The organism is Cupriavidus sp. IK-TO18 (assembly GCF_015549295.1).
Lineage (GTDB): Bacteria > Pseudomonadota > Gammaproteobacteria > Burkholderiales > Burkholderiaceae > Cupriavidus > Cupriavidus oxalaticus_A.
This window is the reverse complement of sequence record NZ_JADGMP010000002.1, coordinates 110,370-168,040: the sequence shown is the minus strand read 5'-3', so window position 1 is coordinate 168,040 and position 57,671 is coordinate 110,370. Positions and strand designations below refer to the sequence as shown.

45 protein-coding genes, 1 tRNA gene and 2 riboswitches (2 of these 48 cut by a window edge) are annotated in these 57,671 nt (G+C 63.5%); of the genes, 29 read left to right on the top strand and 17 right to left on the bottom strand.

The annotated features are described in order from the left end of the window. From rsmG to IPF36_RS01995, 21 genes are all read left to right on the top strand, one after another. Window positions 1-268: the final stretch of a 16S rRNA (guanine(527)-N(7))-methyltransferase RsmG gene (gene rsmG / locus IPF36_RS02095; RefSeq protein WP_195427205.1), read on the top strand. Its footprint begins 434 nt before the window's first position; only the last 268 of its 702 coding nucleotides appear in the window; its start codon lies off the left edge, out of view; the stop codon is at window positions 266-268. An 85-nt stretch (window positions 269-353) separates the two neighbouring features. Then, complete coding sequence (locus IPF36_RS02090; protein ID WP_133097855.1) at window positions 354-1,127, top strand: ParA family protein; 774 nt, start codon at window positions 354-356, stop codon at window positions 1,125-1,127. Window positions 1,128-1,147: 20 nt separating this feature from the next. After that, window positions 1,148-2,062, top strand: a complete 915-nt coding sequence (locus IPF36_RS02085) for a ParB/RepB/Spo0J family partition protein (RefSeq protein ID WP_133097854.1) — start codon at window positions 1,148-1,150, stop codon at window positions 2,060-2,062. A gap of 320 nt (window positions 2,063-2,382) precedes the next feature. Continuing rightward, window positions 2,383-2,886, top strand: a complete 504-nt coding sequence (locus IPF36_RS02080) for an ATP synthase subunit I (RefSeq protein ID WP_133097853.1) — start codon at window positions 2,383-2,385, stop codon at window positions 2,884-2,886. A 243-nt stretch (window positions 2,887-3,129) separates the two neighbouring features. Further along, a complete protein-coding gene (atpB, locus tag IPF36_RS02075; protein WP_195427204.1) occupies window positions 3,130-3,996 on the top strand; it encodes a F0F1 ATP synthase subunit A in 867 nt (288 codons plus the stop codon). A gap of 78 nt (window positions 3,997-4,074) precedes the next feature. Further along, window positions 4,075-4,341, top strand: a complete 267-nt coding sequence (atpE, locus tag IPF36_RS02070) for a F0F1 ATP synthase subunit C (RefSeq protein WP_010811268.1) — start codon at window positions 4,075-4,077, stop codon at window positions 4,339-4,341. Between the two features lie 99 nt (window positions 4,342-4,440). Next, entirely contained in the window at window positions 4,441-4,911 is a 471-nt protein-coding gene (locus tag IPF36_RS02065; protein WP_133097852.1) for a F0F1 ATP synthase subunit B, read from the top strand. A 2-nt stretch (window positions 4,912-4,913) separates the two neighbouring features. Further along, window positions 4,914-5,459, top strand: coding sequence for a F0F1 ATP synthase subunit delta (locus tag IPF36_RS02060; protein ID WP_133097851.1), 546 nt, complete (start codon window positions 4,914-4,916; stop codon window positions 5,457-5,459). A gap of 38 nt (window positions 5,460-5,497) precedes the next feature. Next, window positions 5,498-7,039 (top strand): F0F1 ATP synthase subunit alpha, encoded by a 1,542-nt coding sequence (gene atpA / locus IPF36_RS02055; protein ID WP_133097850.1) that lies wholly within the window; start codon window positions 5,498-5,500, stop codon window positions 7,037-7,039. Between the two features lie 76 nt (window positions 7,040-7,115). After that, entirely contained in the window at window positions 7,116-7,991 is an 876-nt protein-coding gene (atpG, locus tag IPF36_RS02050) for a F0F1 ATP synthase subunit gamma (RefSeq protein ID WP_133097849.1), read from the top strand. Window positions 7,992-8,024: 33 nt separating this feature from the next. Continuing rightward, the gene (gene atpD, locus IPF36_RS02045; protein ID WP_135706140.1) at window positions 8,025-9,428 is read left to right on the top strand and encodes a F0F1 ATP synthase subunit beta; all 1,404 of its coding nucleotides are present in this window, start codon (window positions 8,025-8,027) and stop codon (window positions 9,426-9,428) included. 96 nt (window positions 9,429-9,524) lie between these two features. Further along, complete coding sequence (locus IPF36_RS02040) at window positions 9,525-9,941, top strand: F0F1 ATP synthase subunit epsilon (RefSeq protein ID WP_010811262.1); 417 nt, start codon at window positions 9,525-9,527, stop codon at window positions 9,939-9,941. Window positions 9,942-10,708: 767 nt separating this feature from the next. Beyond that, window positions 10,709-11,152: a CoA-binding protein gene (locus IPF36_RS02035; RefSeq protein ID WP_133097847.1), complete on the top strand. Its 444-nt coding sequence runs from the start codon at window positions 10,709-10,711 to the stop codon at window positions 11,150-11,152. A gap of 66 nt (window positions 11,153-11,218) precedes the next feature. Next, window positions 11,219-12,169 carry an alpha/beta hydrolase gene (locus tag IPF36_RS02030; RefSeq protein ID WP_195427203.1) on the top strand — a complete coding sequence of 317 codons (951 nt, stop codon included), beginning with the start codon at window positions 11,219-11,221 and terminating at the stop codon, window positions 12,167-12,169. Between the two features lie 80 nt (window positions 12,170-12,249). Continuing rightward, complete coding sequence (gene hemE, locus IPF36_RS02025; RefSeq protein WP_135706136.1) at window positions 12,250-13,347, top strand: uroporphyrinogen decarboxylase; 1,098 nt, start codon at window positions 12,250-12,252, stop codon at window positions 13,345-13,347. Window positions 13,348-13,868: 521 nt separating this feature from the next. After that, entirely contained in the window at window positions 13,869-16,166 is a 2,298-nt protein-coding gene (locus tag IPF36_RS02020; protein ID WP_135706135.1) for a primosomal protein N', read from the top strand. 191 nt (window positions 16,167-16,357) lie between these two features. Further along, a complete protein-coding gene (gene putA / locus IPF36_RS02015; RefSeq protein ID WP_133097843.1) occupies window positions 16,358-20,335 on the top strand; it encodes a trifunctional transcriptional regulator/proline dehydrogenase/L-glutamate gamma-semialdehyde dehydrogenase in 3,978 nt (1,325 codons plus the stop codon). A 179-nt stretch (window positions 20,336-20,514) separates the two neighbouring features. Then, window positions 20,515-21,666: a branched-chain amino acid ABC transporter substrate-binding protein gene (locus IPF36_RS02010; protein ID WP_133097842.1), complete on the top strand. Its 1,152-nt coding sequence runs from the start codon at window positions 20,515-20,517 to the stop codon at window positions 21,664-21,666. A gap of 163 nt (window positions 21,667-21,829) precedes the next feature. Then, window positions 21,830-23,788 carry a tetratricopeptide repeat protein gene (locus IPF36_RS02005; protein ID WP_133097841.1) on the top strand — a complete coding sequence of 653 codons (1,959 nt, stop codon included), beginning with the start codon at window positions 21,830-21,832 and terminating at the stop codon, window positions 23,786-23,788. A gap of 159 nt (window positions 23,789-23,947) precedes the next feature. Then, window positions 23,948-25,171 carry a cation:proton antiporter gene (locus IPF36_RS02000; RefSeq protein WP_165971590.1) on the top strand — a complete coding sequence of 408 codons (1,224 nt, stop codon included), beginning with the start codon at window positions 23,948-23,950 and terminating at the stop codon, window positions 25,169-25,171. Continuing rightward, window positions 25,171-26,286: a YbdK family carboxylate-amine ligase gene (locus IPF36_RS01995; protein ID WP_133097839.1), complete on the top strand. Its 1,116-nt coding sequence runs from the start codon at window positions 25,171-25,173 to the stop codon at window positions 26,284-26,286. The genes IPF36_RS02000 and IPF36_RS01995 overlap by 1 nt, the downstream gene beginning before the upstream one ends. A 34-nt stretch (window positions 26,287-26,320) precedes the next feature. Here IPF36_RS01995 and IPF36_RS01990 read toward each other — a convergent pair whose 3' ends face one another. From IPF36_RS01990 to IPF36_RS01950, 9 genes are all read right to left on the bottom strand, one after another. After that, on the bottom strand, window positions 26,321-26,812 hold the full coding sequence (locus IPF36_RS01990; protein WP_195427202.1) for a YMGG-like glycine zipper-containing protein: 492 nt from the start codon (window positions 26,810-26,812) through the stop codon (window positions 26,321-26,323). A gap of 163 nt (window positions 26,813-26,975) precedes the next feature. After that, a complete protein-coding gene (locus IPF36_RS01985) occupies window positions 26,976-27,809 on the bottom strand; it encodes an alpha/beta hydrolase (RefSeq protein ID WP_133097837.1) in 834 nt (277 codons plus the stop codon). A gap of 10 nt (window positions 27,810-27,819) precedes the next feature. Next, window positions 27,820-28,293, bottom strand: a complete 474-nt coding sequence (locus IPF36_RS01980; RefSeq protein ID WP_135706132.1) for an OsmC family protein — start codon at window positions 28,291-28,293, stop codon at window positions 27,820-27,822. A 27-nt stretch (window positions 28,294-28,320) separates the two neighbouring features. Next, on the bottom strand, window positions 28,321-29,058 hold the full coding sequence (locus IPF36_RS01975) for an MBL fold metallo-hydrolase (protein ID WP_135706131.1): 738 nt from the start codon (window positions 29,056-29,058) through the stop codon (window positions 28,321-28,323). Window positions 29,059-29,179: 121 nt separating this feature from the next. After that, window positions 29,180-30,556, bottom strand: coding sequence for an L-serine ammonia-lyase (locus IPF36_RS01970; protein WP_195427201.1), 1,377 nt, complete (start codon window positions 30,554-30,556; stop codon window positions 29,180-29,182). A gap of 150 nt (window positions 30,557-30,706) precedes the next feature. Beyond that, on the bottom strand, window positions 30,707-33,637 hold the full coding sequence (gcvP, locus tag IPF36_RS01965; RefSeq protein WP_135706129.1) for an aminomethyl-transferring glycine dehydrogenase: 2,931 nt from the start codon (window positions 33,635-33,637) through the stop codon (window positions 30,707-30,709). 99 nt (window positions 33,638-33,736) lie between these two features. Beyond that, on the bottom strand, window positions 33,737-34,117 hold the full coding sequence (gene gcvH, locus IPF36_RS01960) for a glycine cleavage system protein GcvH (protein WP_133097832.1): 381 nt from the start codon (window positions 34,115-34,117) through the stop codon (window positions 33,737-33,739). Window positions 34,118-34,216: 99 nt separating this feature from the next. Then, window positions 34,217-35,344 carry a glycine cleavage system aminomethyltransferase GcvT gene (gene gcvT, locus IPF36_RS01955; protein ID WP_195427200.1) on the bottom strand — a complete coding sequence of 376 codons (1,128 nt, stop codon included), beginning with the start codon at window positions 35,342-35,344 and terminating at the stop codon, window positions 34,217-34,219. 94 nt (window positions 35,345-35,438) lie between these two features. After that, a riboswitch (glycine riboswitch) is annotated at window positions 35,439-35,563 on the bottom strand. Between the two features lie 21 nt (window positions 35,564-35,584). Continuing rightward, window positions 35,585-35,671, bottom strand: a riboswitch (glycine riboswitch). Between the two features lie 69 nt (window positions 35,672-35,740). Further along, complete coding sequence (locus IPF36_RS01950; protein WP_133097830.1) at window positions 35,741-35,971, bottom strand: glycine zipper 2TM domain-containing protein; 231 nt, start codon at window positions 35,969-35,971, stop codon at window positions 35,741-35,743. A 265-nt stretch (window positions 35,972-36,236) separates the two neighbouring features. On the opposite strand from IPF36_RS01950, the gene IPF36_RS01945 reads away from it, so the two are divergent. Next, the gene (locus tag IPF36_RS01945; RefSeq protein ID WP_195427199.1) at window positions 36,237-38,333 is read left to right on the top strand and encodes a UvrD-helicase domain-containing protein; all 2,097 of its coding nucleotides are present in this window, start codon (window positions 36,237-36,239) and stop codon (window positions 38,331-38,333) included. Between the two features lie 212 nt (window positions 38,334-38,545). Further along, on the top strand, window positions 38,546-38,716 hold the full coding sequence (locus IPF36_RS01940; RefSeq protein ID WP_368671097.1) for a hypothetical protein: 171 nt from the start codon (window positions 38,546-38,548) through the stop codon (window positions 38,714-38,716). Here the strand turns inward: IPF36_RS01940 and IPF36_RS01935 are convergent. Further along, the gene (locus IPF36_RS01935) at window positions 38,702-39,820 is read right to left on the bottom strand and encodes an ABC transporter substrate-binding protein (RefSeq protein WP_195427213.1); all 1,119 of its coding nucleotides are present in this window, start codon (window positions 39,818-39,820) and stop codon (window positions 38,702-38,704) included. The genes IPF36_RS01940 and IPF36_RS01935 overlap by 15 nt on opposite strands. Window positions 39,821-40,006: 186 nt before the next feature. Between IPF36_RS01935 and hemN the strand changes: the two genes are divergently transcribed. Further along, window positions 40,007-41,503, top strand: a complete 1,497-nt coding sequence (gene hemN / locus IPF36_RS01930; RefSeq protein ID WP_195427198.1) for an oxygen-independent coproporphyrinogen III oxidase — start codon at window positions 40,007-40,009, stop codon at window positions 41,501-41,503. 67 nt (window positions 41,504-41,570) lie between these two features. On the opposite strand, the gene IPF36_RS01925 is transcribed toward hemN, so the two are convergent. Then, window positions 41,571-42,458, bottom strand: a complete 888-nt coding sequence (locus IPF36_RS01925) for a cytochrome c5 family protein (protein WP_195427197.1) — start codon at window positions 42,456-42,458, stop codon at window positions 41,571-41,573. A gap of 455 nt (window positions 42,459-42,913) precedes the next feature. Here IPF36_RS01925 and IPF36_RS01920 point away from each other — a divergent pair. Further along, window positions 42,914-42,989 (top strand) — tRNA-Arg (locus IPF36_RS01920). A 141-nt stretch (window positions 42,990-43,130) separates the two neighbouring features. On the opposite strand, the gene IPF36_RS35050 is transcribed toward IPF36_RS01920, so the two are convergent. The 4 genes from IPF36_RS35050 to IPF36_RS35045 all read right to left on the bottom strand — a co-directional run bounded on the left by IPF36_RS35050 (window position 43,131) and on the right by IPF36_RS35045 (window position 50,452). Next, the gene (locus IPF36_RS35050) at window positions 43,131-44,501 is read right to left on the bottom strand and encodes a TniQ family protein (protein WP_368671099.1); all 1,371 of its coding nucleotides are present in this window, start codon (window positions 44,499-44,501) and stop codon (window positions 43,131-43,133) included. 13 nt (window positions 44,502-44,514) lie between these two features. Continuing rightward, window positions 44,515-45,543 (bottom strand): AAA family ATPase, encoded by a 1,029-nt coding sequence (locus IPF36_RS01910; RefSeq protein WP_195427195.1) that lies wholly within the window; start codon window positions 45,541-45,543, stop codon window positions 44,515-44,517. Window positions 45,544-45,672: 129 nt separating this feature from the next. After that, window positions 45,673-48,285, bottom strand: coding sequence for a DDE-type integrase/transposase/recombinase (locus IPF36_RS01905; protein WP_195427194.1), 2,613 nt, complete (start codon window positions 48,283-48,285; stop codon window positions 45,673-45,675). A 1,618-nt stretch (window positions 48,286-49,903) separates the two neighbouring features. After that, complete coding sequence (locus tag IPF36_RS35045; RefSeq protein WP_368671098.1) at window positions 49,904-50,452, bottom strand: HAD domain-containing protein; 549 nt, start codon at window positions 50,450-50,452, stop codon at window positions 49,904-49,906. A 220-nt stretch (window positions 50,453-50,672) separates the two neighbouring features. Here IPF36_RS35045 and IPF36_RS34480 point away from each other — a divergent pair, with 220 nt between their 5' ends. Next, window positions 50,673-51,206: a DUF6471 domain-containing protein gene (locus IPF36_RS34480; protein ID WP_255519653.1), complete on the top strand. Its 534-nt coding sequence runs from the start codon at window positions 50,673-50,675 to the stop codon at window positions 51,204-51,206. Between the two features lie 817 nt (window positions 51,207-52,023). Next, the gene (locus IPF36_RS01890; RefSeq protein ID WP_195427192.1) at window positions 52,024-53,253 is read left to right on the top strand and encodes a hypothetical protein; all 1,230 of its coding nucleotides are present in this window, start codon (window positions 52,024-52,026) and stop codon (window positions 53,251-53,253) included. 393 nt (window positions 53,254-53,646) lie between these two features. On the opposite strand, the gene IPF36_RS01885 is transcribed toward IPF36_RS01890, so the two are convergent. Further along, a complete protein-coding gene (locus IPF36_RS01885; protein WP_195427191.1) occupies window positions 53,647-54,348 on the bottom strand; it encodes a hypothetical protein in 702 nt (233 codons plus the stop codon). An 801-nt stretch (window positions 54,349-55,149) separates the two neighbouring features. Here IPF36_RS01885 and IPF36_RS01880 point away from each other — a divergent pair. Together IPF36_RS01880 and IPF36_RS01875 are read left to right on the top strand one after the other, a co-directional pair. Then, window positions 55,150-55,395 carry a hypothetical protein gene (locus IPF36_RS01880; RefSeq protein WP_195427190.1) on the top strand — a complete coding sequence of 82 codons (246 nt, stop codon included), beginning with the start codon at window positions 55,150-55,152 and terminating at the stop codon, window positions 55,393-55,395. A 54-nt stretch (window positions 55,396-55,449) separates the two neighbouring features. Further along, a complete protein-coding gene (locus tag IPF36_RS01875) occupies window positions 55,450-56,220 on the top strand; it encodes a hypothetical protein (RefSeq protein WP_195427189.1) in 771 nt (256 codons plus the stop codon). A 1,073-nt stretch (window positions 56,221-57,293) separates the two neighbouring features. On the opposite strand, the gene IPF36_RS01870 is transcribed toward IPF36_RS01875, so the two are convergent. Further along, window positions 57,294-57,671 carry the 3' portion of a hypothetical protein gene (locus IPF36_RS01870; RefSeq protein WP_195427188.1) on the bottom strand. 195 nt of this gene lie beyond the right edge of the window, so only the last 378 of its 573 coding nucleotides appear in the window; its start codon lies beyond the right edge, outside the window; the stop codon is at window positions 57,294-57,296.

Here is a 57,671-nt window from a genome sequence, read left to right as displayed (position 1 = left end):
GGACGATGCGGACGGCTTTGCCGTGATCACGTCACGTGCCTTTGCTGAACTGACCGACTTCGTGAACCTGTCGGGCCAGTTGCTCGCGCCGCACGGCAAGCTGATCGCCATGAAGGGTGTTTATCCACAGGCGGAGCTCGACCGGATGGAAGCCGCGGGACTGATGGCCAACTGGCAAGTCGACGAAGTACCGCGCCTCACTGTGCCGGGACTGGATGCCGAGCGCCACCTGGTGGTGCTGTCGCGGCGCGCAGGCGCGCACGCATGACCTACGCCGCGGCGCTGCAAGCAGTGCCGCGAACTGCCGGCCATGAGGCTGGCCGGATGAATTGAAGCAGGAGCCTCAGGAACATATGGCCAAGGTATTCGTGATTGCAAACCAGAAGGGCGGGGTGGGCAAGACCACCACGACGGTGAACCTCGCCGCCGGCCTGGCCGCGCAGGACCAGCGCGTGCTGCTGGTCGACCTGGATCCGCAGGGCAATGCCTCGATGGGTTCGGGCATCGACAAGCAGGCGCTGGAACACAGCGTGTACCAGGTGCTGGTTGGCCTGGCCAGCGTCCCGCAAGCGCGCCAGAAATCCGAGACCGGCAGGTACGACGTGCTGCCGGCCAACCGCGAGCTGGCCGGTGCCGAAGTCGAACTGGTCGAGCTCGATCACCGCGAGCGCCGGCTCAAGCAAGCCATCGACGCAGTCGACGACGAGTACGACTTCGTGCTGATTGACTGCCCGCCGTCGCTGTCGCTGCTGACGCTGAACGGGCTGTGCGCGGCGCATGGCGTGATCGTGCCGATGCAGTGCGAATACTTCGCGCTCGAAGGGCTGTCCGACCTCGTCAACACCATCAAGCAGGTGCACGCCAACCTGAACCGCGAGCTCAAGGTGATCGGCCTGCTGCGCGTGATGTTCGACCCGCGCGTCACGCTGCAGCAGCAGGTGTCGGCACAGCTCGAATCGCACTTCGGTGACAAGGTGTTCAAGACCCTGATCCCGCGCAACGTGCGCCTGGCCGAGGCACCGTCCTATGGCATGCCGGGCGTGGCATTCGATCCGTCATCCAAGGGCGCCAAGGCGTACCTGGACTTTGGCGCCGAGATGATCGCGCGCGTCAGGCAGCTGGGCTGAAGCTCGAGGAGGCATCGACCATGAGTACCGCAAAGACGCCGGCAAAGAAGAAGGGCCTGGGCCGGGGCCTGGAAGCATTGCTGGGCGGTCCCGCCGAGATCGTCGAGACAGCGAAGCAGGAGGGCGCGCCCAGCGTGTTGCACGTGGACCAGTTACAGCCCGGCAAGTACCAGCCGCGTACACGCATGGATGAAGGCGCGCTGCAGGAGCTCGCCGCCAGCATCCGCGCGCAGGGCCTGATGCAGCCGATCCTGGTGCGGCGCGTGGCCGAGCCGGATCGCTACGAGATCATTGCGGGCGAACGCCGTTACCGCGCGTCGAAGCTCGCGGGCCTGGACCAGGTGCCGGTGCTGGTCAAGGACGTGGCCGACGAAGCCGCGGCCGCGATGGCGCTGATCGAGAATATCCAGCGTGAAGACCTGAACCCGCTGGAAGAAGCGCAGGGCATCATGCGCCTGATCCGCGAATTCAAGTTTACGCACGAGCAGGCCGCCGAGTCGGTGGGCCGCTCTCGCAGCGCCGTGTCCAACCTGCTGCGCCTGCTGAACCTGGCGGCGCCGGTGCAGACCATGCTGATGGCGGGCGATCTTGACATGGGTCACGCGCGCGCGCTGCTTGCTGTCGACGGCGCCAATCAGATCACGCTGGCGAACCAGATCGTCAACAAGCGGCTGTCGGTGCGCGAGACTGAAAAGCTGGTGGCGTCCACGCTCAAGCCGTTCGACCTGAGGTCGCTCAAGCAGAAGGGCGTGAACAATATCCGCGACGTGGCGCGGCTGGAGGAAGAGCTGTCGGATGCGCTGGGGCTCTCGGTGCAGATCAAGGTGGGTGCGCGCGGCAAGGGCCAGCTCACCATCCACTTCAGCGACAACGATGCGCTCGATGGGGTGCTCGCGCGGCTGCGCGAATCGCGCGAAGGGCAGCAGGCAGCCTGAAATAGCGGGCGATAACCGGCCATTGCGAGGGTAACTGTTGCATCGAAGCAGCAGTGGCCGGTGCGATTATCGGTATACGTGAGGCGTACCCGCTAATCCACCATCATGCGCAGGGTCCGCTGCGCAATCCAATTACGTCAAACGTCATTGCGACGCAATTTTTGTGAAGCCATCATGCAATCGTGATGGCAACCGTTGTGCGCAACGCACTGCAAGCTAACTGTAAGCAGATTGACGCGAATCAGTAGTTCCCCTTAAAATCGTGCGGTTTGAATTCTGGTCGGGCCGATAAGTTCCGGCCTGAATGAGGCAGGCAGGTAGTGGTTCGAGACCGTCAGCAGCGCAGCGCCGGTTCCCGTCAGGAAGATGACTGGGACGACTGGAAAGAAGGCGCAGAACGTGAAGATGAAGCTGTCGATCCGCTGTCGCACGCCGATGCGGTGAAGCTGTTTGGCGAACGCGCGCTGCGTCCTTCGCGCATGACCCCGGGCAAGGTTGTCCTGGCGCAGGTGATCGTTTCCCTGCTGTCAGCATTTTGCTGGGCGTTGTTCGGGAAAGAGGCGGGGCCGTACGGCTGGTCAGCGTTGTTCGGCGGCATGGTGTGCTTCGTGCCGAGCGGATTCTTCGCATTCCGGCTGTGGGTGGCGCGGGATCGCGCATCGGTCGGCGGGCTGGTCCTGGGTGAGGCGATCAAGGTGTTCGCCACCGTGGCCATGCTGGTGCTGGTGGTGGTGCTGTACCGGGATCTGCGTTGGGTACCAATGCTGGTCACGTTCCTGCTGGCGCTCAAGACTTACTGGGTGGTGGCCCTCGCGATGCGCTAGGCCGCTGCACAAAACAGGTGCTTCATCCGGAGGTGGGGCACCGAAACGGAATATCAAGATGTTTCCGTGGCGGTTTCACCGTGGTTTCACAGCGGTGACACCGGACACGGTCAAGGTTGGAAACCCGCTTGCATCGCGGTGACCGGCGAATCCGCCGAAGGCAATGCAAGACGCGTACCGGGTGCCGCACAGGAGTAGCGGCGCGCGGCCCGAAGATTTCGCAATATACCGTTCGATTCGACAATGGCAGAAGCTACCCAAAGCGCGGAACACGTGCTGACACCCTCCGGCTATATCGCCGAACACTTGCAGAACTTGAACTCGGTCGGCGGCAAGCAAGCGTCGGTGGTCGATTTCTCCGTGATCAACTATGACACGGTGTTCTGGTCGGTCCTGTGCGGCGCCATCGCCGTGCTGTTCCTGTATGCCGCCGCGCGCCGCGTCACCTCGGGCGTGCCGGGCCGCTTCCAGGCCTTCGTCGAGATGATCGTCGAGATGGTCGACGACCAGGCCAAGGGCATCATCCACGGCGACCGTTCGTGGATTGCTCCGCTGGCACTGATGGTGTTCTGCTGGATCACCATGATGAACGCGATCGACTTGATCCCGGTGGACTGGGTCACCGGCCTGAATCATGTCCTGGGCATCTTCCACATCCACCTGCCCCACCACCGCGCGGTGGCCACGGCCGACCTGAACGGCACGCTGGGCATGTCCTGCGCCGTGCTGTTGCTGATGATCTACTACAGCTTCAAGATCAAGGGCGCGGGCGGCTTCATGCACGAACTGTTCTCGGCCCCGTTCGGCGCCAAGTGGTACCTGGCCCCGTTCAACCTGATCCTGAACATCATCGAATTCCTGGCCAAGGCCGTTTCGCTCGGCATGCGGTTGTTCGGCAACATGTACGCCGGCGAACTCGTGTTCCTGCTGATCGCGCTGCTGGGTTCCATCTGGACGTTTGGTGCCGACCTGTCGGCGCTGGGTTTCGTCGGCCACGTCCTTGCCGGCGCTGTCTGGGCGATCTTCCACATCCTGATCGTGCTGCTCCAGGCCTTCATTTTCATGATGCTGACGCTGGTGTACATCGGCCAGGCTCACGATCACCACTGATCGCTGCAGGTTTCAAGTTTTAGGTTTTTGGTTTTTTGATTTTTTGGTTCTAAGTCTCTCTAAATTAAAGGAGTCGTCATGCAAGAATTTCTCGCCAACATCCAGGGTCTGACCGCTATCGGTATCGGCATCATCATCGGCCTGGGCGCTATCGGCGCCTGCCTGGGTATCGCCCTGATGGGTGGCAAGTACATCGAAGCCTGCGCACGTCAGCCCGAGCTGATGAACCCGCTGCAAACCAAGATGTTCCTGCTGGCCGGCCTGATCGACGCGGCATTCCTGATCGGCGTGGGTGTTGCAATGCTGTTCGCCTTCGCGAACCCGCTGCTGGCTGTCATCAAGTAATTCTTTTCGGTCTGCATGATGCTGACGGGCGGCGCGGGCCACCAGCCCAGCCGCCTTTTGTGCATTTATCTGTAGTTTGATTACCGAAAGGAACACACCATGAATCTGAACGCAACGTTTTTTGCGCAGATGGTCGTGTTCTTCATCCTGTGGTGGGTTGTTGCCAAATTCATTTGGCCGCCGCTGGTGAAGGCGCTCGACGAACGCGCAACGAAGATCGCCGATGGCCTCGCCGCTGCCGAGAAGGGCAAGGCCGAGCTTGAACTCGCCAACAAGCGTGTGGACCAGGCCATGGCCGAAGCCCGCACCGAAGGCGCCCAACGCGTCGCTGACGCCGAGAAGCGCGCCCAGCTGACGGCCGAAGAGATCAAGCAGAACGCCCAGGCAGAAGCCGCACGCATCATTGCCCAGGCCAAGGCCGACGCCGAACAGCAGGTTACCCGCGCGCGCGAAGAACTGCGCGACCAGGTCGCCGTGCTGGCCGTCAAGGGTGCCGAGCAGATCCTCAAGCGTGAAGTGAACGCGCAGGTCCACAGCGACCTGCTCAATCAACTCAAGGCTGAGCTCTAATCATGGCTGAAACCGCAACCATTGCCCGTCCCTACGCTGAGGCGCTGTTCCGCGTCGCCAGTGAATCGAGCGCAGGCAACCTGGGTGCATGGTCCGAGCTGGTGTCGGAAATGGGGCTAGTTGCCGCCAATGCCGACATGAAGGCGGTCGCCGACGATCCGAACGTTCCCGGCGACAAGCTGGCCGAACTGTTCCTGTCGGTGCTGAAGTCCCCGGTCAGCGACGAGGCACGCCGCTTCGTCAAGCTGCTGGTGGAGAACGGCCGCCTGACGGTGATGCCTGACATCGCCGAACAGTTCCATGCGCTCAAGAACGCCCGTGAAGGGTCGTCGGATGTCGAGATCACCAGTGCTTTTCCGCTGGAAGATGGTCAGCTGAACGACCTGGTCGCCGCACTCGAACGCAAGTTCGGCCGCAAGCTGTACGCGCAGGTGGCGGTGGACCCGTCCCTGATCGGCGGCGTCAGCGTCAAGGTTGGCGACGAAGTGCTCGACACCTCCGTGCGTGCGCGCCTGGCAGCCATGCAAACCGCGCTGACCGCCGCCTGAGCGGCAGTCCGACGGATTGAAGAATTAGGAGCATTGTGATGCAACTGAACCCCTCAGAAATCAGCGAGCTGATCAAGACCCGCATCTCGGGTCTTGGCGCCGAAGCTGAAGTGCGCAACACCGGCACGGTGATTTCCGTGACCGACGGTATCTGCCGCGTGCATGGCCTGTCCGGCGTGATGCAGGGCGAGATGCTGGAATTCCCCGGCAACACCTTCGGCCTCGCGCTGAACCTCGAGCGCGACTCGGTCGGCGCCGTGGTGCTGGGCGACTACGAACACATTTCCGAAGGCGACACGGTCAAGTGCACCGGCCGCATTCTGGAAGTGCCCGTTGGCAAGGAACTGCTGGGCCGCGTGGTGAACACGCTGGGCCAGCCGATCGACGGCAAGGGCCCGATCAACGCGAAGCAAACCGACGTGATCGAAAAGGTCGCGCCGGGCGTGATCGCGCGTCAGTCGGTGAGCCAGCCGGTGCAGACCGGCCTGAAGTCGATCGACTCGATGGTGCCGATCGGCCGTGGCCAGCGCGAGCTGATCATTGGCGACCGCCAGACCGGCAAGACCGCCGTTGCCGTGGACGCGATCATCAACCAGAAGGGCAAGGGCATGTACTGCGTGTACGTCGCCATTGGCCAGAAGGCTTCGACCATTGCCAACGTGGTGCGCAAGCTGGAAGAGCACGGCGCGATGGAATACACCGTCGTCGTGGCTGCTGCCGCTTCGGACTCGGCCGCCATGCAGTACCTGGCTGCCTACGCCGGCTGCACGATGGGCGAATACTTCCGCGACCGCGGTGAAGACGCGCTGATCGTTTATGACGACCTGACCAAGCAAGCCTGGGCCTACCGCCAGGTGTCGCTGCTGCTGCGCCGCCCGCCGGGCCGCGAAGCCTACCCGGGCGACGTGTTCTACCTGCACTCGCGTCTGCTGGAGCGTGCTGCCCGCGTGAACGAAGACTACGTCGAGAAGTTCACCGACGGCGCCGTCAAGGGCAAGACCGGTTCGCTGACCGCGCTGCCGATCATCGAAACGCAGGCTGGCGACGTGTCCGCGTTCGTGCCGACCAACGTGATCTCGATCACGGACGGCCAGATCTTCCTGGAAACCGACCTGTTCAACGCCGGTATCCGTCCCGCCATCAACGCCGGTATCTCGGTGTCGCGCGTGGGTGGTGCAGCACAGACCAAGGTGGTGAAGGGCCTGTCCGGCGGTATCCGTACCGACCTGGCCCAGTACCGTGAACTGGCTGCGTTCGCGCAGTTTGCTTCGGACCTGGACGATGCCACCCGCAAGCAGCTCGAGCGCGGGCGCCGCGTGACCGAACTGCTGAAGCAGGCGCAATACCAGCCGCAGCAAGTGTGGCAGCTGGCCGCTTCGCTGTTCGCCGCCAACAACGGCTTCCTCGACAACGTGGAAGTGAAGGACATCCTGCCGTTCGAGAAGGGCCTGCACGACCACCTGAAGACCAAGTACGCCGATCTCGTCAACCGCATCGAAGAGACCAAGCAGCTCTCGAAGGAAGATGAACCCGCCCTGCGTGCCGCCGTCGAGGATTTCAAGAAGTCCGCCGCGTTCTAACCACCGCGTGATTCCACGACATCCTTGCTGCGCCTGAGGATTCAGGCGCGGCTGGGACTCGGACGGAGAGGAAGATATGGCCGGAACGAAAGAAATTCGAACCAAGATCAAGAGCGTGCAAAACACGCGCAAGATCACCAAGGCGATGGAGATGGTCGCCGCATCCAAGATGCGCAAGGCGCAGGAACGGATGCGCAATGCCCGTCCCTATGCCGAGAAAGTGCGCAACATCGCGGCGCACCTGGCTTCTGCCAACCCCGAGTTCAAGCACCCGTTCATGCAAGAGCGCGAAGTGAAGCGCGTCGGCATGATCGTGGTCACGACCGACAAGGGGCTGTGCGGCGGCCTGAACACGAACGTGCTGCGTGCGGTGACCAACGAGCTGAAGAGCCTGCAGGGTCGCGGCGTGGATGTGCAAGCCACCGCCATCGGCAGCAAGGGCATGCAATTCCTGAGCCGCATCGGCGCCAAGGTGGCCTCGAATGTGGTGCAGCTCGGCGACACCCCGCACCTGGAAAAGCTGATCGGCGCGATCAAGGTCCAGCTCGACGCATTCACCAACGGTGAAGTCGACGCGGTGTACCTGGCGTACACCAAGTTCATCAACACGATGAAGCAGGAACCGATGGTTGAGCAGCTTTTGCCGCTCGCCGCCGACAAGCTGTCGCAGACGGAAGAAGAGAAGCGCGCCTACTCGTGGGACTACATCTACGAGCCTGACGCGCAGACCGTGGTGGAAGAGCTGTTGGTCCGCTACGTCGAGGCGCTGGTGTACCAGGCCGTGGCCGAGAACATGGCGTCCGAGCAGTCGGCGCGCATGGTGGCCATGAAGGCAGCATCCGACAACGCGAAGAACGTGATCGGCGAACTGCAGCTGGACTACAACAAGACCCGGCAGGCAGCGATCACCAAGGAACTGTCGGAGATCGTCAGCGGCGCGGCAGCGGTCTGAGGCGTCAAGAATTCAAGCTATCGGAGATACGAAATGAGTATCGGAAATATTGTGCAGTGCATCGGCGCCGTGGTGGACATCGAGTTCCCGCGCGACGCGATGCCGAAGGTGTACGACGCGCTGGTGCTGGAAGACAGCGGCGAAACGTCGTTCGCCGAAAAGGGCCTGACGTTCGAAGTCCAGCAGCAGCTGGGCGATGGCGTGGTGCGTACCATTGCCCTCGGTTCGTCGGACGGCCTGCGCCGCGGCATGCCGGTGAAGAACACCGAAGCGCCGATCTCGGTGCCGGTGGGTCAGGGTACCCTGGGCCGCATCATGGACGTGCTGGGTCGCCCCATTGACGAAGCTGGCCCGATCGCTTCGGACGAGCGCCGCGCGATTCACCAGAAGGCACCGAAGTTCGACGAACTGTCGCCTTCGACCGACCTGCTCGAAACCGGCATCAAGGTGATCGACCTGATCTGCCCGTTCGCAAAGGGCGGCAAGGTGGGCCTGTTCGGTGGTGCTGGCGTGGGCAAGACCGTCAACATGATGGAGCTCATCAACAACATCGCCAAGCAGCACAGCGGTCTGTCGGTGTTCGCCGGCGTGGGCGAGCGTACCCGTGAAGGGAACGACTTCTACCACGAAATGAAGGAATCCAACGTGCTCGACAAGGTGGCCATGGTGTTCGGCCAGATGAACGAGCCGCCGGGCAACCGTCTGCGCGTGGCACTTTCGGGCCTGACCATGGCCGAGAAGTTCCGCGACGAGGGCCGCGACATCCTGTTCTTCGTCGACAACATCTACCGCTACACGCTGGCCGGTACCGAAGTGTCGGCACTGCTGGGCCGTATGCCTTCCGCCGTGGGCTACCAGCCGACGCTGGCTGAAGAAATGGGCAAGCTGCAGGAGCGCATCACCTCGACCAAGACTGGCTCGATCACCTCGATCCAGGCCGTGTACGTGCCTGCGGATGACTTGACCGACCCGTCGCCGGCAACCACCTTCCTGCACCTGGACTCGACCCTGGTGCTGTCGCGTGACATCGCCGCTCTCGGTATCTACCCCGCCGTGGATCCGCTCGACTCGACCTCGCGCCAGATGGACCCGCAGGTTGTGGGCCAGGAGCACTACAGCGTCGCGCGCGCCGTGCAGCAGACCCTGCAGCGCTACAAGGAACTGCGCGACATCATCGCGATTCTGGGCATGGACGAACTGTCGCCGGAAGACAAGATGGCCGTGAACCGCGCGCGCAAGATCCAGCGTTTCCTGTCGCAGCCGTTCCACGTGGCCGAAGTGTTCACGGGTTCGCCGGGCAAGTACGTGCCGCTGAAGGAAACCATCCGTGGTTTCAAGATGCTGGTGGACGGCGAGTGCGATCACCTGCCCGAGCAGGCGTTCTACATGGTCGGCTCGATCGACGAAGCCTTCGAGAAGGCCAAGAAGCTCCAGTAAGCCTTGTTTCGATGCCCCCGCGCCTGCGGGGGCGGCGGGGCATCGCGCCAAGCGGTGCAGCCGCCAGAAGCGAAGCGATTGGAGAAAGGATCAGATATGGCAACCATTCTTGTAGACGTCGTCAGCGCGGAAGCGTCGATCTTCTCCGGCCAGGCGAAGTTCGTGGCGCTGCCGGGCGAGTCGGGTGAGCTGGGCATCCTGCCGGGCCACACGCCGCTGATCACGCGCATCCAGCCGGGTGCGGTGCGCATCGAGAAGGAAGACGGCAGCGAAGAGTTCGTGTTCGTTGCCGGCGGCATTCTCGAAGTGCAGCCCAAGCACGTCACCGTGCTGGCCGACACCGCTATCCGCGGTGGCGACCTGGACGAAGCCAAGGCCCAGGAAGCCAAGCGCGCGGCCGAAGAGCTGATGCAGAACCAGAGCAGCGACCTCGACCTGGCACGTGCCCAGAGCGAGCTCGCCGTGGCGGCTGCGCAGCTGGCTGCCATTGCCCGCCTGCGTCGTAAGAAGTAACTGCTTCGGTAGTACTGTCGCGTTGTTGTTTTTTCGATGCGACATTTAAAAAAGGCAGCCGCGAGGCTGCCTTTTTTGTGGACACAGCGATATGCTTTCGTCCTGCCTGGACAAAAAAAAGCGCGCGGGCCGGGGAGGCTCCGCGCGGACGGGAAAATCCCTTCGAGGGGTCAATTCGAAGGAACGGGTTCGGTCCAGGTGACAATCAAGGCGCATCGGATACCTGGTATCCGCAACAGGCTGCAAAGGCCACGCGCTAAAACGGTCTTCCTGGTGTTCCGGTCCAGCGGCAATTTTGCTGGATCGGAAAATCGGGTTGCTGCAAGAAACGCTACAAAAAGGCTTTCTTCACCACGCCCCTTTAGGTCTGCACAGCAATCTTTGCTGGGGCGCCGCACCCCGGACAGCGGGTGTGTCAATGCATTGTGGGGGAAACTCCCCGGCATGGCAGTAACAAAATGTATCGTTTTGCAAGAAGTTGAAAGCCGCTGGCACCAATACCCGCCGTGCGCGCCACTTTTGTGCAAGTTACGACCAAGTTTGCCGTTGTAACGTGCCGATAGCGTATCATTCCCGGCTTGTTTTTCGTGTTCGCTCTCGCACCATGTCCATGTGGCGATTCGCGGTTACGATTTGATACGTCCCCAGCGCTGGCCCGCCTCGGGCCGATGGAAGCCGGACAGTTATCCCCGGTTATCCTGCAGTTGTTCAGCCGTTATCCCAAGACTTATCCCGCAGTTATTCACAGTTTCACAGCCGGAGCCGCAATGCACCCAGAGATGCAGCCAGCGATACATGCCATGCTGGCGATGAAGACCGTGGCCGTGGTCGGCCTGTCGGACCGGCCGGAGCGCCCCAGCAATGAGGTGGCGGAATTCCTGCAGGGTCACGGCTTCCGTATCGTGCCGGTGAATCCACGCCACGCCGGCGAGCGCATCCTTGGCGAAACCTGTCACGCCAGTCTGCAGCAGGCGGCCGAGGCGATGGCCGCCAGCGGCGCACGCATCGAGTGGGTCGACATCTTCCGCCGTGCCGAGGATACGCCCGCGGTGGTCGATGACGCCATCGCCATCGGCGCGCGCGGGGTCTGGCTGCAGCTTGGCATCGTCAACGATGAAGCCGTGCGCCGCGCCGCCGCCGCGGGACTGCTGGCGGTCCAGGACTGCTGCAGCAAGATCGAGCTGACGCGCGCACTGGCGGCGCCGCGCTAGGTTGCCCAAGGCGCGCTCAGCCGCGCCGGCACTGGCCCGTTTTCGTTCTTACAAGCCCTCGCAACCATGGCCATCGATCCCGAACTGACCGCCTACTATCGCCGCCTGGCCGAGCGCTATGCCGGCGCGCCCGTGCCTGCCGACGCCGCCGCGCGCCGTACCCGCTTTGCCGAGATCGCCGCGGCTTCGCAGCTGCCGGACCCCGAGGGCATCGCCGTGCGGGACCTGCAGATCCCGCTGGCGGGCCGCACCCTTGACGCGCGCCTGTTCCAGCCGCAAGGCGAGGCCCGGCCGCGGCTGATCGTGTACTTCCATGGGGGCGGCTGGGTCATCGGCTCGCCCCAGACCCACCATACCGTGGCGGCATTGCTCGCCGAGGATACCGGTTGCGCGGTGGTCAGCGTCGACTACCGGCTGGCGCCCGAGCATCCATTCCCCGCGCCTTGCGAAGACGCCATGGAAGCGGTGGCGTGGCTGGCGGGCCAGCGCGAGGCGCTGGGCCTGGCACCAGCCTTCCTGGCGCTGGCCGGCGACAGCGCGGGTGGCCATCTGGCGGCGCAGGCCGCACAGCAGCTTAACGGCGGCAACGCGGTGCGGGTCGACGCCCAACTGCTGATCTACCCCGTCGCGGCGCCGGTACTGGCCACGGAAAGCTATCGGGCCTTTGCCGACGGTCCCGGCCTGACGCGCGACGAAATGGCATGGTTCTGGACCCAGTTCATCGGCGCCGGGGCTCTTGCGGAAGGAGCGGCGCATGCCGACCCGCGCGTGCACCTGATGGCCGCAGCGCCGGTTCGGCCGCCCGCGACGGTGATCGTGGTCGCGGCCCACGACGTGTTGCGCGACGATGGTCTGGCCTACGCCGACTTCCTGGTGCGCCACGACGCCGCGGTGATCACCATCGAGGCCAGTGGCATGGTCCATGGCTTCGCGCGGCTGCAGCCGGAAGCCCAGCGTGCGCGCGAATGGATGCGGCGTGCCGCCGATGCCTTCCGCGACCTGCTCGACGACGCCTGAGCGTGGCCGCAGCGCATCGGGCCCATACCCTGAAGCGCCGGCACGCCTCGCCCATCCCTTAGAATGGCGGTCTTACGAGGATGACCATGACCGCACTGCAGAACGATACCTTCCTGCGCGCGCTGCGCCGCCAGCCCACCGAATACACGCCGCTGTGGCTGATGCGCCAGGCAGGCCGCTACCTGCCCGAGTACAACGCCACGCGCGCGCGCGCCGGCAGCTTCCTCGGGCTGGCCAAGAACCCGGCCTACGCCACCGAGGTGACCCTGCAGCCGTTGGACCGCTATCCGCTGGACGCGGCCATCCTGTTCTCCGACATCCTGACCGTGCCCGATGCCATGGGCCTCGGCCTCTCGTTCGCCCAGGGCGAAGGCCCGCGCTTCGCGCATCCGCTGCGCTCCGAAGCCGACGTGCAGAAGCTGGCCGTACCCGACATGTCCTCGTTGCAATACGTGTTCGACGCGGTCAGCGAGATCCGCCGCGCGCTGGTGCAGGACGGCCGCCAGCGCGTGCCGCTGATCGGCTTCTCGGGCAGCCCGTGGACGCTGGCGTGCTACATGGTCGAAGGCGGCGGCTCGGACGACTTCCGCACGGTCAAGGCGATGATGTATGGCCGCCCGGACCTGATGCACCGCATCCTCGAAATCAACGCGCAGGCCGTCTCTGCATACCTGAACGCCCAGATCGACGCGGGCGCGCAGGCAGTGATGATCTTCGACACCTGGGGCGGCGTGCTCGCCGACGGCATGTACCAGGCGTTCTCGCTGGCCTATATGCGCCGCGTGCTTGCCGGACTGAAGCGCGAGCACGCGGGCGAGCAGGTGCCGGCGATCGTCTTTACCAAGGGCGGCGGACTGTGGCTGGAAGCGCTGGCCGATACCGGTGCCGACGCGATCGGGCTGGACTGGACCGTCAACCTGGCCGAGGCGCGCCGCCGTACCGGCGGGCGCGTGGCCCTGCAGGGCAATATCGACCCCACCGTGCTGTTCGCGCCCGAAGCGGCGATCCGCGAGCAGGTGCGTGGCGTGCTGGACAGCTACGCCGCGGGCGGCGGCAGCGATGGCCACGTGTTCAACCTCGGCCACGGCATCTCGCAGTTCACGCCGCCCGAGCATGTCACCGTGCTGGTCGACGAAGTGCATGCCTACAGCCGCAAGCTGCGCGCCGCGCAGAAGTGACCCGCGTGATATACGCCGCGGCCGTTGGGCTCGCGGCGCCCCGCGCTGCAGCGAAACGCGCCGGCGCGTACCCGGTGATGCGGGAGCCGCGCCGTTACGCCTGTCAAGTTAACTTTTTCGCCAGCATTCGCCAAAAAGGTGCTCGGAGTTGATTCTCGGGGCTTGACTTATGCACACCGATAGGTTTGCCGCAGTGCAAGAGAGGGTAATGCCTTAACCTATCCGGGGGATGTTTGCAAGGTCTTGATTTTTAAGGCTTTGGAAGATTTGCAAAGCGTGGGCCGATGCCAGTGGATCCCTTGATTTCCGGGCCTTCCGGGCGCTCCCGAGCGACTTTTCAACAAAGTTATCCACAGGGGCGATGGAATTAGTGGAAAACCAGTCATCTATCATCGACTTAGGGCCACATTTGAAGTTTTACTTTAAGTTGATGTTGCGCCGCACACAAAAACGCCTGCGGCCGCCGTGCTGCCGCCCAAAGCACAGCGATCGTGCGACTGGCGTGCACCAGGTCGGGTCCGATGGCGGACGATAGCGGCGCCAACGCCATATTGCGGGGCGACCCGGCCATCGCCCTGCCGATCGTCCGTGTCGCGCTGGATACACCCGCCGACGATTGCTTCGACTACCTGGCGACGCCCGAGGTCGCGACCGGCGACCTCGTCGTGGTGCCATTTGGCCGTCGCAGCCTGGTTGGCGTAGCCGTGGAGCGCGCTGCCACCTCCGATGTGCCGCCCGACCGGCTGCGCCCGGTGGCGCAGCGCCTGGACTGGATGCCGCCGTTGCCGCCCGACTGGATCGCGCTGGCCGCGTTTGCGGCGCGATATTACCAGCGCCGCCTGGGCGAGGTCATGCTCCCTGCGCTGCCGCCGGCGTTGCGTGAAGCCGACAGTTGGCCGGGCCTGGCACAGCGTGCCCGCACCGACGAATATCGCCTGCTGCCCGGGCATGTGGATAACTTGCTGGCCGCCGTGCCGCCGCGCGCCCGCAGCGTGCGGGCGCTGGCTCAGGCGCTCGCCGAACGCGCGGCCGTCGGCACGCCAATGGCGCTGGCCGATGCGCGCGCGCTGTGCGCGGCGGCACCGGCCCGGCTGGCCGAATGGCAGGCCGCCGGCTGGGTCGAAGCCGATCGCACCGCGCGGCTGCTGCTGCCGACCGCGCCGATGCAGGCGCCGTCCGCGGCCCCTGCCTTGCATGACGAGCAGCGCGCCGCGGTACAGGCGATCGCCGAAGCGCAGGGTTTCTCCCCGTTCCTGCTGCACGGCGTTACCGGCAGCGGCAAGACCGAGGTCTACCTGCACGCCATGCAGGCCGTGCTGGAGCGCGACCCGCACTCCCAGGTGCTGATGCTGGTTCCAGAGATCAACCTGACACCGCAGTTGCAGATGCGCATCGCCGCGCGTTTCCCGCACCTGCCGCTGGCGGTGCTGCACAGCGGCCTGGCCGACCAGGAGCGCAGCCTGCAGTGGCTGGCCGCGCATCGCGGCGAGGCCCGGATCGTGCTGGGCACGCGTATGGCCGTGATGGCGTCGCTGCCGGCACTGGCACTGATCGTGGTCGATGAGGAGCACGATACCTCCTACAAGCAGCAGGAAGGGCTGCGCTACTCGGCTCGCGACCTGGCGGTGTGGCGGGCCAAGCAGCGCGGCATCGCCGTCGTGCTGGGTTCGGCCACGCCGTCGATGGAAACCTGGTGGCGGGCGGGGCAGGGCACTTACCGCAAGCTGGTGCTGCGCGAGCGCGCCCAGGCGGATGCCGCGTTGCCAACCGTGCGGCTGGTCGACCTGAACCATGAGCGGCAGCGCCAGCGCGCGCTGTTCGAAGGCCTGTCGGTGCCGCTGCTGGAAGCGATCGACGCCCGCCTGGCGCGCGGCGAGCAGAGCCTGCTGTTCCTGAATCGCCGCGGCTACGCGCCGGTGATTGCCTGCGACAGCTGCGGCTGGTTGTCGGGCTGCCCGCGCTGCTCGGCGTACCTGGTGCTGCACCGGCCCGAGCGGCGCCTGCGCTGCCACCACTGCGGGCTGGAGGCCCCGGTGCCGCACCACTGCCCGGATTGCGGCAATGTCGATATCGCGCCGCTCGGCCGCGGCACCCAGCGCATCGAGGAAGCGCTGGCGGCACGCTTCCCGCAGGCGCGCATCGCCCGCATCGACGCCGACTCGACCCGGCGCAAGGGCAGCGCGCAGGCGATGTTCGATGAAGTCCACGCCGGCGAAGTCGACATCCTGGTGGGCACCCAGATGGTCGCGAAGGGCCATGACTTCCAGCGCGTGACGCTGGTCGGCATCGTGCACCCGGACGCCGCCATGTTCAGCCACGATTTCCGCGCCGCCGAGCACCTGTTCGCGTCGCTGATGCAGGTGGCGGGGCGCGCCGGGCGCGCCGGGCTGCCGGGCGAGGTGCTGATCCAGACCCGCTACCCGGATACCCCGGCATTGCAGGCGCTGACGCGCCATGACTATGATGGATTCGCGGCCAGCCAGTTGCGAGAGCGGCGCCAGGCCGGGTTGCCCCCGTTCTGCTTCCAGGTGCTGGTCACCGCGGAGCACGGCGAGCTGGAGCGGGCGCTGCAGTTCCTGCAGGCAGCGCGGCGGCACGCCGATTCGTGCCGGTTGGCGGCCGAGGTGCAACTGCACGACCCGGTGCCCATGTCGATGGTGCGCATCGCCAACCGCGAGCGCGCCCAGATGCTGGTCGAGGCGACATCAAGGCCGGCGCTGCAACGGTTCATGGCTGAGTGGGTACAGACTTTCGCAGAGGTAGGAACGGAGGTGAAAGGGGTGCGCTGGCAGCTGGAAATCGACCCGCTCCGGATATGAAGCGACAGCGGCGGGCTGCGCAGGTGCAACCCATTTTTCAGGGTTAACGCTAGGGTTGCACAAGGTTGCACCTTGAGGTTTTTCGGGAGTAAGATCGCGCCAGCTCACAGGCTGCGGCCGGTCGTGCGTCCATGCCTGCGGCATCGGCGCGGCGGTACCGGCGGCGCCCCAGTTTTCGGAGAACTGCCCGCATGGCCACCACCACTCTCGGCGTCAAGCTCGACGACGCCTCGCGCGATCGCCTCAAGCGTGTCGCCCAATCCATCGACCGCACGCCGCACTGGCTGATCAAGCAGGCCATCTTCACTTACCTGGAGCAGGTCGAGCGCGGGCACCTGCCGCACGAGACCAGCGCCGCCGGCTCGGCCGACTCCGATGGTTCCGACGCCCCCGACCTGGTCGCCGCCGACGGCGCGCCGCAGCCGTTCCTGGAATTCGCGCAGAGCATCCAGCCCCAGTCGGTGCTGCGTGCCGCCATCACCTCAGCCTACCGTCGTCCCGAGACCGACTGCGTGCCGGTGCTGCTGGAGCAGGCACGCCTGCCGCAGCAGCAGGCCGAGGCAGCCATCAAGATGGCCAAGAAGCTGGCCACCGCGCTGCGCGAACAGAAGGTTGGAACTGGCCGCGAAGGCTTGGTGCAGGGCCTGATCCAGGAATTCTCGCTGTCGTCGCAGGAGGGCGTGGCGCTGATGTGCCTGGCCGAGGCGCTGCTGCGCATTCCCGACAAGGCCACCCGCGATGCGCTGATCCGCGACAAGATCAGCGGCGCCAACTGGCAGTCGCACCTGGGCCAGAGCCCGTCGCTGTTCGTCAACGCCGCCACATGGGGCCTGCTGCTGACCGGCAAGCTGGTCGCCACGCATACCGAATCGGGCCTGACCAAGGCGCTCACGCGCATCATCGGCAAGGGCGGCGAGCCGCTGATCCGCAAGGGCGTGGACATGGCGATGCGCCTGATGGGCGAGCAGTTCGTCACCGGCGAGACCATTTCCGAGGCGCTCGCCAACGCGCGCAAGTACGAGGCGCAGGGGTTCCGCTACTCCTACGACATGCTAGGGGAAGCGGCCATGACCGAGGACGATGCCGCGCGCTACCTGGCTTCGTACGAGCAGGCCATCCATGCCATCGGCCAGGCTTCGCGCGGTCGTGGCATCTATGAAGGCCCGGGCATCTCGATCAAGCTGTCGGCGCTGCATCCGCGCTACAGCCGCGCCCAGCACGAGCGCGTGATCGGCGAGCTGTACGAGCGCCTGAAGTCGCTGACGCTGCTGGCCCGCCAGTACGACATCGGCATCAATATCGATGCCGAGGAAGCCGACCGGCTGGAGATCTCGCTCGACCTGCTCGAACGCCTGTGCTTCGAGCCCGAGCTGGCCGGCTGGAACGGCATCGGCTTCGTGGTGCAGGGCTACCAGAAGCGCTGCCCGTTCGTGATCGACTACCTGATCGACCTGGCCCGCCGCAGCCGCCACCGCCTGATGATCCGCTTGGTCAAGGGCGCCTACTGGGACAGCGAGATCAAGCGCGGCCAGGTGGAAGGACTGGAGGGCTACCCGGTCTACACGCGCAAGGTCTACACCGATGTGTCGTATGTCGCCTGCGCGCGCAAGCTGCTGTCGGTGCCGGACGCGATCTATCCACAGTTCGCGACGCACAACGCGCACACGCTGTCGGCCATCTACCAGATCGCCGGCCACAGCTACTACCCCGGCCAGTACGAGTTCCAGTGCCTGCACGGCATGGGCGAGCCGCTGTACGACCAGGTGGTCGGCCCGACCGCCGACGGCAAGTTCAACCGCCCATGCCGGATATACGCGCCGGTCGGCACGCATGAGACGCTGCTGGCCTACCTGGTGCGCCGCCTGCTGGAGAACGGCGCCAACACCTCGTTCGTAAACCGCATCGCCGACGACACCATCTCGCTGGACGAGCTGGTGGCCGATCCGGTTGCCGTGGTCGAGGCCATGCACCGTGACGAAGGTACGCTGGGCCTGCCGCATCCGCGCATCCCGTCGCCGCGTACGCTGTACGGCAAGAGCCGTCCCAACTCGGCCGGCATCGACCTGGCCAACGAACACCGGCTGGCGTCGCTGTCGTCGGCGCTGCTGGCGGGCACCAGTGAGCGCCAGGTTGCCGAGCCGATGCTGGGCGCGGAGGTGCCGCGCGCGGCCGACGCCATCACCACGCCCGTGCTGAACCCCGCCGACCACCGCGACGTGGTCGGCCAGGTCACCGAAGCCAGCCAGGCCGACGTCGACGCCGCGCTGCAGGCAGCCGTCAATGCCGCGCCGATCTGGCAGGCGACGCCGCCGGACGTGCGCGCCGCCGCGCTGGAGCGCGCCGCCGACCTGATGGAAGCGCAGATGCAGTCGCTGATGGGCATCATCATGCGCGAGGCCGGCAAGACCTTCTCCAACGCCATCGCCGAAGTGCGCGAGGCGGTGGACTTCCTGCGCTACTACGCCGCCGAGATCCGCCGCGGCTTTGACAACGAGACTCACCGCCCGCTGGGCCCGGTGGTGTGCATCAGCCCGTGGAACTTTCCGCTGGCGATCTTCACCGGCCAGGTCGCCGCGGCGCTGGCCGCAGGCAACCCGGTGCTGGCCAAGCCCGCCGAGCAGACCCCGCTGATCGCCGCCGCCGCGGTGAAGCTGCTGCGCGAAGCCGGCGTGCCGGCCGGCGCGGTGCAGCTGCTGCCGGGCCGCGGCGAGACCGTCGGCGCCGCGCTGGTGGGCGATGCCCGCGTCAAGGGCGTGATGTTCACCGGCTCGACCGAGGTCGCACGCATCCTGCAACGCAATGTCGCCGGCCGTCTCGACGCCGCCGGCCGCCCGATCCCGCTGATCGCCGAGACCGGCGGCCAGAACGCGATGATCGTCGACTCCTCGGCGCTGGCCGAGCAGGTGGTCGGAGACGTGGTCAACTCGGCCTTCGACTCGGCCGGCCAGCGCTGCTCGGCGCTGCGCGTGCTGTGCTTGCAGGAGGACGTGGCCGACCGCGTGCTGGAAATGCTCAAGGGCGCGATGCAGGAACTGACCATGGCCAACCCGGATCGCCTGTCGACCGACGTCGGCCCGGTGATCGACGAAGAGGCGCGCGCCAACATCGTGCGCCATATCGACGCCATGCGTGCCAAGGGCCGCCGCGTCCACCAGGCCGATCCCAATGCCGCGCAGGGCGCCAGCTGCCGCAACGGCACCTTCGTGCCGCCGACGCTGATCGAGCTGGACAGCATCGAGGAACTGAAGCGCGAGGTGTTCGGCCCGGTGCTGCACGTGGTGCGCTTCCCGCGCGCGGCGCTCGACACCATGGTCAGCCAGATCAACGGCACCAACTACGGCCTGACGCTGGGCATCCATACCCGCATCGACGAGACCATCTCGTTTATCGTCAGCCGCGCCCATGTGGGCAACCTGTACGTGAACCGCAATATCGTCGGTGCCGTGGTCGGCGTGCAGCCGTTCGGCGGCGAGGCGCTGTCGGGCACCGGTCCCAAGGCGGGCGGCCCGCTGTACCTGCACCGGCTGCTGTCCGTGTGTCCGCAGGACGCGGTGGCACGCAGCGTACGCGCGGCCGACGTGACCAACCACGCCGAGGCGGTCGGCCCGGACGATGAAGCCGTGCGCGCCGCCGAAGCCTTCCGCAACTGGGCCGGCACCGAGCTGCCCGCGGTCGCCGACGCCTGCGCGCGATTTGCCGAGGCATCGCCGTCGGGCCTGGCAGTGACCCTGGCCGGCCCCACCGGCGAGCGCAACACCTACACGCTGCTGCCGCGCGAACACGTGCTGTGCCTGGCCGCGCAGGAGGCCGACCTGGCGCTGCAACTGGGCGCCGTGCTGACCGTCGGCGCGCGCGCCGTATGGCCGGAAACCCCCGTTGCGCGGGGGCTGTTTGCGCGCCTGCCTAAGGGCGTACAATCGCGCGTCCGCATGGTGGCTGACTGGACTGCCGCGGACATCGCCATCGATGCGGTGCTGCACCACGGCGACTCCGACCAGCTGCGCACGGTGTGCGAGCAGGTGGCGGCGCGCCCGGGGCCGATCATCGGCGTGCAGGGGCTGGCGCAGGGCGAGCCGACCGTCGCGCTCGATCGCCTGCTGATCGAGCGCTCGCTGTCGGTCAACACCGCTGCCGCGGGCGGCAATGCAAGTTTGATGACGATCGGCTGAGGCATTCTCGGACGACGCGTCTTGTCGAAGCGCGCACCGGTGGCGGCGATCCTGCCCCGGCGCGCATACCAAGGAGGGCGCGGCACTGCCAGGCCGCGCCTAGAAAAATACGCCGCCCAGGGCGCCATACCGGCACCACGCGGCACAGAGTGGCACCAATTGGGACCCAAGGAGATCTGATGAGCTCGACATTCCACAAGACGGCACTGACCGTTGCCCTGACCCTGGCCGGCCTGACCGGCGCCTCCGCCGCCTTCGCGCAGGCGCAGGAAATCAAGCTGGGCTACGCCGGCCCGATGACCGGCGGCCAGGCCCAGTATGGCAAGGACATGCAGAACGGCATCGTCCTCGCGATCGAGGACATGAACGCCACCAAGCCCAAGATCGGCGGCAAGGAAGTCAAGTTCGTGCTGGTCTCCGAAGACGACCAGGCCGACCCCAAGACCGGCTCGGTGGTCGCGCAGAAGCTGGTCGATGGCGGCATCCAGGGCATGCTCGGCCATTTCAACTCGGGCACCACCATTCCGGCGTCGATGGTCTACAACCGCGCCGGCATTCCGCAGATCGCCATGGCGACCGCGCCGGAATACACCAAGCAGGGATTCAAGACCACCTTCCGCATGATGACCTCCGACACCCAGCAGGGTTCGGTGATCGGCGCCTACGTGGTGAAGAAGCTGGGCGCGAAGAACATCGCCATCGTCGATGACCGCACCGCCTACGGCCAGGGCCTGGCCGACGAGTTCGAGAAGGCCGCCAAGGCCGCCGGCGGCAAGATCGTGCGCCGCGAGTTCACCAACGACAAGGCGGTGGACTTCAAGGCCGTGCTGACCAACATCAAGCGCAGCAACCCGGACATCATCTTCTACGGCGGCGCCGAGACCCAGTCCGCGCCGATGGCCAAGCAGGTCAAGGAACTGGGCATCAAGGCCCCGCTGGTGTCGGGCGAGATGTCCAAGACCGACAACTTCCTGAAGCTGGCCGGTCCTGCCGCCGAAGGCACCGTGGTGTCGCTGGCCGGCCTGCCGCTGGACCAGATGCCGGGCGGCGCCGCCTACGAGAAGAAGTACGAGAAGCGCTTCGGCTCCAAGGTGCAGACCTACTCGCCGTACTCGTATGACGGCGCCACCGCGATGATGACCGCGATGGTCAAGGCCGGTTCGGCCGATCCGGCGCGCTACCTGCCGGTGCTGGCCGCGACCAGCATGCAGGGCGTGACCACCAAGACGCTGGCCTATGACGGCCGCGGCGACCTGAAGGACGGCGGCATCACCGTCTACAAGGTGGTGGGCGGCAAGTGGACCGTGCTGGAAACGGTCGGCGGCAAGTAAGCAATCAGTGCCCGCCAGGCAGGACGCCACCCTCGGGTGGCGTTTTGTTTATGTGCAATGGCTTAAAGAAAGCGGCCGCCGTGCCGATGGTTGTCCGGATGCGGATCGCCCTCATGGCGCATAATCCCGCACTCGCTTACCAAAAATGCAGAAGGAGCAGTACGTGTCCGTGCCGGAAGTCAGCTACGACCACGCCATCGAGCTTGCCAACCAGGGCCGCTTTGCCGACGCCCTGCAGATCGCCGACCAGCTTGCGCAGGCCCGGCCCGAGGTGGTCGATTTCGTCACGCTGCGCGCGCGGCTGCACTTCGACAACGGCGATGCCGCCGCGGCGCTTGCCGTGCTGGACGAGGCACTCGCGCGCCTGGACAGCCTGCCGCTGCAGCCGCCGCACCGCTGGGCCTCGCGCGGCGTGATCGCGCACCGCTACGGCGCCATGCTGATGAGCCTGGGCCGCGACGCCGAGGCGCGCCCGTGGCTGCATGAGGCCGCGCAGCGCAGCGGATTGCTGTCGGGCGAATGGCCGGCGCATTTCCACGCCGGCTTGGCCGCGCTGCGCATGAACGACATGGCTGCCGCGGCGCGCTACTGGCACGACCTGATGTTCCGCAATCCCGACCTGGGCGCGGAAGACATCGCGCCGCTGGTGCAGGACTACATTGCCCGCGCCGAGGGCGCCGGCGTGCCGGTGGAGCCGCTGATGCGCGTCTGCCTGGGGCGCGTGGCGCTGGACAACCCGCACCTGCTGCAGCTCGACGCCGATGCCGGCGACGCGCTCGCCGCCGACCAGGCCGCCCGCGTGCTGGCCGAACATCCCGACCACCCCGAGGCGCGCCGGCTGCGCGCGCCGCTGCGCTGGGGCGTGGGCGACACGCAGGGCGCGCTCGACGACCTGGCCGTCTACCTGCGCCAGGTGGCCGACCCGCAGGCCCAGGTACGCGAACTGGCCTGGCGCCATCAACTGGCCAAGGCCGGCGCGCAGGATGCCGAACGCGAGCCCTGGCAGCGCTTCGCCATCACCGACAAGTCCGACGACGGCGCCGCCTACTACCGCGCCGCCATGGCGCTGGGCGAGTTCATCGATGAAGTCCCCGCCGCCGAGGCGGCGCTGCGCCCCGCGCTGGTGGCCGCGTGCCGCCATGGCGTGAGGTGCTACGACCACTATTTCGCCACCGGCCAGGGCGATGCCGCCGGGCACGGCGGCAATGCCGATCCGCACGTGTATTCATTGTTGTGCCGGCTGCTGGCGCGCAGCCTGCCTGCCGATGCCGCGCACCTGGAAGAGCGCATCGCGCTGCATCGCCAGGGCATGGCCGCCAGCGAGTTCATCGACCACTGGATCGACCTGCTCGACTGCCATGCCGGCGCGGGCCAGCACGGCAAGGTGGTCGAGCTGGCCGGCGAAGTGCTCAATCGCTACCCGCTCGAGCGCAATCCGGCCGATGTCACCTGGGCCTTCAGCCGCCTGATCGCGGCCTGGAAGTCCATGGGCGGCGCCGAGCCGGCCGAGGCGGCGCGCGCCGCGATGGCGCACATGGACGCGCGCCTGGATGCGCTGCCGGTAGAGGCCCGCAGCGAGGCCGCGCACCCGATGGCGCATGCGCGCGCTCACTTCGCCGCGCTTCTGCAGGCACAGATGGCGCGCATGGACGAGCATGACCGTGCCGACGCGCTGGCCGAGATCGAGGGGCAGCAGCGCCGCGCGCTGCTGGTCGAGGATGCCTGGCTGTACAACCGCTTCGGCCTGCTGTGGCGCGAGCTGGGCGAACCGGAGCGCGCGCTGCCGATGTTCGAGCAGGCGGTCGCGCTGACCGAGGGCGATCCCGAGGACCAGGCCGGGCCGCGCCTCCAGCGCGGCCTGGTCCACAACGCCTCGCGGCGCCATGAAGCGGCCATGGCGGACTTCGCCGCCGCCTTTGCCGTGCGCGACGACTGGGATGCCGAGGTATGCCTGCGCGTGGTCGAGTCGGCACTCGGGCTGCAGCAGCGCGAGACGGCGCTGGCTTACTTTGAAAAGGCCCGGGCACGCGGCGCTGCGCAGGGCGCCACGCGCACTTTGTACACGCAGGTCGAGACGGCGCTGAAGTCCACCCGCCCGCGCTGGAAGGTCTGGGGCGTCTGATGCGTCGCACGGGTGTGCGGACGCGTTGAGTTCCGCACAAAATGTAAAAAACGCCATCCAGAAGATGGCGTTTTTTGCGCGAACTTGACCGAAGTTCGTAAGGCGTTTGGTGCGGTGTCGGACAATCACTGACATGGATTGTGATGTGCTTACATTACCATGTCGACCATGAACGGACTGAGCCAACTATTCCCAACTCTTCCCCTCGCCCCAGGGGGCTTGTTCTGGGTCGGGCTCGCGCTGGTAGGCGCGGGCCTGGCGGGGGAAGTCAGCCGCCGCTGGCTGCGCTGCCCGCGCATCGTGGGCTATGCCGTCGCCGGGCTGTTCGCCGGCATGCTCGGGCGCGGCATCGTCGACGAGAACATGATCAACCAGACCCGTATCCTGATCGATATGGCGCTGGCACTGGCCCTGTTCGAACTCGGGCACCGGCTGTCGCTGACCTGGCTGCGCGCCAACCGCTGGCTGCTGCTGACCAGCGCCTTCGAAAGCGTGCTGACCTGGGGCCTGGTCGCGGCGGTGCTGCAATGGATCGGCGCCTCGCCTGGCGTGGCGATCCTGGCCGGCGGCATTGCCGTCAGCACCTCGCCCACCATCGTGCTGCAGCTCAAGAACGAACTGCGTGCCGAGGGCCAGGTCACCGAGCGGCTGATGGCAATGGCGGCGCTGAACAGCATCTACGCTGCCGTGATCGTGCAGGTGGCCACCGGCTGGCTGCATTCCGAATACGGCAACCTGGGCGCCGCCCTGCTGCACCCGCTCTACCTGCTGGTGGGCTCGTGCCTGCTGGCATGGGTGGTGGGCAAGGTCGGCCACGTGATCTATGAGCGCATGTCGGCCGATGACCACTACAGCTTCCTGGTGCTGGTGGGCCTGGTGCTGTTCACGCTGGCGCTGACCCGGGTACTAAAATTGTCGATGCCGCTGACGCTGCTGCTGGCCGGCGTGGTGTTCAAGCACCAGGACAGCCAGCCGCACGTCTGGCCGCCGCACTTCGGCAGTGCCGGCAGCCTGCTGATCATCGTGATGGTGGTGTCGCTGGGCCTGCCGCTGACCGCGCATGACTGGGCCGTGGGCGGCGTCTATGCCATCGTGCTGGTGCTGCTGCGTCACCTCGCCAAGTTTGCCGGCGTGATGTCGCTGGGATCGTTCTCGGGCCTGAGCATGCGCCAGTGCATGGCACTGGGGCTGGCGCTGGCGCCGATGTCGGGGCTGGCCTACCTGCTGATGAGCGACGTCGCTCGCATCTACCCCGGCACCGGACAGCCGCTGGCCGCTATCATCCTGTGCGCGCTGGCGATCGAACAACTGCTCGGCCCGGTGTTGGCAGCGTGGGCGCTGCGCTTCGCCGGCGAATCCCGGGCCAATGGAGGAGGGCGCTGATGTCGCTCGAATCGTTCAAGCAATCCGAGGCACTGACCTTCGGCGTGGAGCTGGAGCTGCAGCTGGTCAACCGCCACGACTATGACCTGGCGCCGTTCGCGCCCGACCTGCTGCGCGCACTCAAGGGCGCCGAGCATGCCGGCGACATTAAGCCGGAAATCAGCCCGTCGATGATCGAGATCAGCACGGGCATCTGCCACAGCTACCAGCAGGCGCTGGACGAGCTGACCACCATGCGCAACCTGATGGTGGCCGCCTCGCGCTCGCTCAACCTGGGCATTTCCGGCGGCGGCACGCATCCGTTCATGCAATGGGCCGACCGCACCATCTCGGACTCGCCGCGCTACCAGTACATCTCCGAGCTGTATGGCTACCTGGCCAAGCAGTTCACCGTATTCGGCCAGCACGTGCATATCGGCTGCCCGAGCGCGGACGAGTCGCTGTTCCTGCTGCACGCCATCGGCCGCTACGTGCCGCACTTCGTTGCGCTGGCGGCGTCGTCGCCGTATGTGCAGGGTGTCGATACCGGCTTTGCCTCGGCGCGCCTGAATTCGGTCGCGGCGTTCCCGATGAGCGGGCGCGCGCCCTTCCTGCTGACGTGGGACGCCTTCACCGCGTATTTCGAGAAGATGCGCAATACCGGCGTGATCGAGAGCATGAAGGACTTCTACTGGGATATCCGGCCCAAGCCGGAATTCGGCACCATTGAGGTCCGCGTGATGGACACGCCGCTGACGGTGCAGCGCGCCTGCGATATCGCCGCGTATATCCAGATGCTGGCGCGCTACCTGTTGTTGTCGCGCCCGTTCATGCCGCAGGAAGACGACTACCTGGTGTACACCTTCAACCGCTTCCAGGCGTGCCGCTTCGGGCTGGATGGCGAATATGTGCATCCCAACGAGCTGACCCGGATGCCGATCGCCGACCACATCCTCTCGATCTGCGATGCACTGGTGCCGCATGCAGAGGCATTGGGTTCGCTGGACGCGCTGGCCAATATCCGCGCGCTGGCCGAGCGCCGCGACGGCGATGCGGAATGGCTGCGCCAGACCGATGCCGACGCGCGCAGCCAGCGCGAGACCGTGCGCAAGGCCTGCGAGCGCTGGGCGGCGTAACACACCGCCCGCCGCCTAACCGCTGAACCGGCACTTACTTCACGCTGTAGCCGCGCCCTTGCATGCACGCGGACCAGGCCTGGTAGTACGAACCCATCGCCTGGCTGGTGTTGGCCTGCGCCTGCTGGCTGGCGGCGTTGGCCTGGCGCCGCGATTGCCGGTGCGCCACGCCGCCTGCCACCGTACCCGTTGCAGCGCCGACCGCCGCGCCTTTGCCGGCATCGCCCGCCATCGCCCCCACCACTGCGCCGGCAGCGGCGCCCCCCGCGGCACCGCGCACGCGCTGGCCGCTTTGCGGCTGCGCCGGGGGCGGTGCCGCGGCGGCCTGGGCGGGATCGATACCGCTCTGCTGCTTGGCCCAGCTGTAGCAGGCACCGTCGTCGCTGGCCTGCTGCTGCTGGCTCTGGCCCTTGGCCGGGTAGGCCACCGGCTTGCCTTGCGCGAGTGCCTGGGCCGGGGCCAGCAGCAGGGCGGCCGCCAGTACGCCCAGGCCGCGGTACAGCGTGCAGTTTTGCCTTCGCTTCATGATCGATCCCCCGCGGTTGCCGGCCGCGCCACCGTGTGCGGTGGCGGCCGTGTCTGAAGGCCAGTATTGCAGCCGGCGTGGCGAAGTCAATGCATCGTTTCAACGCGCCGGACCGGCTGGCGCCGATGCGTGCACCGCAGCTGCCCGGCAGCGCACGCGCGCATCAGCGGGACGCGGGCGGCGACAGCAGGAACGCAAGCGCGTTGCGCCACCATGCCTCGTCGACGTACCCGGTCCAGTCGTTGTGCCCGGCGTGGTCGATCACGGCCAGGCGGCGGGGTTCGTCCAGCGCTTCATAGAGCGCCTTGCCGAGCCGCGGCGGCACGATGCTGTCGCGTTCGGCTACGACCACCATGACCGGGCGGCCAAAGGCGGCCAGGTGGCTCACGCTATCGTAACGGTCGCGCAGCAGCCATCCGGTCGGCAGCCATGAGTAGTGGTGTGCGGCGACGTGGGCGAGCTTGTCCCATGGCGTGATCAGCAGCACGGCATCGACGTGCTCGCGCTGGCGCGCCGCGGCGGCCGCCGCAACCCCGGCGCCGAGCGATTCGCCGACCAGTAGCAGCGGGCCGTCGAACTGGCGCCGGGCCAGCGCAATCGCCTGCCCGGCATCGTCGACGAAGCTGCGCTCGCCAAGCGCGCCGTCGCGCGGGCCATAGCCGGGGTATTCGGCCAGGATCACGCGAATGCCCAGCCGCGTCAGCACGCTGGCGTAGTAGCCGCGATGGCCGGCGTGCCCGGCATTGCCGTGGAAGACGATGGCGGTGGCGCGGACGGGACCGTGCGGCTCGGCCAGCAGGCCGCGGAAATCATCCGGACCCGGCCATGCGCGCAGTCCCGGAGCAACCATATCGTCGACCGAGGCCCTGTCGGGAAAGTAGAGAAAACGATCCTGCAGCATCAGGATGCCTCCCAGCAGGACCGCGCCCGCAAGCAGCCAGCGCAGCAGGCGCCGCGCCGGCGCGGATCGTGCCGCGGGCAGCGCGGTGGCCGGCATGGCGCGTGCGCTAGGCGCCGGCGAGCACCGGTTCGCACCGCACCTCGGTCCGGACCGAATTGGCGATAAAGCAGGCATCGTGCGCGGCATGGTGCAGGCGCTCCAGCTCGTCGCGGGTGGGTTCGCGCTCGCCGGAGAAAGTGACCTGGGGGCGCAGGGTCACCACTGTCATCGCCATCTGGCCTTCGCGGTTCTTTTCCATCACGCCGGTGGCGGCATCGACATAGCGGTCGACGACAAAGCGCTGCTTCGCCGCCAGCGACAGGAACCACAGCATATGGCAGCTCGACAGCGAGGCGATGAACATCTCTTCCGGGTCGACCGCGCTGGCGTCCGACATCGGCAACGGCACCACATGGGGCGACGACGAGCCCGGGACTTCGGCGCCGCCGTCGAAGCGCAGCACGTGCCTGCGGCTGTAGCGGTTGCCGGTGAAATCCTGCCCGTCGCGTTGCCACAGGACTTCGGCGGTATATACGGACATGCGGTTGACTCCCAAGGTTGGAATGCTTCAGGCGCCGTGCGGCACGCTCTCGCCGTCGCGCAGGCCCAGGTGCTGGTTCGCCGGCACCGCGATATCGATCAGCCTGGGCCGCGGCAGGTTCAGGTTGCGCATCATCTCGATGAACTCCTCGCGCGTGCGGCCGGATACGCGGCTGTTGTGCGCGCGCTCATGGCCGATGGTCGAGCAGGTCTGGCCCTTGTAGTCGTGCGCGGGATAGACCCGGGTGTCGTCGGGCAGCGCGAACAGCTTGCGGGTCAGGCTGTCGTACAGCGTGCCGGCATCGCCCGACTGGAAATCGGTGCGGCCGCAGCCGTCGATCAGCAGCGCATCGCCCGTGAAGACGCGGCGCACGATGCCTTCGGAGGTGGACTCTTCCCACAGGTAGCTCATGCTGCCGGCGGTATGGCCGGGCGTATGGATCGCGCGCAGCACCTGCTTGCCGAATGCGACAGTGTCGCCGTCGATCAGTTGCTTCTGTGCCGGCTTGATATCGCAGCCCGACGGCGCCGCGGTGTGCGCGCCGGTCTGCATGGCCAGGTGGCCGGCCGAGGTGATGTGGTCGGCGTGGGCGTGGGTCTCGATGACCCAGGTCAGGTGTGCGCCGGTATCCTCTACCAGCGCCAGGTCGCGTTCGAGCTGGTGGTCGACCGGGTCGATCAGCAGCGCCTCCTTCGTTTCCGCATCGATCAGCAGGTACGTGAAGGTTGACGAGGCATCGTCAAAGAGCTGGTGGAAGGTCTGCATGGCGGGCCCTCTTGTTCTGCGGTCGGGGAACGCCGCAATGATACGCCGCAAACCATGCACGATGTACGACGGTTTTCTTCCTTCTCCCGCGCGCGTGATAGGGGAGAAAACCGCCGCGCGTTTAGCACTCGACGATATTCACCGCCAGCCCGCCGCGCGCGGTTTCCTTGTACTTCGTCTTCATGTCGGCGCCCGTCTCGCGCATGGTCTTGATCACCGAATCGAGCGATACGTAGTGCGTGCCGTCGCCGCGCAGCGCCATGCGCGCCGCGTTGACCGCCTTGACCGACGCCATCGCATTGCGCTCGATGCACGGAATCTGCACCAGCCCGCCGACCGGGTCGCAGGTCAGGCCGAGGTTGTGCTCCATGCCGATCTCGGCCGCGTTCTCCACCTGCGCCGGGCTGCCGCCGAGTACCGCGGCAAGCGCGCCGGCGGCCATCGAGCAGGCCACGCCGACCTCGCCCTGGCAGCCGACCTCGGCCCCGGAGATCGACGCGTTGAGCTTGTACAGCAGCCCGATCGCGCCCGCTGTCAGCAGGAAGTCGACTACACCCTGCCGGTTCGCGCCCGGCACGAAGCGGTCGTAGTAATGCAGCACGGCGGGGATGATGCCGGCCGCACCGTTGGTCGGCGCGGTCACCACGCGGCCGCCCGCCGCGTTCTCTTCATTGACGGCGATGGCGTACAGGTTGACCCAGTCCATCACCGAGAGCGGATCCGACAGCGTGCGCTCGGCACGCTCGGTCAGGCTGCGGAACAACTCGGGCGCGCGCCGCTTGACCTTGAACGGCCCCGGCAGTTCGCCATCGGTGCGGCAGCCGCGCGCGACGCAGGCCTGCATTACGTCCCAGATATGCAGCAGGCCGTCGATGACCTCTTGCTCGCTGCGCCACGTCAGTTCGTTCTCCAGCATCAGCCGCGCAATGCTCTTGCCGCTGTCCTGCGCCATCTGCAGCATGTCCTTGCCGCTGCGAAACGGGTGCGGCAGCTGCTGCGCGGCGTTGAGCACCTGGGTGTTGGGCGCACCGGCGGTGACCACGAAGCCGCCGCCCACCGACAGGTAGCGCGCTTCGCGCAGGCTCGCGCCGCTGCTGTCGAAGGCATGGAACTTCATGCCATTGGGATGCTCGGCCAGGGCCTCGCGGCGGTAGAACGCGATGTGCTCCTTCTCGACGAAGGGCACGATATGGCGTCCCAGCAGCGACAGCTCGCGCGACTTGCGCAACGCGGCGAGGCGCCTGTCGATGGAATCGGGATCGATGGTGTCGGGAGACTCGCCCATCAGGCCGAGGATCACGCCCTTGTCGGTGCCGTGCCCCTTGCCGGTGGCGCCGAGCGAGCCGTACAGCTCGACCCGCACGCTGGCCACCTGCGGCAGCAGGCCGTCGCGCTCCAGCCCCTGCGCGAACATCAGGGCCGCGCGCATCGGGCCCACGGTATGCGAGCTCGACGGGCCGATGCCCACCTTGAACAGATCGAAGACGCTGACTGCCACGGAATGTCTCCAGCAATGGGGTGGCCTTGCAGAGGCTCTTTTCAGGCGGTCGAAGTACGGCAACGGACACCGCCGCCGGCGGGCCCGCCATCTTGAGAATAGTGCGGCGGCCGAGCCACCGCAGATGCGATGGCACGGCCCGGGGGTGCGTCAGTCGACCACGTAGTCGCTGACCGGCACGCAGCTGCAGAACAGGTTGCGGTCGCCATACACGTTGTCGGCACGGCCGACCGGCGGCCAGTACTTCTGCGTGCGCAGCGACGCCACCGGATAGGCGGCTTCCTCGCGCGTGTACTTGTGGGTCCACTCGTTCGCGGTCACCACCGCGGCGGTGTGCGGCGCGTGCTTGAGCGGGTTGTCCTCGCGGTCGAAAGTACCGTCGGCGACGCGGCCGATTTCCTGGCGGATCGCGATCATCGCGTCGATGAAGCGGTCCAGCTCATGCAGTGCTTCGGACTCGGTCGGCTCGATCATCAGCGTGCCCGGCACCGGGAAGCTCATGGTCGGCGCGTGGAAGCCGTAGTCCATCAGGCGCTTGGCCACGTCTTCGTTGCTGATGCCGGTCTCCTTCTGCAGCGGGCGCACGTCCAGGATGCACTCGTGCGCGACCAGGTCGTGCTGGCCGGTGTACAGCACCGGGTAGTACGGCGCCAGGCGCTTGGCCACGTAGTTGGCCGCCAGGATGGCGTTCTCGGTGGCGGCGGTCAGGCCGGCCGAACCCATCATCGCGATATACATCCACGAGATCGGCAGGATGCTGGCCGAGCCGAACGGTGCCGCCGACACGCCGCCGATGCCGCGGTCGTCGCGGCGGTAGCCGACGCTGTCCTGGTTGGGCAGGAAATCCGCCAGGTGCGCGCCGACCGCAACGGGGCCAACGCCCGGGCCGCCGCCGCCGTGCGGGATGCAGAAGGTCTTGTGCAGGTTCAGGTGCGACACGTCGCCGCCAAACTGGCCCGGCGCGGCGGTGCCGACCATCGCGTTCATGTTGGCGCCGTCGACATAGACCTGGCCGCCGTGCTTGTGCACGATCTCGCAGATCTGCTGCACGCCCTGCTCAAACACGCCGTGCGTGGACGGGTAGGTGATCATGATCGCAGCCAGGTTCTTGCTGTGCTGCTCGGCCTTCTTCGCCAGGTCTTCCAGGTCGACGTTGCCGTTCTCGTCGCAGGCCACCACCACCACCTTCATGCCGGCCATCTGCGCCGACGCCGGGTTGGTGCCGTGCGCCGACGACGGGATCAGGCAGATGTCGCGATGGCTTTCGCCGCGGCTGGCGTGATACGCATGGATGATCAGCAGGCCCGCGTACTCGCCTTGCGAGCCGGCGTTGGGCTGCAGGCTGACCGCGGCGTAGCCGGTGGCGGCGCACAGCATGGCCTCGAGCTGGTCGATCATCTCGCGGTAGCCCACGGTCTGGTCCAGCGGCGCGAACGGGTGGATCTGGCTGAACTCGGGCCAGGTCACCGGGATCATCTCGCTGGTGGCGTTCAGCTTCATCGTGCACGAGCCCAGCGGGATCATGGTGCGGTCCAGCGCCAGGTCCTTGTCGGCCAGCATGCGCAGGTAGCGCAGCATCTCGTGCTCGGCGTGGTGCGTATTGAACACCGGATGGGTCAGGTACTCGCTGGCGCGCGCCAGTTCGGCCGGGAAGGCGTCATTGATGGCGGCTTCGAGCTTGTCGAAATCGAGGCCCGCCGGCAGCGGCTTGCCTTGCGTGAAGATTTCCCACAGCGCAACCACGTCGTCGCGGGTGGCGGTCTCGTCCAGCGAGATGCCGACGCGCGTGGCGCCGGCATGGCGCAGGTTGATGCCGCGCGCGGTGGCGGCGGCATGGATGGCTTCGGTGTTGAAGCCGGTCTCCAGCGTCAGCGTGTCGAAGAAGGTGGCGTTGGTGCGGACGAAGCCAAGCTGCTCCAGGCCGGCGGCCAGCGTCGCGGCCAGGCGATGCACGCGCTGCGCGATGCGCTTCAGGCCCTGCGGGCCGTGGTATACGGCGTACATCGACGCCATCACCGCCAGCAGCACCTGCGCGGTACAGATGTTGGAGGTCGCCTTTTCGCGGCGGATATGCTGTTCGCGCGTCTGCAGCGCCAGGCGATACGCCTTGTTGCCCTGCGCGTCGACGGTCACGCCGACCAGACGGCCCGGCATCGAGCGCTTGAACGCATCCTTCACCGCCATGTAGCCGGCGTGCGGGCCGCCAAAGCCCAGCGGCACGCCGAAGCGCTGCGAGTTGCCCACGGCCACGTCGGCACCCCATTCGCCCGGCGCGGCGATCAGCGTCAGCGCCAGCAGGTCGGCGGCAGCCACCACCAGGCCCCCGGCGGCGTGCACCGCGTCGGCGATGGCGCGGTAGTCATTGATGTCGCCGTTCACGCCCGGGTACTGCAGCAGCACGCCGAAGGCGCCCGCAGCAGCGGCGTCGGCGGCGGGGCCGACCTTCACTTCGATATCCAGCGGCAGCGCGCGCGTTCGCACCACTTCCAGCGTCTGCGGCAGCACGTCGTCGGCGACGAAGAAGATACTGGAGTCGTGCTTGTTCACGCGCTGCAGCAGCGTCATCGCTTCGGCGGCAGCGGTGCCTTCATCGAGCATCGACGCGTTGGCGATATCCAGCCCGGTCAGGTCGGTGACCATCTGCTGGAAGTTCAGCATCGCTTCCAGGCGGCCTTGCGAGATTTCCGGCTGGTAGGGCGTGTAGGCGGTGTACCAGGCCGGGTTCTCGAAGATATTGCGCAGCACGACCGCGGGCGTGACGGTGTTGTAGTAGCCCTGGCCGATAAAGCTCTTCAGTACGCGGTTCTTGCGCGCCAGGCCGCGCAGCTTGGCCAGTGCGGCTTCCTCGCTCAGCGGCTCGGTGAACTCGCCCATCGGCATGCCGTCGCGGCGGCGGATGGCGGCGGGGATCACGGCATCGATCAGCGCGGCGCGGCTGTCGTAGCCGAGCACCTTCAGCATGTGCTGCTGTTCGGGGGTATCGGGGCCGATGTGGCGGGCGGCGAAGGCGTCGCGCGCCTCCAGTTCGGCCAGCGTGGGCCGGTTACCTTGGGCGGCGGTCATGGGAAGCGGGGCGTTCATTGGCAAGAACCTCGTGGGGAGCGCTGCGGCAGGTGGTCAGCCGTGCCGCGGCGCTGCAAATGCTGTGTGCCGATCCCGGGTGCGGGACCGGCGGGGCGATCAGGCGCCGACGCTGGCCTTGTACGCGTCGGCCGACATCAGGCCGTTGACGTCGTCGCTGTTGGCCGGCTTGAGCTTGAACAGCCAGGCGTCGAAGGCATTGGCATTGACGCTTTCCGGCTCGGCCGTGGCGGCTTCGTTGACGGCGATCACTTCGCCGGCCACCGGGGCGTAGATATCGGAAGCGGCCTTCACCGATTCCACCACTGCCAGCGCGTCGCCGGCACCGACCGACTTGCCCACTTCGGGCAGTTCCAGGAAGACGATGTCGCCCAGCGCATCCTGTGCGTGGTCGGTGATGCCAATGGTGAGCGTGCCGTCGGCTTCGACGCGCACCCACTCATGCGACTCGGTGTATTTGAGGTCGGCGGGGAAATTCATGAAGGTTCTCCGGATTCAGATCTGTTTCTTGTTGGGTGATGCCTGCCCGGCAACGCTGCCGGCAGGCGAGGGCGACCGTTGGGTGAGCGGATGTTTCCCTTAGCTCACGAGTGCCTTGCCATTACGCACAAACGGCAGTTTAACCACAGTCGCGTTGAGTTTGCGGTCGCGGATCTCCACCTGCACGGTGTCGCCGACGTTCACGCCCTGCGGCAGGCGCGCGAACGCGATCGATTGCGACAGCGAGGGGCTGAAGGTGCCGCTGGTGATTTCGCCGTCACCGGCGGCGGTGATGACCTTCTGGTGGGCGCGCAGCACGCCACCTTTGTCGCGCAGGATCAGGCCGAGGAATTGCTGGCGCGAGCCGGCCGCGGCCAGTGCCGCCTTGCCGGTGAAGTCGCGCTCGCTCTGCAGGTCGACGGTCCAGGCCAGGCCCGCGTCCAGCGGCGAGGTGCTGATATCCATGTCCTGGCCATACAGGTTCATGCCGGCTTCCAGGCGCAGCGTGTCGCGCGCGCCCAGGCCGGCCGGGCGCACGCCCGCGGCATTCAGTTTTTCCCACAGGCCGGCGACGCTGGCCGCCGGCACCACCAGCTCGAAGCCGTCTTCGCCGGTGTAGCCGGTGCGCGCGACCATGACTTCGCCAAGTGCGGGGTCCTGCACCACGACAGCGTTGAACGGCTTGAGCGCATCGGAAGGCTGGGTCGACGGGAAGGTACTCCACACCTTGGCGCGGGCGTTAGGGCCCTGCACCGCGACGATCGCCAGCGGCTGCGCGCCCGCGGGCGCAACATCTTCACGGCGCGGGGTGATGGTCACGCCGCTGCCGGTGGCGTCGTTGCGCGCACGGATCCAGTCGATATCGCCGACCGCGGTGCTGGCGTTGACCACCAGGCGGAAACGGTCCTCGGCAAAGAAATAGACGATCAGGTCGTCGATCACGCCGCCTTTTTCGTCGAGCATGCACGAGTACAGCGCCTTGCCCGGCGTCTGCAGCTTGTCGACGTTGTTGGCCAGCAGGCCGCGCAGGAAGGCGCGGGTATTGGGGCCGCTGAGGTCGACCACGCACATGTGCGACACGTCGAACATGCCGGCGTCGGTGCGCACGGCGTTGTGTTCTTCGATCTGGGAGCCGTAGTTGACCGGCATGTCCCAGCCGCCGAAGTCGACCATGCGGGCGCCGAGGGCGCGGTGGATGGCGTTGAGGGGCGTGGCCTGGAGCGTCATGGAATCCTCGGGGGCAATGTCGGGTTGCGAAAACAAAAAAGGGCCATCCGCCGCAACGATCGCTATGCCAATGGCCAAGCAATCCGCTGCGGCGGATGACCCCTCTGTCCTCGATACCTGAGAGATTACGAGGCGGATTCGTTGAATCCCGTCCTCGCGCGCCCCTTCGGTGGGCACGCTCGCCACGAATGGCGGGTGCCGCTCTCCAGAGTGCGGCATGCATCGTGTGCATGTTGCATGCCGATCCGAGCGGTCCGTGGTGCCTGAGAGTTTTCGGGTGATACCCCTTCGGCGGCGCAGATATGCGCGCTCTCCCGGTCGGATGCGCGCAATGTACGGGAGGGCCCTGCCTTTGTCAACGCGGCGGGCGCCCCCCGCCAGCAGCCATTCGCCCTATCAACGGCGATGGTCGTCGGTCATTACGTTACCGACCACGCCGCCCAGGGCGGCACCGCCCAGCGTGCCTGCGGCACTACCGTGCGTCAACGCAGCACCGCCGGCCGCGCCCACGCCGGCACCAATGACCGTGTTGCGCTGCTTCGGTGTCATGTCGGCACAGCCGGTGGCCAGGGCCGCAACGGCTATGCCGGCCATCGTCGCTTTGGAAAAGGCTCGTAGCATTTTCATGATGGGCTCCGAAAGTAACTTTGAGTACGTTCGGGACGCAGGTCTGCCATCCCGCCATACTGGTTAGAGGAGGGCCCGGACGCCCGGTTTTGGGACTTACCAAGTGTTACTTCGGTAACGTCCCCGCCCCCGGAAAAAGCGGTTCCCGCTGACTGATCAGGGCCGGCCCAGCGTGTTAACATGATTAGCTTTGCGTCCGGCGCCGCCCCATGTGTTGTACAGGGCGCGACGCCGTCCCGACCACCCCACGCAAGCATTCCCGCGCATGAGCCACGGCCTCAACGCCGCCCAATCTGAAGCCGTCCGCTATCTGGACGGACCCTGCCTCGTCCTTGCCGGGGCGGGCTCGGGCAAGACCCGCGTGATCACGCAGAAGATCGCGCACCTCATCGAAGACAAGGGCTTCGAGCCGCGCCATATCGCCGCCGTCACCTTCACCAACAAGGCTGCCAAGGAGATGCAGGAACGCATCGGCAAGCTGATGGAAGGCAAGACCACGCGCGAGGGCAAGCGCATCCCGCTCAAGCAGCTCACAGTCTGTACCTTCCACTCGCTGGGCGTGCAGATTCTGCGCATGGAGGCGGAACACGTCGGCCTGAAGCCGCAGTTCTCGATCATGGATTCGGACGACTGCTTCGGCCTGATCCAGGAGCAGCTCGGCACCACCGACAAGAAGCTGATCCGCGGCGTGCAGAGCACGATCTCGCTGTGGAAGAACGGCATGGTCGACCCCGAGGCCGCGATCGCGCAGGCGGCCAATGCCGACGAGCACCAGGCCGCGCTGGTCTACCGCAACTACGTCGCCACGCTGAACGCGTACCAGGCGGTGGATTTCGACGACCTGATCCGCTTGCCCGCGGAACTGTTCGCGCGCAACGAAGCGGTGCAGCTGAAGTGGCAGAACCGGCTGCGCTACTTCCTGGTCGACGAGTACCAGGATACCAACGCCTGCCAGTACCAGCTGCTCAAGCTGCTGGCGGGGGGCTCGCACCTGCGCGCGCCGGCCTTTACCGCGGTGGGCGACGACGACCAGGCCATCTACGGCTGGCGCGGCGCCACGCTGGACAACCTGCGCGGGCTGCAGACCGACTTCCCCGACCTCAAGGTGATCAAGCTGGAGCAGAACTACCGCTCCACCGTGCGCATCCTGGAAGCGGCCAACGCGGTCATCGCCAACAATCCCAAGCTCTTCGACAAGAAGCTGTGGAGCGAGCACGGCATGGGCGATCCCATCGCCATCCACCCGATGAACGACGAGGAGCACGAGGCGGAGTCGGTGGTGTTCCGCCTGTCGGCGCACAAGTTCGAGCGCCGCGCGCAGTTCCGCGACTACGCCATCCTGTACCGCGGCAACCACCAGGCGCGGCTGTTCGAGCAGATCCTGCGGCGCGAGCGCATTCCCTATGTGCTGTCGGGTGGCCAGAGCTTCTTCGACAAGGCCGAGATCAAGGACATCTGCGCCTACCTGCGCCTGATCGCCAATCCCGACGACGATCCCGCCTTTATCCGCGCGATCACCACGCCGCGCCGCGGCGTCGGCAATACCACGCTCGAAGTGCTGGGCACGTTTGCCGGGCAGGCCAAGGTGTCGTTGTTCGAGGCGGCGATGATGGGCGGCATCGAGGGCAAGCTGCAGCCGCGCCAGCTGGAGCCGCTGCGCGTGTTCTGCGAATCGATGGTGCGGCTGGCCGACCGCGCGGCCAAAGATCCGGCCACCGAAGTGCTCGACGACCTGATGGCCGGCATCCACTACGAGGCATACCTGTACGACAGCTTCGACGAGCGCCAGGCGCAGTCGCGCTGGACCAACACGCTGGAGTTCCTCGAATGGCTCAAGCGCAAGGGCACCAAGCCGGAAGCGGCCGAGGGCGAGGAAGCCACCGGCTATGACAACGCCGACGGCTTCGGCAGCGAAGGCAAGAACCTGCTTGAGCTGACGCAGACCGTGGCGCTGATGAGCATGCTCGAAGGGCGCGAGGAAGATCCCGACGCCGTGCGGCTGTCCACGCTGCACGCGTCCAAGGGGCTGGAATATCCGCACGTGTTCCTGGTCGGCGTGGAAGAGGGCATCCTGCCCCACTGCCGCGAAGACGACGACATGACCGACGAGAAGATCGAGGAAGAGCGCCGGCTGATGTACGTCGGCATCACGCGCGCGCAGCGCAGCCTGCAGATCAGCTGGTGCAAGAAGCGCAAGCGCGCGCGCGAGACGTACTCTTGCCAGCCGTCGCGCTTTATCGGCGAGATGAAGCTGGAAGAAGCGCCGGCACCCAAGGACGAAACTCCGGCGATGAGCCCCAAGGACCGGCTCGGCGCGCTCAAGGCGCTGCTCGGCGGCCCAGGCAAGACGGCGGCCGGCTGATCTTAGGTACGAAGCCCGATACAAAACCCTACCAGGCCGACAAGACCGCGCGCGCCGCTGTCCTTAGCATGACGGTTGTGCCGCTCTGCGCTTTTCACGGTGTGCGGCTTGCGGCGGCAGGGGCTGCCCGGGTCTTGCCGCGCCAGACATCAAGTCTGGTTTTTCCCTGTAATTGGCCCCCGCCGCGCCAGCGTGCGGGGGCAATTTTGGACGTGCTCGCCCTGCTACAGGCGGTGGTCGACGACGCCGCCGACAGCGGCCACGAGGTCGCGCTCAGCGGCCAGGCGCAGCCGCTGCTGGCGTGGCCGTCGGAGCTGCGGCGCACGGTGGTCAACCTGGTCGAGAATGCGCGGCGCGCGCGCCTGTCGCTACCGCGCGCCTGACACCGCCAGCGTGACGTACTGCGAGCCGCGCTGGCCGTGGCTGAAGTCGAGGGTAAAGTCCCCCACGTCGACACGGCCTTGCAGTGCGCGGCGCAGCTCGGCGGCACCGCCGGCGCGCACGCCGGCCAGCGCCCGTGCCAGCCATGCGGCGCCGATATAGCCGGCCAGCGTCGCCGAGGACGGCGGCTCATCCAGGTATTGCTTCATGCGCGCTACGTGTTCCCTGACCACGCGCAGCGTGGCCTGCTGCGGGCCGGGCGCGACCTGGGTCAGCACCATGCCGCCGGCGTAGCCGGTACCCAGGATCTCGCGCGCGGCCGTGGCACTGACCGACGACAGGCCGACCAGGAAGCCATACCAGCCCTGCGCCGCCAGTGCGCGGCCCAGTCCGGCATAGGCCAGCGTATCGCCCGCGACGATCACGGCGCCGGGGCGGGCGGCTGCAATGCGGCGTGCCACGGCGTCGGCACCGGGGTCGGCTTTGGGATCGAGCGGCACCGCGCGCGTGCCGGTCTGCGCCTCCAGCCGGGCCAGCGATGGCGTGGCGAAGTCCGGCGCCACCGCCAGCGCGATCGCGCTCAGGCCATAGCTGCGCAACTGCCGCACTGCCGCGTCGAGTTCGGCCTGGTAGTCGGCGCGGGTGAACCAGACGTTGTCCGCTGCCAATGCCAGGCCCGACAGCGGCGCCACAATCTGCACGCCGCGCCGGACCAGCTCGGCCGATGACGCCAGCGCCGGCAGGAGACGGTCGCCGGCGCCGAACAGCAGCTCGGCGTGCTCGCTGTCGGCCAGCGCCGCCGCCTGGGCCACCGCGCGGCGCGGATCGGGATCGGCGTTGCGCACCACGTGGGCGATCCGTACCGGGCCGTTGGCGGCATTGACCGCGTCGAACAGCACCTTGGCGCCGGCCAGGTAGTCGCGCGCCAGGTCCGCCTGCGCACTACCGCGGTCGATCAGGTGGCCCACCACCACGGTGCGGCGCGCGGGAGACTGGGCCAGCAGCGGGGCATTGGGCAGCGCCAGGGCCGCAGCGCCGGCCGCCAGCAGGCGTCGGCGCAGCGGTAGGTACGGCAGGGAAGGGGGCAGGGTGTCCGGGATCGGCATCGCGCAATAGGAAAAGGGGGCGCAAGTCGCGCCGGCGCGCAGCGTATCCGCCACGTATTACCGCCGTGTGACGCGGGGCGCCTGCGCACCCGTGCCGTGCCAACGCCGCGCTTGACGACGATCAACGCAACGCGCGGCGCGCAGTCCTAGCATGGGCTGTCAAACACCGTTCCCCCCGCGCCCCCCATGAACCCGCTTGCCATGACTACCCTTGCGCCCGACCGCCGCGCGCTGTCGGACTTTCGCGCTCTCGCCGGCCGCATCGAAGGCAACGGCCCGCGCTACACCTCCTACCCGACTGCCGACCGCTTCAGGAACGGCCCGGACCTGTCGCTGTACCACGACGCCCTGGCCGCCTGCCGTGCCGATGCGCCCGCGCCGTTGTCGCTCTACCTGCATATCCCGTTCTGCGAGAACATCTGCTACTACTGCGGCTGCAACAAGATCATCACGCGCGACCACGGCCGCAGCGCCCGCTACGTCACCTACCTGGGCCGCGAGATGGCGCTGCTGGCCGCGCGGCTCGGCACGCGCCGGCGCGTGCTCCAGTCGCACTGGGGCGGCGGCACGCCGACCTTCCTGGATCCCGAAGAAATGCGCCGCGTGATGGCGCTGCTGCACGAGCATTTCGAACTGCCGCCCGATGGCGAGCATTCGATCGAGATCGACCCGCGCCGCGTCGATGACGCGCGCATGGCGCTGCTGGCCGAACTTGGGTTCAACCGCGTCAGCCTGGGCGTGCAGGATTTCGATCCCGAGGTGCAGCAGGCCATCCACCGGATCCAGTCGTACGAAGAGACCCGTGCCGTGGTCGACGCCGCGCGCCGGCTGGGCTTCCGCTCGGTCAGCCTCGACCTGATCTACGGCCTGCCGCACCAGACTGCCGCACGCTTTGGCCGCACCATCGACCAGGTGCTGGCGCTGCGGCCCGACCGCCTTTCGGTCTACAGCTATGCGCACCTGCCGCATGTGTTCAAGCCACAGCGGCGCATCGACGAAAGCGCGCTGCCGCCTGCCGGCGAGAAGCTCGACATCCTGGTCTCCACCATCGAACGCCTGACCGCCGAGGGCTACGTCTATATCGGCATGGACCACTTCGCGCTGCCCGATGACGACCTCGCCGTGGCGCAGCGCGAAGGCCGGCTGCAGCGCAACTTCCAGGGCTACTCCACGCACGCCGGCTACGACCAGCTCGGCCTCGGCGTCTCGGCGATCGGCGCGGTGGCGGGCCGCTACGTGCAGAACGCCCGCACGCTGGACGAGTACTACGGCGCGCTGGACCAGGAGCGCCTGCCGCTGGCGCGCGGGGTGGAGATGACCGCCGACGATCATCTGCGCCGCGAACTGATCGGCGCGCTGATGTGCAACGGCGTGCTGGATATCCCCGCGCTGGAGCGGCGCCACGGCATTGACTTCGGCACCGATTTCGCGCCCGAACTGGCCGACCTTGCCACCCTGGCGGCCGACGGGCTGGTGCAGGTCCAGCCAGCCCGCATCACGGTCACGCCGCTGGGACGCCTGCTGGTGCGGCGCGTGGCGATGGCGTTCGACCGCTACCTGCGCGACGATGCCGCACGCGTGGCGGTCGCCGGGCCCGAAAGCGAAGGCACTCGCCGGTCCGCCAACGACGGCGCGCAACCGATCCGCATCGTGCCGCGGGCGCGCTACTCGCGCGTCGTGTAACCGCCGCCAGGCATGAAAAAACGCCCGCGAATTTCGCGGGCGTTGTTGTTTGCGGCGCAGTCGTGCCTTACTTGGCTGCGTTCGCCATGTAGTCCGACGCGGCGATCACGTCGGCGTCCGGGCCGGCGTAGCCACCCTTGGGCGGCATCACACCCTTGCCCTTCAGTGCGTAGTTGTGGACCGCGTCCATGCCTTCCTTCAGGCGCGGCGCCCAGGCGGCCTTGTCGCCAAACTTGGGCGCACCGGCCACGCCGGCGGCGTGGCAGGCGGCGCAGACCTGGTCATAGACCTTCTTGCCGACGTCGGCCGACGCAGCGGCTGGCGCCGCAGCTGGCGCCGCGGCAGCGGCTGCCGGAGCCGCAGCAGCGGGTGCGGCCGGTGCGGGCGCAGCAGCAGCCGCAGCGGCTTCCGGCGCCGCAGCGGTCGTCGGGGCAGCGGCAGCCGGTGCCGGCGGCTCGGGGAACTTCGCGCCACCGGCGTCGGCCATGTAGACCACGGCGCGGGCCAGTTCGTAATCGGTGTAGTCGTCAGGCGTGCTGCCGGCGCGCGGCGGCATTGCGCCCTTGCCGCCCAGCACCGACTTCATCAGGCCGTCAAAGCCCTGGCGGATACGCGCGCTCCAGTCGCCGGCAGTACCATACTTGGGCGCTCCCGCCGCGCCAGTGGCGTGGCAGGCCGCGCAGATTTCCTTGTAGACCTGTTCGCCGGTCTTGAACACGCGCGGTGCATTGGGGTCCTTGATTTCGAGCGACGCGACCGGCTTGATGCGGTCGTTGACGGCTTCCGCGGTGGTGGCAGTGCCGGCACTTTCAGTGGAGCCGTGTCCCACAAAGTTGACCAGGAGGACGATCACGAGGATCGGTACCAGGAAAGCCGCGACCACCACAGCGATCAGCTGCTTGGGGGTCTTGATGGGAGACTCGTGTTCGTGGTGTTCGTTGTGGACGTCGCTCATACAGAACTCTCAGTTTTGCAGGAAACCTTCTGGCCGCTCACCCTCGGCTTGCTTTATCTGGCCCTAGTCTGACCACTACCTGGCCCGCAGGGACCCGACAGAAGTCCGCCCCATGCTGCCTTGCGGCCATTGCCTGGCTCGGGTCTGTCGCTATTTGCGCACTTCGGAGTGTCTCCCGGGCCGGGCCCCGGATTGTCGCCGAAACCAAGCCGCAAAGCCTTGATCCTGGTCGACTGCGTGAGGGGCACGATTTGACGCAAATAGCTGGCGATTATAGCCCCATTCCACCCTTCGCCAGTGCCAAAAGCGGCGGTTGCGAGACGTAAGGCGGACCCTCCGGAGAGGCCCGCATGGACGGCGCGGGGCAAACGCGGTATCCTATGCGACTTTCCTGCGGCGGCATTCGCGCGCTGCATTGCTGTACCCGCAATACCGGTTTAAAAAACCGTCTCTGTGCGCCCGTAGCTCAATGGATAGAGTACTGCCCTCCGAAGGCAGGGGTTGCTGGTTCGATCCCAGCCGGGCGCGCCAATCCCATCCGGATTTCCCGCTTTTCCTCCGCCGCCACCACTGTGGCGTTAAGGATGAGTTGGCGTAAACGACAACTTATCGTTTAAGCTTGTCGCGAAAACATCACTCGACAGCGGGCGGCTTTTCGCATTTCACCAGAAGTTATTTTTTGGACTCAGCACGCTTCCGGGCGCCACGCGGGGCTCCCAGGTTTATGGCTTCTTGTCGCCCTAGTCGGATGCCGTCTGCCTTCAGTCGCGCCTCGATTCTGCGTCTTGACGGATAGATACCCTCATTGGCAAGTTCTTCTCGAGCGCCCACAATCCTCGCTTCCTTCCGACTTCGCCGGTGTGCAGTCTCCAACCGCCGTTGTTCCGTCGAGCGACTGACAATCCGGACATGGAGGTCTGGGAAATTTCGCTGGATGTATTTGACGGAAACTCCCACTGACGCTGCGGCCACACTAAGCGTAGGGCGCTCCTCACCTTTCGAGATTTCCTCCAGCCTGTTTCGGACTTCGTCCTTATCCACATCGCGATTTGTCCGCGCTGTCGCACGTAGAGTTAGACGAGCAGCTGATGCTTGTCTCAGTCGCGGCACAATCTGGTTACCCTGCAGGACGTCCGATACTGGACAGTCGAAAATCTGAGCCATTCTGACAATGGCAGGGAAAGAAGGCATGACAGTTCCCAGCATCCATCCGTGGACGTTCGTCTTAGTCGTCCCCAGCATATCGGCGAGAGTCTTCGCCTCACCGCCGGCTACCACATCCCGTACGTGATGCAGAAAGGACGCTACTCCCGCTGCTCCTGCAATTGAAGAGTCGAGCAATCTCGAATGGTCCAAGAACTCGCCTACCCTAGTCGCGATGTCCACTTCGAATGCGTCGGCTTTAGGTGCTTCGTTATTACACAGTCGAATTCCACAGTCGGCGCAGAAGCCCGGTACAAAGAACCGCGCATGTGCTGACGTCAAGACCTCGCATCTATGGCACGAATGGAGAAGCCGTACCCCATGGATAGGGCAAGCTGTCACAACTGCGATAACCCATAAGAGTCGGTTGTATGTCGGCCGAGAGTGACGCTCATCGTCCAAATAGCATGCGGGACAATAGCGTTGGCAGTGCGAGAGCAATTGATAATCCGGCACGATGTCGCGAAGTGAAAGCAGCGTCAGATTCTGAAGGTCATTGCTCCTCGTCAACTCGTTCAACGCTGTACTCCACTCCCGTGCGGCATTTCCCTTGCCGTTGACTGCCGGATGGTCCCATAGTTCTGCCATGTTTCGTGAGCGAACTGCGGCGCGACGTGCCAAAATTGACGCAACTAACTTGTTCGCGACCGTGGCCGGGGCAAGCGAGTGTGCGTCGCATAATCTCATGTTGTAGCTAATAAGGTCTTCAATGGAATGGCCATCGTTTCCCTGATAGGGTATTCGGCACAACTCGGAGCGTGGTGGCAGATGGCCAGGCCACCGAGAAACAACATCGAGGGGAATTCCGATTTCATGGTTCGCCTTATTTCTTCTTTTCATCATCCGATTCGCCCTAATTTTTCCTCTTAATGAAATCTGCGTAATCGTCTTCCTCTGCACGGTAATTGGGGCGATTCTCTGAGGAGATGTATCGTTCAATCACTTCTTCACCGCGCCAAATATCCTCCAGAATGGTCCGGCGTTTGGCTTCGCTCGGCATCGCGTTCCAAAGGTAGTTCTCTTTCCATTCTCCCCCCATTTCGCTGGCTTCCAACACAGATGCCATTAAGGTGTCGCATGTCAGACCAACGAGGCCGCAACATCCTTGAAACAGGATTTCTTGGTATGGGACGAGGTCCAGATAAGCCGCGAGTGGCAAAATTCGCGAATACGATTCAAGGAACTGCCCATATAGCTTCGCCTGGCTCCTTTTGTAGCGCGGAAAGTGCACTAAGTTGACTCGTCTGGCGAGTTGGCTACTCGCCTCAATAATTTTTTCGGCACCATATGCACCCAACATAAGTATATTCATGCCGCCACAGCTCGCCATCGATTTCAGGAAATCCCCATATTCCTTCGGCTCATCGTTGGAAGCCAGAAAATGCCCGCACTCATCCAAAATGAGATGGCGTAACTTACGAAGTCGTGCACTTTGTTCGAAGGCGTGTCTCAGGCTAGCGCTCCGATTAAAAACGTCGGCACCGTCTGTAGATTCGGGGTCGAACTCGGCGATTCTGTAATCCATCAGAGGAGCTTTGACTGCAGTGCCCGCCCGTCTGTGAAACTCTGACCAATCTACATGGCCGTGCATAGCCGCGGGCACTTCAACATACGCTCCAGGTATAATATTTGGGTCTGCCGTGATTTCCGTCGAATATTTTCTATAAACCTCGTCTAATATACCCCACCCAAGTGTGGTCTTTCCCGCGCCCGTTGGGCCGACGACAATCGTGATTGAAATGCCGGTGCCTGGCGTCAGAAAGCGCATCACCCTTTTTTTTACTTCGGAATTTGTCCGATGGTTCAATCGATGCTGTCGCATATACTCGCATTTCAATTCACCGCTCCCGAAGATGGCTTCTTCCTTAGTGATAATACGCATCTCTCGACTCAAAAATGAACAGGGTGGTTTATGTGATAGCCAATGAGCGGGAAGTCGGCCCGGAATCGATTGTTTAGCCGGTGGTGCTTGCGACTCAATGCGGGCGTCGAGTTCACCTTGACTGCGCAATTAAAATGTTTCCAAAGGCGGTTTATCCTTCCAATCGCCGAAGTCCAATTTCAGCTCCTCCTTCCCAGAACCGGCGGTGGCCGTGGGCTCCAGCGGGGCGGAAGTATCTAAGGGCGTCTTTTCTATTTTCAAATCCTCAGTAGCGCCCATTCCCAATTGGTCATACAGACGATTAATATCGAAATCCTTAGGTTCCGCGACGCTGGCGTTTCGGGGAAGCGCGTTGAACTCGATGACCCTGGCCAGTTCCTCTTCTGTAACCGCCCCTCTCCCGCGTTTCGTTCCAGCTCGCAACTGCTCCATCTGGTACCGCAACTCTATCTGCGTAACTTTCCCCAATACGCCCAACAGCTTGCATATACATAGAACCCAATGCCTCTTGCGTATTTCGACATAGGCTATCGCTGCGTTCCAGACGTCCATACGAACTTGGACAGTTTCGCCATTTAAGCTCTTGTCTGCAAAATCGTCGCACCAATAGTAGAGGTGGCCTATCTTTATGCCTCGCTGGGAATCAATTATGCGCGTGGGTTGTTTCACTGGCGGCACGCACGTTAGTATCCGAAAGCGGTCATCGTACGGAACAATGCGATTCATACGCCAACCCGTCTCATTGAAACGCCGCTCAAGATAGCGCACCGGCGCATCATCATGCGCGGGATGTCTCGCAAGACCATAGATGTTAAAGAAGTAATAATCGAGAAGTCCATGCAGTTGTGGAAGCGTCGGTGCATCAGCGTTAATAGGATTCGTTGCGCGGGTTACTGTTCGTACAAACTGCATCGCCTTAGTATTGCCAACGATGTCATGAATGAGTTGTGTATTTGCAGTGCCGAACAGCCGTTCACATACGGCGCCGAAGCGTGATTGGTGGGGCGGGCGGTAGCGACAGTCGGTATTGGTCGCGTCGAGCAAAAGTAAAAAAGCTATCGAGTGAAACTCCTTCCCGTTATCCACGATGACCATCGCAGGCATACGCTTGTACCGGCGCACAATGTCCCTGCACAACATCATGCAACTGACGGCGCTGGGGGCATGAATACTGAGATAGAATCCCAACACGGCTCGTGATTCAGCATCCATCGCAATAGATAACCAAGGCCTTAGGCGCCTCGGCAGCCCATCTCTACCGATAATCGTTACAAGCACATCCAGCTTCGTGTGGTCCATATGGACATGGTCGAAGGGAAGACAACCGTGTAGTTTCACCTCGGCATGCAGATAGAGAACTGCCGGTTCCCGGTTGTAAGCGACACGGGCCCCCTGACGCAACGAGATAGAAACGTGCTTGACATATTCCTTGCCATAAGTCACCAGCGAGCACGCGTAGAGTCCACGTTTTTGACATTCCACCAAGAACCTTTTGTGGTATGAAAATGAAGTTAATGGGTTCGTCGGGTTGTTTTCCTCTTTCGCAATTTCTGCAATAAGGTCAATGACGTCTTGCGCAATACGGCGCGTTCTATTTCCTGGGCGCGGCTTGGCCGCCAGAGCAAAGATTTGCTCAAATTCTGACTCGCCAGCATTGGCAACGGCGTTACGGTAGCGTTGCAACGAGCGCGCTGAAAATTCCTCCGACGCCTCGCCCTTAGGCGTGGTCAAGGCATACTGGCGCCGTTTGCGAGCTCCAGCGATATCGCTTTCGCTCAGTGACGCAACTCGCTCGCGCGCAAATTCGCCCAGGGGGTGGGCAGGGGCAACAACCTTTATGGTGCCTTGTTCGATGTGGCGTGCTAATTCCTGTTTCGTCATCGGCACGAAGTCGCCGGGTCCGCTCGTCAGGAACAGGTGCGTCTCAGTTACCCATCTGGCGATACGCCGAACTCCTCCAAAGATTAGCTCGGTATTTTCTTTGACACAGCTGTCTACGTAATGCTCCGTCAGATATGACGCTGGCCGTGCCAGACGCAGCAGCTCCAAATGCTCCACAGAGCGACAAACAAAGGCTTGATGCAAGTCGGAAAGGTCGTCATTTTCCAGGTCGACGAAAAGTTGATTGTCTGCGATGGCCTTATAGACGTCATCCATCATGAAGCCGTCAGGGAGGCAGAACTGTCCTTCAACATCGCGCACAGCGAAGTCCGGTCGCGCCGCCAACAACGTAAGGTCAAATAGTGAGAGCACGGGCGCTTGTCCGAATGCTTTTTGCAAGGCGGCCCATGCGCGGTCGGAAACTGCGCTCGCGTGCGCTTCACGATAGGTCTTCAGAAACCCGACGTTCGAGACGAGTTGTTGGTTGAACTCATCTGAAGTGCAGATGCAATAGTTCAAACCTAGATAAGCAAAGTACTGCTCTACCTCGGGACAGTGCCAACGGCCATACGCATCACGAGCATAACGAAGAGGCTGCTCTCGTCCGAGCTGCTCCATTCCCGATGGTGTCTTGCATTCGTACAGAAAAAAGCCGGCTTCTGTGATTCTCAGGATATCTGGTGTGCACGAGAGCGTAGACTGGTATGTTTTGTTGACTATGCCGTCTCTCGTGGCTACCTTTCTGAAAATCGTCTGGGGGATATGTTGGGTTGGAGGCTGGCAGTAAAACTCCAGCGTCTCCTTGTCATAATCGAACGTCGCAACGGCACTAAATTCTGGTTGCCTGCTTTCCGTCGGCATTCGCCTGTCCATTTTTATGCTGCTGTACCAGGTGACCACATTCCCGTTGTGGGAGACTGGTTTGCGTGCTGGCCCGCTACCTCTAGCATCATGGACATAGGCGCGCCCCTTCTCGGGGACGCGATGCTTCTCAAAGAGGCTTGTTAGCTCAGCAAGACTCAGCATTGATACCACCCACGTGCGTGACAAGAGTCCGATGTGAATGCAGTCGACAGCAGGCCAATGGCGAGCGGCAACACCACGCCCCGGATGAACGTATGGATGGATTCAGCATCGTCGAACGCGCTAAACCGGGCGCGGTTCGGAGGCGTTATCCCCGACGGATGCGCCAGCGGTGACCACCCGGGTCAGTTCGCTTTAACTACGCTTCAGCAGGAAAAGCTATCGGTAGCAGTGGTAAGTCGGCATTAGCCGCAAGCCGCCGTGCGCGACCGCCATCGATTCGAGGAGCCCGTGTGAGCCCATAGACGCAAGAAACTCGACCTAGTGCTATTGCGGCCACTGGAGAGGTGGAAATACGAAGTAGTCACGAAGTTACTCCCGTAGACGTATCGCCCGCCCTACAAAACGACGAGCGAAGATTGCTTGACACCTGGAGGGCGTGGGGAGAGACTACGCGCGCGTAACCAGCGCGGACGCGTCATTCTCTCAGGATGAGGCCGTCTCAAGGGCAGGCACTAGGTCGCACTGGTGTCTGCCCTTTTCCGTTTACGTCACGACAACGTAATGAAATTCGGTGGATGCACCAGCGCCACTGGTTGGTGAAGAGCATGTTTGATTGCGGGTCGCACTCCGCGAATTAATACGCTCGACGCTCTAAATCCTAGCGCTCCCGAAGCTTTGGAACAAGTCTTTTAGCATAAGCTCCTCATCGCGAGTTTCGGTGAGCCGAAGTCACCTCGACGGTCACCGTCTTCCCTCAATACTGCAGCCTTGCTAAGAGAAGCGGCATAAAAGATGATAAGAAGAGCGACATAGGCTATTCGCCATTTTAAAAAAACTCTCTCTAATCTAATGGCACTGCGTAATTTAAAAAATGAGAGGCTTGCGCGCTATAAATAGCGATGACATTCAATTGCATCCACGTTGAATTATGAGTAAACGTATTTCATGCCGTCGCTGCTTGTAAGTCGTTGATTTGAAAGGTAAAATGCACAATCATCCGCACTAAATGGAGCTGCGCCTGTCCGTCGTTTCCTACCACCACCATTGAAATTTTTTAGTGCAAGAAATAATGAATGTGAACGTTTTTGAGCCGGGCAGTCGCTCCCGTCACTGTAAGATTGGTGACAACAGCGTTCGGAATCAGTTATCGACTTTTTAAGAAATTTTTCCCTAACACCAGTAGACGTTAGGATAGGTCATCAACAATGGTTGGGCCGCTGTCCTCAGGAGCCTCATCTCTTCCGGCAAACGTACTTAGATGCATTATGAAACTATTTCGAAATATTTCAACGCGTAGTATGGTGCACATCGCGATGAATGTTTGATGTAGAAGAACACCCCATATCTCGCCCACAACGCGTTTTTAGTGGGCACGTAAATAAGCGGTTTCTGGCCATGCGGAATCTAAGCTCGTTAGCACATGCTCGCTCGCGGCTCACAAGATTGACCTGGCTCACGTGTTTGACGCCGATGCGGGCGTGCCTTTGCGCCCCAACGGAACCAGCGGCGAACATGCTGGCGCCTCGCGAAGTAGGGTGATGAGTGCATCGCACTGTTCTTGCGAGCATAGGCCCTGCGTACCGTGAAGGATGAAAGCAACGTCCTTGAGCTGCGTAGGAACAAGCCGATAGTCGTAGTCAACAATCGCCACGGACTGAGGCCGACGTCTTGCCAGGTCCTGTATAAGCCAGTCACTCCTCGGCGTGGGTTCTTTTGACTTGAACCTAGTCACCCTGTTTCGCGGCCACGTCGCGCCTATGACCTGCCGTTGGGCGACGGCTGGAAGCCGCTCGCGAGCCGCTCGATAACCGACGTAGTAGACCCACCAGCTATGAATCACTATCGGGGTGTCCGGCACTGCTTCCAAGATTTGCTCGAGAAAGTGATTGTTCTCAAACAGCTTATGGCCAGGTGCTTTCAGTTTCGGCAAGCCGCCAGTGCTGAAGAAGACTTGATTCGGATGAAGGACGCCTTCGAACCCGAGGTATAGAGTACAAGGCATGGCGCATGCCCCTAACATCGGCCGCACCGGCGGAGAAATTCGGTGGAGCGAACTCTTGCCGAAACTCAGCCTAAAATGCGTCCAGCGACGGTTGTGTTTCAATTGACGCCGCTCGTCGGTGCGTTGTCATTCTGCTTCTGATGGCGTCCTGAAAAAAAATGCCCGCGCCTCACAATTGGGCGGCCAATATCTCAAACCTGTATCGGTAGCCGGAATAGCCTTGAGCCATACTGACACGCCGTGGTCGCGCCTTGCCTCTCGGACCGCGCGGGGACTGTTATCTCGAAAGGGCGTTGCATACGATGACCTTGCAGAGAGGCTTCGCGCCCTGGGCTTGCGGGATTCTGTGCGCGCAGTTGAAGGAAAGGTACTGCGTGGGTCGTACCGGTGTACCTTCTTCCTGCAACTGTTGAATGCACTGAATTCCGAGTATCCTGCCCAGTGGACGCAGGTGCTCGAGACCGACAGTACTTGGGAGGAGATGGCGAGACATATCTATCTCCTTGAGTTGTCGGGCCACAATCTCACCTTCAGGCAGGTGTCGAAACGGCTTGTCAAATTTGGCATCAATATCGCTCCCGAAGCTTTGGAAGAGCAGATAGTCGCAGGAGACTATCCTTTCGTTCTGCTGTTGCAGCTGGCGCTGGCGGTGCCTATCAAAGGCTTCGAACGCTTCGTCGATGCGCGCGATATCGTGCAGACCGCAGGCGAGGAGACGAGCAAACCTTCTCCCGGCACAGACGGTGTCGCGTGAGGGAAAGCTTGCCACCATGCCACATCGAGGCTACGTAGGTGACCTGCTGAAGTGCATCGAACTCGGTACAGGGACGCAATCTCGGTGCGCCTTCATAACTGTCACACCTTGAAAGCGGCCTTGTGCAGGACGGTCGAGCAGGTGAGGGAGACCAATCGTCTGTAGTTTTGCTTCGGCCCTCGCCGTCTTCTTGGTAGGGATTTTTCCCTACCGGTACTCTATGACGCCGGCGCTAAAACGCAAGCATTTGTTACACATCGCTGCAAAGCGTCGCGCCGAGTTGGAATGCGGCTTGAATCGGGCGCGACGGAGTGAGCCCGGTACGGTATTTTTCCTTCAGTCGGAAAAAGCTGACGTCGTCCTAACTTGACGGCATCCTCCTTAAACGGCCAACGGGCAGTTGCAGTGCCCTTGTGCGGCGCGTGGAGTGCACGCGTGACGGTTACCAGAGCCTTCAATATGGCAACGCGTGGCGTCCGTGCCTTAGCGAAGAAGTGTGACATATCTCACACACTTCCATGGACTCGGCATTCCATGTTACGCATCATTTCCCGCAAGCGGGTCGTTATCAGTCACTCACACATTCGGGAGAGATGCCATGGCGCGAAAGGGTGGTAGGCCGAAGCTGACCCTTGAAGGGTTATGGGAGATTGCGAAGAACCGCGGCGGGGAGTGTCTTTCGCAAGAGTATGTCAACTACAAGTCCAAGTTGCGTTGGCGGTGTGGACTCAGGCATGAATGGGAGGCCAGCGCGAGCTCGATTAAACATGGCTCGTGGTGCCCGGACTGCGCCATAGAGGCCAATCGCCAGGTGAGAATGCTTGGCATCGAGGAGTGCCGCCGAAGCGCTCGCGAGCGCGGCGGCGAATGTCTGTCCACCACGTACGAAGGGTCGAAAAAACCGTTGCTATGGCGATGCGCGGCTGGCCATGAGTGGGAGGCAATTCCAAACTCGGTCCGTAATGGACACTGGTGCGAGCGATGCGCCAACGAAGAGAAAAGCCGGGCCAACACGAATCGCTCAATTGAAGAGATGGACGAACTCGCCCGGGCAAGAGGGGGCCGCTGCCTTTCCACCGTCTACCGGAATGTCAACAGCATCCTTGAGTGGGAATGCGGCCTCAAACATGTGTGGCCTACCGCGGCCGCCAATGTGATAGCCGGAAGGTGGTGTCCCACCTGCAGCCGCGGTCTGAGCGAACGGCTCTGCCGGCATATCTTTGCGCACCTGTTTTCAGCGCCGTTCCCTACGGTACGACCGAAGTGGCTACTTGGCGAACAAGGTCATTCCCTGGAGCTGGACGGCTATTGCGAGCAGTACAAGATTGCGTTCGAGTACCACGGCGCGCAGCACTACGTGCCCGTGAAGCAGTTCAAGCTGGATGCCGCACGCCTTGCGGAGGTACAGGCTCGCGACGCATGGAAGCGGGACGCTTGTCGCCGCCACGGCCTCACCTTAATTGAAATCCCATACACGGTAGCCCACGCGGAGCTTGAGTCGTTTATTCGGGAAAGCCTGGTGCAGGCCGGTATCGAGCACGCACACTGGGAGACACTTCCCTTCCTGAAGCTCGATAACGTGGGCCTCATCGTTGACCCACGGCTTAACGCCTGCCACGAGATGGCGGCACAGCAGGAAGGAAAATGCCTGAGCCCGCAGCATCTCGGACAGAAAACCGACCTGCAGTGGCAGTGCCAACACGGGCACACGTGGGAGAGCACCCCCTATCGCATTAGGAAGGGGTGGTGGTGTCCAGACTGCCGGAAGAAGGGCCGAGCCGCTGCGCATAACGCGCAGACGCTGCAGAAGGTTCACGACCACCTTCAAAAGCTTGGGAGCCGCTTGCTGTCAACGACGTTTGAAGGGCAAGACGAACTGCTGCAGATTCTCTGCGGCAAAGGCCATGAGTGGTCGACCTCGTGGGCCAGTCTGCGGCACGGCACGAAGTGCCCGCATTGTCCGAGGCCATCAAAGCCTTCCCAACGCGCAAGAAAGCGGTCGCGAGCGACGCCCATCTGGAACGAGCAATTGTCGCTGTGGGACTAGCCCGGTACACGCTTGCTTCCCACAAGACGGTACCGCGGTCTGACATACTGTGCGATACCCCCACATAGTTGCGGGCGGACGTAGCCTAGCCTGTGGATTCAGGCTGTGTCATGGGCGCCATCAGCACCGCGTAAGACATAAGGTTCTCACAGCCGCCTCTTCGTAGGGCCAGCAGTTCATCTCCAAAGTTCGGATTTCGACAGTGAAGCTGACAGGGCGGAGCAACGCCTCGCTCGCAAGCGAGTCACCGAATACGTCTCCCAGAGGGCCATCGGCACGATGTCGTTCAAGGACATGGCGCGCGACGTCAGCTTAGCGATTGGTTCGCATAGTTAAGCGAACGCAGTCACTCCTGAGCGCCGCCACTCTCAGTGGCGCTCTTCCTTTGCCCCGTCACTTACTGGAGGTCTTTCGGGCCAAGGCTTCCTTCAACGCCAGCGCCAGGGCCGAGTCTGCCTTGGTCGCTCGACGCGCCGGCTTGAACTCCCGCAGCGTGGTCGATGGCGCCGCGGGTGCTTCAAAGGCAGAGGACGGGACGGGGGCAGCATTGCCGCCATAGATATGGTTGCGCCTCCGTTCCGCTGGAGTCGCCTTCGCTGTGAATGCAGTGCGGGTTCCATCTTTCGACACGCGGAACAAGACTTTCTCTTGCGGTGCAGATTTGGGGTCCTCCTGCTCGCGGGGGAGCGACATTGGTTCCGGCATGCGATTCAGGTGCTGGTGCAGACCGCGAAGCTCCACAGGAACTCTGCTGGCATTGACGCGACGCAGACGCGATAGAAGGCCGCCAAGCTTCGGAGCAATCAGGAGATGCTTGGGTGCAGCAAAGATAAGGTTGTCGGGGACGCCGAGGTTTCGGAGATTCTCTTTGCCGCGGCGTAAGCGTACTGCCATGACTTTGGACTTGTCGCTACCCAGCTTAGCGACCATGCCTTGAAAGTCCGCCGCTTGCAGCACGCCCAGCTCGAAAACGAAGGTCTGCTTGCACCGGTCCAGGATGGCCTGGCATTCAGCTTCCGAGGAGAACGAGGAGGTGTGGACTGAGCTGGATTTGTAGTCCCACATTTGGCCGGTATGGCGTGTTCCCTTGTACATGCTTTGTCTTGCGAAGCCTGGGTGCCGCAAATCTTAGCACGGGGGTCCATGGGGACTGGCCCGCTGGAAACGCCCATTGCAACGTTCCGCCACCCGCCGCGGCGAAGCCCCACCAAAGCCCACCGCTCCGTGGGCATTTGCTCTCCCCCAGGTAGAGGTTTCCGTGCCTGCTAGGTGCTTCCCGTTTCTCGATTGATACAGAATCGAATCCTCGCGCACAAAATGCGGGGCCAATTAGCAGGGGAGCCTAGTAATCTCCTGCCGTGGCATGATTCATGCGGAAACCATCAGTCATTCTTCTGGGGACTCGCATGGGGCTTTTTCATTTCCTCCCACCCTGTTCTGCGCCTCTCTACTTCGGCTTTGGGCGCAATCAGCATGTCCGAAGTTTGCGCCTTTTACCGATAAGGCTTGGAATTGCGTTCACATTCTTTACATTTATGCTCATCGCGAACGCGAAGGAGTGTGACTCCCTTCAGGTTGAAGTCTCTGTTGCGAAGCAGACCGAAACCAAAGTGTTAAGCATTTCGGAGTACTCGAATATCCTGCGCGTCAGAACCACAATGGCGCCAGGAAGGGATTACTCTGATAGACGAGGCGCATTGGCCATTATTGAGATTCAATATCGATTGGCCAAAAATATGGTCCAGCATGACCGACTAGTACCTTACTCACTTTCAGTAGACATCCGCCCTGGCACGTTCAGCCAAGAGGTAACCACTTCGATAACCCAGAAAATTGAAAGCGTCAACGTCACAAGAGCCTACTGCAACAACGACAAATATCGGTAAGGAGCGCGAAATGAAGCTACAGACATCCCTGTTGACCATGACACTTCTATTTTCAGTTTCGACGAGCTTGCTGGGAGCTGAAGTCACTTTCAAGAAGCGGCAACAAGCTGGGACAGCGGGGAACTTCAAGTACACCTATGATTACAAATGTGCAGATGGAAAGAAAAAAGGAACTGTGGAGGTGCAAAGCGCAAACGATAATGCTGCCAGGGAGCTTGCATTACTGGAGGCAAAGGAAAAATGCGGTGAAGAGTAGATTGTAACACCTAAGTGCAAATCGACCTTTAAAATCTTCAAAAGGGGTGATGGAATGCGAAATCTAGATTATTTTCGCAAACAATCTACGCCATTCTGCATTGTGCGAAACGCAAAAAAAATCGCAACAAGAGCATTATTAATAGGCGCTCTCATTGCCTTGTCTAGTGCGTACGCGGCGGATAAGGGCAAGCCAGATAAACAGAAGCGCAGTCCTATTGATGGTTGGGATAAAGCTAAATTTGGTATGACTATCCATCAAGTGCAATCGTTATACCCAAATTCTACGATAGAGACGATGGGATGCGACAAGAGCTTTTGGAGGAATCAAGGACGGTCGCCAGACTTGGATTGTAGAACGCTTCAACTGGGTGGTGCCGAAGTGGCCGGCTCGCTCTTTAACGTTTACTTTTATTTCTTGGAAAAGACTGGCGCCTTAAAATCTATTACGCTGTCCTTAGCTGGGCAAAGCGATTTTACAGACGCTTTTGTTGATTCTACAATCAAAAATCTTCAAGCGAAATACGGCCGCGGTCAAGTATTCAAACTTACCGAGCAGCAAACGACCAAACGCGCTAAAGAATATTGTGATAATTTGCTAAAAGAACCCACTGGTGTTCCAGAGTGGATTGGAAATACCAAATGGGAGCGCTATCTCTACCTAAAGGGTAATGGTGGTGTAATCAAATTATCGGCAAAAATAGACGGCGTATGTCCTAATATGCCAGATGCGGTACGTGAGCACATAAAAAATCCAAGCCTTATAATGAAAACGTTAAGAATTGAATATGACCGGGAGACCGAGGGAACTGGTCAAGGATTATAAGTGGAGAGGGGATTGCATGACTGATTCCCAAGCTCTGAGAACATTGCTGCTATGCCGCCGACAGCCGATAATAAGACCCCTGTGGACATTTCGGTCCCTACGAGCCTGAACTTCGGACTCGCTTCCTATACGGAGTACAGGTCATAGATAGGAGGTCTTATGTTCTTTTTCATCCGTCGCATCCGCAAATACTTCGCACGCGAAGACGCCCAACACACAAGAGCTCGAAGAGATGTTCCAAGAAGGCCAAAAGGTGCGCCACGTGCGAACAGGCGAGGTCTACACGGTCGAGTGGGTTCGGCTCAACGCGGCGCTGCTCACCAGCCCCAATGGCTCGCAGTTCATCTTGGACGGCTCTCAGCGGCTGGAGCTACCCCGAACCGACGAGGCTGACCGGTGGGACCCAGTTCCTGCCTGAGCTCGCGCTACACGCCAGCGTGGACAACATACTTTTGTGGAGGTCAAGACGTCGATTTTCGGTTCTGCAGTGTTTCGAACTCCGTCGAGAGGATGGACTTGCCGCTTCCGTTCCACCTGTAGATGAGATTGGGCTTGTCAAACGGCTGCGCTTTCACATCGTCGAAATTTCGAAAGATGCCGTAGTTCGCGTGCTTTCGAATCGAAGTAATTGTGGTCATGGAACAGGCAGACTGCTTGTAGCGTGACAGGGACAGCCATTATGCCCACGAGTAGATACGGCGCTCACCCTACTGCTGGCGGCGGGCAGTTTCTCTTCCATCGCCACCGGATTCTGGAGTCAGGCGATTTCGAGGCAAATACCCCGAGCCCATCTCAGGGATGACTTTCGTCATCTATTTAGAATCTTTGGGTTCTGGTCCGCAGAATGAGCGGCGGATGACCATACGCTCGTAGTCGAGCAAAGTCCTGCCTGGCCGACGCTGGGGCAAGCTGACCGGTCAGCGCGGCAGCTTCAATTTCGAAGAGGCCACACGTCGGGCAGTTGTACCCAAATGCAGTCGCTGTTGCGACATCCCTCCAAAGCAACTCGCTGGGAGGGTTTTTTTTACACACAGCGTTCAATGTCGAATCTCGGCACTGAGATACAGGGTGCCTTACGGTTGGTCATATTTCGTCTTCTTGCCACCGCCAAAATGCTTTACCAAATCAATGAGCGCCTCAGCAACTTTGGCATCAGTACAGCCTTGAAGGCGAATATCGTCACTATCACCGCCGCCATCGCGCGCGTTCTTGCATCCCCAGTTATCCATGCACTGCTCCTTGTCCGTAGGTGAAACGTTCACGCAATTCCCTCTTGAGCAGACAAGTAAAATATCGACACTGCCGTCGCTCCGATGCCTAAAATCGAGAAAAACTTTGGAAAGAGAGACGGAATATGTATTTTTGTATTTATTTGAGTGCCTGTCAGAAAAATCGTATTGCTGATGGGCGAAATAAATAGTCCCATCCGAGGTCAAATTTTCAAATTTTGA

Coding starts and splice junctions, on each gene's coding strand:
- IPF36_RS02060 (WP_133097851.1), top strand. CDS start 4,914: ATGGCTGAAACCGCAACCATTGCCCGTCCCTACGCTGAGGCGCTGTTC.
- IPF36_RS01925 (WP_195427197.1), bottom strand. CDS start 42,458: ATGAGCGACGTCCACAACGAACACCACGAACACGAGTCTCCCATCAAG.
- IPF36_RS02010 (WP_133097842.1), top strand. CDS start 20,515: ATGAGCTCGACATTCCACAAGACGGCACTGACCGTTGCCCTGACCCTG.
- IPF36_RS02040 (WP_010811262.1), top strand. CDS start 9,525: ATGGCAACCATTCTTGTAGACGTCGTCAGCGCGGAAGCGTCGATCTTC.
- IPF36_RS02085 (WP_133097854.1), top strand. CDS start 1,148: ATGAGTACCGCAAAGACGCCGGCAAAGAAGAAGGGCCTGGGCCGGGGC.
- IPF36_RS01885 (WP_195427191.1), bottom strand. CDS start 54,348: ATGTACAAGGGAACACGCCATACCGGCCAAATGTGGGACTACAAATCC.
- IPF36_RS01950 (WP_133097830.1), bottom strand. CDS start 35,971: ATGAAAATGCTACGAGCCTTTTCCAAAGCGACGATGGCCGGCATAGCC.
- IPF36_RS02020 (WP_135706135.1), top strand. CDS start 13,869: ATGGCGGACGATAGCGGCGCCAACGCCATATTGCGGGGCGACCCGGCC.
- IPF36_RS01945 (WP_195427199.1), top strand. CDS start 36,237: ATGAGCCACGGCCTCAACGCCGCCCAATCTGAAGCCGTCCGCTATCTG.
- IPF36_RS02030 (WP_195427203.1), top strand. CDS start 11,219: ATGGCCATCGATCCCGAACTGACCGCCTACTATCGCCGCCTGGCCGAG.
- IPF36_RS01995 (WP_133097839.1), top strand. CDS start 25,171: ATGTCGCTCGAATCGTTCAAGCAATCCGAGGCACTGACCTTCGGCGTG.
- putA (WP_133097843.1), top strand. CDS start 16,358: ATGGCCACCACCACTCTCGGCGTCAAGCTCGACGACGCCTCGCGCGAT.
- IPF36_RS02035 (WP_133097847.1), top strand. CDS start 10,709: ATGCACCCAGAGATGCAGCCAGCGATACATGCCATGCTGGCGATGAAG.
- IPF36_RS01875 (WP_195427189.1), top strand. CDS start 55,450: ATGCGAAATCTAGATTATTTTCGCAAACAATCTACGCCATTCTGCATT.
- IPF36_RS35050 (WP_368671099.1), bottom strand. CDS start 44,501: ATGAAAAGAAGAAATAAGGCGAACCATGAAATCGGAATTCCCCTCGAT.
- IPF36_RS01975 (WP_135706131.1), bottom strand. CDS start 29,058: ATGCAGACCTTCCACCAGCTCTTTGACGATGCCTCGTCAACCTTCACG.
- gcvT (WP_195427200.1), bottom strand. CDS start 35,344: ATGACGCTCCAGGCCACGCCCCTCAACGCCATCCACCGCGCCCTCGGC.
- IPF36_RS02090 (WP_133097855.1), top strand. CDS start 354: ATGGCCAAGGTATTCGTGATTGCAAACCAGAAGGGCGGGGTGGGCAAG.
- atpA (WP_133097850.1), top strand. CDS start 5,498: ATGCAACTGAACCCCTCAGAAATCAGCGAGCTGATCAAGACCCGCATC.
- gcvP (WP_135706129.1), bottom strand. CDS start 33,637: ATGAACGCCCCGCTTCCCATGACCGCCGCCCAAGGTAACCGGCCCACG.
- atpG (WP_133097849.1), top strand. CDS start 7,116: ATGGCCGGAACGAAAGAAATTCGAACCAAGATCAAGAGCGTGCAAAAC.
- IPF36_RS02000 (WP_165971590.1), top strand. CDS start 23,948: ATGTCGACCATGAACGGACTGAGCCAACTATTCCCAACTCTTCCCCTC.
- IPF36_RS01980 (WP_135706132.1), bottom strand. CDS start 28,293: ATGTCCGTATATACCGCCGAAGTCCTGTGGCAACGCGACGGGCAGGAT.
- atpB (WP_195427204.1), top strand. CDS start 3,130: ATGGCAGAAGCTACCCAAAGCGCGGAACACGTGCTGACACCCTCCGGC.
- IPF36_RS01905 (WP_195427194.1), bottom strand. CDS start 48,285: ATGCCGACGGAAAGCAGGCAACCAGAATTTAGTGCCGTTGCGACGTTC.
- IPF36_RS02065 (WP_133097852.1), top strand. CDS start 4,441: ATGAATCTGAACGCAACGTTTTTTGCGCAGATGGTCGTGTTCTTCATC.
- atpD (WP_135706140.1), top strand. CDS start 8,025: ATGAGTATCGGAAATATTGTGCAGTGCATCGGCGCCGTGGTGGACATC.
- IPF36_RS01935 (WP_195427213.1), bottom strand. CDS start 39,820: ATGCCGATCCCGGACACCCTGCCCCCTTCCCTGCCGTACCTACCGCTG.
- hemN (WP_195427198.1), top strand. CDS start 40,007: ATGAACCCGCTTGCCATGACTACCCTTGCGCCCGACCGCCGCGCGCTG.
- IPF36_RS35045 (WP_368671098.1), bottom strand. CDS start 50,452: ATGCCTTGTACTCTATACCTCGGGTTCGAAGGCGTCCTTCATCCGAAT.
- gcvH (WP_133097832.1), bottom strand. CDS start 34,117: ATGAATTTCCCCGCCGACCTCAAATACACCGAGTCGCATGAGTGGGTG.
- IPF36_RS01910 (WP_195427195.1), bottom strand. CDS start 45,543: ATGCGTATTATCACTAAGGAAGAAGCCATCTTCGGGAGCGGTGAATTG.
- atpE (WP_010811268.1), top strand. CDS start 4,075: ATGCAAGAATTTCTCGCCAACATCCAGGGTCTGACCGCTATCGGTATC.
- IPF36_RS01890 (WP_195427192.1), top strand. CDS start 52,024: ATGCTTGGCATCGAGGAGTGCCGCCGAAGCGCTCGCGAGCGCGGCGGC.
- hemE (WP_135706136.1), top strand. CDS start 12,250: ATGACCATGACCGCACTGCAGAACGATACCTTCCTGCGCGCGCTGCGC.
- IPF36_RS01990 (WP_195427202.1), bottom strand. CDS start 26,812: ATGAAGCGAAGGCAAAACTGCACGCTGTACCGCGGCCTGGGCGTACTG.
- IPF36_RS01880 (WP_195427190.1), top strand. CDS start 55,150: ATGAAGCTACAGACATCCCTGTTGACCATGACACTTCTATTTTCAGTT.
- IPF36_RS01985 (WP_133097837.1), bottom strand. CDS start 27,809: ATGCCGGCCACCGCGCTGCCCGCGGCACGATCCGCGCCGGCGCGGCGC.